Below are 56,392 nucleotides of genomic sequence, written 5' to 3'. Positions count from 1 at the left end.
GGCGCGGACACGAGGCCGCTGAGCGAAATCAACCTGCCGACCTCGTTCGGAGGCAACGGCCAGGCCCTCAACAACTACGAGACGAGCCTTGGTCTCAACTACGTCATCCATACGGGCGGCTACGGGATGGACTCGGGCAGTGCGAACCTCACCGGATCGGTTCACCTGTGGGCGGGCAACTTCGACCCCAATGGCGCGATGATCTGCGACGGCCGCCTTCTCCCCATTTCCGGATACCCGCTGCTCTATTCGATTATCGGGACGACTTATGGCGGCGATGGCGTGACCAGTTTCGCCATCCCGGACCTTCGCGGGCGGACCATTATCGGTTCCGATTCGGGGTTGCCGGTCGGCAGCGTGGTCGGCTCGGACGGGTTGGTCTTCGATGCCGACGGGATGCCGATCGAAGTTGGCGGCGACGGTGCGGCGATCGACAATATGCAGCCGGGCCTCGTCATGCAGGTGCTGGTCGCGATGCAAGGCGTCTTCCCGTCGCGCAACCAGGAAACTCCAAAGGATCTGGAGCCGGACGACTTCGTCTTATCCGACACGGCAACGCTCGGACAGATCATCTTCTTTGCCGGCGCGGGCGTTCCCACCGGCTTCGCACCTGCGCAGGGGCAACTGGTCAGCATCGCCAGCAATACCGCGCTCTTCTCGCTGCTCGGGACGATGTATGGGGGTGATGGGCGGACGACATTCGCGCTCCCCGACCTCGGCGGTCGCGCGGCCATGCATGCCGGGGGTACTCCCGGAAGCACACAAGGGGATAACGACCTCTACCTTTCCTATGACGACGTGCCCGGTCGCACGCAGGATGGCGACGAGGGGCAAGACACCATCATCGGCAGCGACCGCGCCGATACCTTCAACGGCCTCGGCGGGTACGACACGCTCATCGGCAACGGGGGCAACGACTTCCTCTACGGCGGAGATCAGGACGATACGCTGGAAGGCGGTGCAGGCTTCGACTACCTTCTCGGCGGCAGCGGACGCGACACGATGGTCGGCGGGCCGGGCAACGACACCTACGACTATGTCGGCGGCAACGACACGATTGTCGAACTGGCAGGCGGCGGCAATGATACGGTTCGCACATTGCGCCCCGATTTCACGCTCGGAGACAATCTCGAAAACCTAATCCTCCTGCGGGCAGCCGGAGCGGTGGGCGAAGGCAACGCGCTCGCCAATGACATCATCGGCAATATCGGCGACGATGTGCTGCGCGGGTTCGACGGGGACGACCGCCTCGTCGGCCGGGCCGGCGAAGACCAGCTCGCCGGCGGCAATGGCAATGACAACCTCTTCGGCGGTGCCAATGACGACGTTCTCTACGGCGGCGCGGGCGACGACAGGCTTTACGGCGAGGCGCAGAACGACGTGCTTTACGGCGGCGGCGGGGCGGACAGGCTGGTGGGCGGTGCGGGCCGCGACATCGCCTATGGCGGCGGCGGGGCGGATGAATTCGTCTTTGCCGACGGCGACCTTGCCGGACGCGCCTACACCAATTCCGATGTCATCGCCGATTTCAACCAGGCGGCAAGCGACTTCATCAACCTCAAGGGCATCGACGCCATTGCCGGCGGTGGACACGACAGCTTCACCTGGATCGGCGATGCGGTCTTTTCCGGCACTGCCGGAGAGCTGCGCTACGACATCCGTCCCGGCGGCTTCACCATGGTGCTCGGGGATACCGATGGTGACGGCAATGCCGATGTCGTCATCCGCCTCGAAGGCCAGATCGACCTGACCGTGGCCGACTTCATCATCTAGGCCCACCCCGCCCCGGGGTTGTGCTGCAGCGCACAATAGTCCAAAGGGCGTCCGCAATCCGGGCGCCCTTTGATTTTGCGGGGTACCCTCACCTGACAGCTGACGGAAACTCCACCATGCCCAACCTCGGCGCGATCAAACGCGACTGGTTCTCCAACATCCGCGCAGACATGCTGGCCGGCCTCGTGGTCGCGCTCGCGCTGATCCCGGAGGCGATCGGCTTCTCGATCATCGCCGGCGTCGACCCGCGCGTAGGCCTCTATGCCTCGGTCGCGATTGCCATGGTGATTGCCTTTACCGGCGGACGTCCGGGGATGATCAGCGCCGCAACGGCTGCCGTCGCCGTGGTTGTGGTGCCGCTGGTGCGCGATCACGGGGTGGAATACCTCTTCGCCGCGACAATCCTGATGGGCATCTTCCAGGGTATTGCCGCCCTGCTCCGGCTCGACCTGCTGATGCAGTTCGTCAGCCGCTCGGTCATCACCGGCTTCGTCAACGCGCTCGCGATCCTCATCTTCATGGCGCAGCTGCCGCAGCTGACCAATGTCGGGTGGGAAACCTACGCCATGGTCGCCGCCGCGCTGGCGATCATCTACCTCTTCCCCAAGCTGACCACCGCCATTCCCAGCCCGCTGGTAGCGATCATCGTGCTCACCGCGCTCTCGATCTACATCAATGCGCCGGTCAACACCGTGGCGGACATGGGCGAGCTGCCCGAGGGCCTGCCCTATTTCATGCTGCCCGACGTGCCGCTGACGTGGGAGACGCTTGCCATCATCGCCCCTTATTCGGCGACCATGGCGGCAGTCGGCCTGCTCGAATCGCTGCTGACCGCGCAGATCGTCGACGACATGACGCACACCGGCTCGAACAAGCGCCGTGAGAGCGCAGGCCAGGGCGTCGCCAACATCGTCGCGGCGTTCTTCGGCGGCATGGGCGGCTGCGCGATGATCGGCCAGTCGGTCATCAACGTGACGAGCGGCGGACGTGGAAGGCTCTCGACCTTCACGGCGGGCCTGTCGCTGCTTATCCTTCTCGCAGTCCTCGGCGACTTGGTCGGCCAGGTGCCGATGCCGGCGCTGGTGGCGATCATGATCATGGTCTCGATCGGGACCTTCTCGTGGAACTCGATCCCCAACATTGGCAAGCACCCATGGCAGTCCTCGGTCGTGATGCTGACCACCGTCGTGGTCGTGGTCGCGACGCATAACCTAGCGCTCGGCGTGCTGGCGGGCGTGGTCCTGTCGGGCGTGTTCTTCACCCACAAGGTAATGACCATGTTCGAGGTCGTGCGCGAGCGCGAGGGCGACACCGCCACCTACCGCGCCAAGGGCCAGATCTTCTACGCCAGCGTCGAGCGTTTCGAGGCAGCACTCGGCCCCGAAAGCACGCAGAGCGATCCGGCAGACCACGTCATCATCGACGTGAGCAAGGCCCACTTTTGGGACATCTCGGCCATCGGCGCGCTCGACAAGGTGGTCGAACGTATGCGCCGCAACGGCCGCAGCGTGCAGGTGAAAGGGTTGAACCGGGCAAGCAGTGACTTGGTCGACAAGTTCGCGCTGACCGACAAGACGGGCGTGGAGATCGGGCTGGCGCCACATCCGTAACCGGTCAGGCGACCTTTGGGTGGTTAGCGGACGCTACCATTTTTGTTGGTACTGAATCGCTCCGCGCACAGTTCGGATTTTTCCTGCGTCAGCTCTGAGATTTGCACGAAAACAAATTCATCCTTGTGGTTGGGTGGGAAAGCATCTGGTGACGCTCGGTTGAAATAGCCTTCGCCAGAAACCCTGAAACAAACCGTTTCATCGGGGTGGTGTATGCGAGCGTAGTTCACCGGTTCTGAATAGCGATCCTGCCAGAACGCCTCTCGCAATCGAAAACGAAAACGAAATGCTCCGGGCTCGAATTGGCTATCCGGCAAAAAATTTGGATATTCCCAATGAGCGTCCAAGTATCCGCTACGCCAAACGACTTGAGGTGCGACTTCACCTTGTCGCACACTTGCGCAGGAGGAGAGTAGAAGTGCGCAAAGCATTGATAGGCGTAAAGGGATTTTCATCCTAGGGACGCTCGCATCAATTATGGATGACCGCAACCGGGTCGTTAGCAGCCATGTGATGATGTCCGATTTCGGGTGTCGACTGAACGTCGCAACTCAGGTCGCGGAAGCTGAAAGCTCTTGCAACACATCAGACGCCTCCTCAGCGTGCACCGCTGGTACAAACGCATGGTCGTGGTGAAAGGCCGCAACCATGTTGCAGGCAATCCCCGCATCCGCGAGCGCGCCTGACACGGCTGCCGTCAGCCCCACGCCCTCAAGGTCCGAATGCACCATCAGTGTGATGCGCGCGAAGTCCGGCCCTTCGATGCCGAGTTCGTCGGCCAACTCGGACGGCACGATGGCCGTCACGCCCTCGTCCTCGCGGAAAGTGCCGATGGCTCCGCCCAAGAGCTGCGGGGCCTTGTCGGGGCTGACGAGGACGAAGCGCCAGCGAGTGCGATCGAGCCGGGGCTCCATGGCGGCGATCATCGCCTCCCGGTCGCGCACCGGCCCGGCCATTACAGGATATACTTGCTGAGGTCGGTATCGCCCGAAAGGTCGTCGAGCCGCTCGCGCACATAGGCGGCGTCGACCGTGATGGTCTCGCCCTTGTGTTCTTCCGCCTCGAAGCTGATATCCTCGAGCAGGCGCTCCATCACCGTCTGCAGGCGGCGGGCGCCGATGTTCTCGACGCTCTCGTTCACGCGCGCGGCGATCTTCGCCACTTCGGTGATCGCATCATCGGTGATGTCGAGCGTGACTTCCTCGGTCCCGATCAGCGCCTTGTACTGCTGCACGAGATTGGCGCGCGTTTCGGTGAGGATGCGCACGAAGTCCTCTTCGGTCAGTGCACGCAACTCGACGCGGATGGGCAGGCGGCCCTGAAGTTCGGGCAGCATGTCCGAGGGCTTGGAGACGTGGAACGCGCCCGACGCGATGAAGAGGACGTGGTCGGTCTTCATCGGGCCGTACTTCGTCGCCACGGTCGTGCCTTCGATCAGCGGCAGCAGGTCGCGCTGCACGCCTTCGCGGCTGACCGAGCCGCCGCGCACATCGCTCACCGCAATCTTGTCGATCTCGTCGAGGAAGACGATGCCGTTGGTCTCCGCATTCTCCAGCGCGACGCGATTGACGTCGTCCTGGTCCATACGCTTTTCGGCCTCTTCCTCCACCAGCCGGTCCCACGCATCGGGGACTTTCAGCTTGCGGCGCTTGAGGTTCGACTTGCCCATCGCCTTGCCGAGCATGTCGGAAAGGTCGATCATGCCGACATTGCCGGGCATGCCGGGAATTTCCATGTTGCTGGAGGGCTGCTCCTTCACGTCAATTTCGACCTCGGTGTCGTTCATCGCGTTCTGCACGATGCGCTCGCGGAAAGCCTCGCGCGTCGCCTCACTGGCGTTCTCGCCGACGAGTGCGTTGAGCAGGCGCTCCATCGCGGCCTGGCTGGCGGTTTCGCGCACGGCCTCGCGGCGGCGCTCCTTTTCCAGCCGAATAGCTTCTTCCGCCAAATCGCGGGCGATCTGTTCGACGTCGCGGCCGACATAGCCGACTTCCGTAAACTTGGTCGCCTCGACCTTCACGAAGGGAGCCTCGGCCAGCTTGGCGAGGCGGCGGCTGATCTCGGTCTTGCCGCAGCCGGTGGGGCCGATCATCAGGATGTTCTTGGGCGTCACCTCGTCGCGCAGATCGCGATTGAGGCGCTGGCGGCGCCAGCGGTTACGCAGCGCCACGGCAACTGCGCGCTTGGCGTCCTTCTGGCCGATGATGTGTTCGTCCAGAGCGGCGACGATCGCCTTGGGTGTCAGATTGTCCATTCTTCTCTCAAGCTTTCCGTTCGGTTCGAGCGAAGTCGAGAACCGGGGGCCTGGACGTGTCTCGACTTCGCTCGACACGAACGGCGGGGTTCGTATCAGACCTCTTCGAGGGTCACATTGCCATTGGTGAAGACACAGATGTCCGCGGCGACCTGCATCGCCTTGCGTGCGATCACTTCGGGGTCGTCTTCGTATTCGGCGATGGCCTTGGCCGCGGCGAGCGCATAATTGCCTCCCGAGCCGATGGCGGTGATGCCCGCTTCGGGTTCGAGCACGTCGCCATTGCCAGTAAGGACGAGGAGGTTTTCCTTGTCCGCGACGATCATCAGCGCTTCGAGATTGCGCAGGTACTTATCCGTGCGCCAGTCCTTGGTCAGCTCGACCGCGGCACGCAGGAGCTGGCCATTGTACTGTTCGAGCTTCTTTTCGAGCCGCTCGAACAAGGTGAAGGCATCGGCGGTGGCGCCGGCAAAGCCTGCCACGACCTTGCCGCCCTCGCCGATCCGGCGAACCTTGCGCGCATTGGGTTTCATCACCGTGTTGCCCATGGAGACCTGTCCGTCCCCGGCGACCACGATGCGGCCTGCCTTGCGTACACCGATGATGGTGGTTCCGTGCCACTGGGTCAGCCCGTGGCGATTGTCTCTATCGTCCATAGGGCGCGATATGGGGAGCGCGCCGGAGGGGTCAAGCCAAAGCGGTCAGGCTGCGAAGCTATTAACGCCCCGGGCCGCCCTGCCCGCCCATTCCGGGCTGGCCGACGGTGCCGATATTGCCGAACAGGTCTTCGAGGAAACCGCGCTCGCGGCCCAGCGTCGGCGTCTCGTCGCCATCGGGGGTCAGATAGACAACCTTGTCGAGGCCCGAACGCTCTGCCGAAGAGACATTGCCATTGGCATCGAACTGCACGGCCAGCACCTGGTGCGCCTGGATTTGCGGACGCACGAAAGGCTTACGGCCGGTGGTCGAGGACACGTAATACCAGGTCGGCTCGCCGAACTGGCTGGTGAAGGTCGGACGGCCCAGCGTCATCTCGACGCTCTTCTGGTTGTCGATGCCCGGCTGGACCGAATTCAGCAGCACGGGGTCGACGATATAGCCGCGCGATTCGCGGATGGAGGAGCAGGCACCCAGCGAAACTCCGGCCGCAAGAAGTGCGGTGGTGGCAAGGATCTTGGTGACGTTCATGCGAACTGCTTCAACTCCGTAACTTCGGCGCGCTTGGCCTTGTGCCTTACCCGCCCTATATGCGCGAGCGACGCCCTAAACCGCCGCGCGCGCTCATGCAATGCGTGTCTCGCCAAGCGGTGGGGATGACGGCTTTAATTGCCGCTGAACGAACACGAAACGAGAAGCTATCCCGATGTCCATCTTCGCCCGCCTCTTCGGCACGCAGACCGACCCCCGCGAGCAATGGCGCCCGCTGTGGCACACCATCGTCGAGCAGGCGCGCGAGCCCGACTGGTACCGCATGTGCGGCGTGGCCGACACGGTGGAAGGGCGCTTCGATATGATCACGCTGGTGCTCAGCCTCGTGATGCTGCGGATGGAGGGCGAGGAGGAGCTTGCCCCGCACACCGCGCTCGTGACCGAATTGTTCGTCGAGGACATGGAAGGCCAGCTGCGCGAGGCCGGCATCGGCGACCCCACGGTGGGCAAGAAGATCGGTAAACTGATGAGCAGCATGGGCGGCCGTCTCGGCACCTATCGCGCTGCCCTCGCCGACGAGGACCGCGCGGCGCTGGCCGAAGCTCTCAAGCGCAATGTGACCATGGCGCAAGAGGATGAGGCCCATGCGCTCGCCGAGCGGATGATGCGCCTGCACAAGCGCCTCGAGCGCACGGAAACCGAGCAGCTGCGCGCCGGGAAGATTGCGGCATGAGCGACACAAACGAACTCGTCCGGCTGGTGAAGCCGCGCGCCCTTCCTGCAGGGACGATGGAAGTCGAAACGAACGAAGCGGAGCGCGCGGCGCTGGCCAAACGCTTCGGCATCACTGCCATCCACGCGCTGACAGCCAAGGTCGACTTCAGCGAGAAGGACGATGCCGTGGTCGCCTCGGGCACCTTCAGCGCCACGCTTGAACAGCCCTGCGCTGTTACTCGTGACGATTTCACCTACGATATTTCGGAAGACTTCTCGCTCCGCTTCGTGCCTGCCGGGCGCTTGGGCGAATATGAGGAAGACGCGGAATTCGAACTGACCGAGGAAGACCTCGACGAAATCGAATATGAGGGCGAGACCTTCGACCTTGGCGAGGCCATCGCGCAGGAATTAGGCCTCGCCATCGACCCCTATCGCGAAGGCCCCGACGCCGATGCAATGCGCGAAGAGGCCGGTATCGAAAGCGACGAGGACCGCAAACCGAGCGGCCCGCTCGCGGAGGCGCTGGCGGCGCTCAAGAAGGATTAAGGCGAACCGGGTGCGTCCCGACTGGTCGCTTCGGCGATTGCTTCGACAGCCGCATCGAGCGCGGCGTAGAACTGGCTGCTCCGGAGAGGCGGTGTCATCTCCTCCCGGATGATTTGCGCGCTGCGTTCATTGGGCAGCACGCCCAATGTTCCATCGGCAACCGAAATGCGCATCTTACGGTCTGCGACGGCGATCAGCACCATCACGCCCCGGTCTTCCTCGCCGATGTCCCAATTGTTGGCGACATCGTCGGTGAAGGCACCGATTTCCCGTCCATTGGTGGTTTCGACGGTGGCGACTGCCAGAGGATGCCTCGTCGCGGCATTGTAAGCGTCGAGCCTTGCGGAGAGCGCCTTCTCCTCCTGCTCCGACAACACGTCTGCCGCATCGACGAGAGGCCCGTCGGGCGTGGCAGGCAAACCGGCCAACTGCGCTGGCGTCTCCGGAGCGAGGCCGAGGGCGGCGAAACCGCTACAGGCTTGCTCCTCCCAACCACTTTCCGGCGCGAGGCAATCGTCCCCGGCCACAAACCAAGCGGCCTTCCACCCCATGAGGAGGAAGGCCGCGGCTATCGCAACTGCGATGATAGACTTGCGCGCCATGGGGCGGCCTGCCCCTTAGAACGGAATATCGTCGTCGAGGTCGTCGTAGTTCGAGCCGCCGCCCGACTGGCCGCCGCCGGAGCCGCCTCCGCCCTGGTTCCATCCGCCACCCGACTGGCCGCCGCCGCTGCCGCCGCCATAATCGCCGCCGCGCGAGCCGCCACCGCCGTAGCCGCCGCCACCGCCGCCGCCCGAGCCACCCTGCGGGCCGTCGAGCATGGTCAGCGTGCCGTTGAAACCGCGCAGCACGACTTCGGTCGAATAGCGATCGTTACCCTGCTGGTCCTGCCACTTGCGCGTCTGCAGCTGGCCTTCGACGAAGACCTTCGATCCCTTGCGAAGGAAGCGTTCGACCACGTTGATAAGGCCTTCGGAGAATATCGACACGGTGTGCCATTCGGTCCGCTCCTGACGCTCGCCCGTATTGCGGTCCTTCCACTGTTCGGACGTCGCAATACGCAGGTTTGCGACCTTGCCGCCATTGGGGAAGCTGCGGATTTCCGGGTCTGCGCCCAGGTTTCCGATCAGCATGACTTTGTTGAGGCTACCGGCCATCGTTTTGTTCCTTCGCGAATCTGTTGGACGCTGGCCTAACGGGCCATGCGAGTCGGTTCTAGGCCCTTGCGCGGCGTTTCCACCGGACTGGAGCTAAAGCCCGAGGCTGACCGCGATCCAGTAGGTCGCGCCCGCCGCTATCCACGCCAGCGCGAAGAGGTAGACCACCATCACGATGGGCCACTTCCACCCGTTGGTCTCGCGCCGGGCGACCGCTATGGTCGAGAGGCATTGCGGGGCGAACACGAACCACGCGAGGAAGGCGAGCGCGGTGGGCAGGCTCCACAGGGCGGCAATCTTGGCGGTCACGCCCTCGGCCGCGACATCCTCGTCCTCGGCATCGACGGCATAGGTCGTGGCGAGCGCCGAGACGGCGACCTCGCGCGCGGCAATGGCGGGGACGAGCGCAAGGCTCATCTCGCGGTTGAAGCCAACCGGCTCGAGCACGGGGTGGATGGTATCGGCCACTACGCCTGCGAAACTCGCATCGAGCTGGCTCTCGCCCTCTTCCGCCTTGGGGAAGGTCAGCAGGACCCACAGAGCGATGGTCGCGACGAAGATGATGGTACCCGCGCGGCGGAGGAAGACCCAAGCGCGCTGCCACAAGCCGATGGCGAGGTCCTTGAGACGCGGCAGCTGGTAGCGCGGCAATTCCATGATGAAGCCCGAAGCTGCACCCTTGGTCACCGTGCGGCGAAGCACCAGCGCGACCACCATCGCCCCGACTATCCCTGCAACATAGAGCGCGAAGAGCACCAGCCCCTGCAATCCGACACCGGCACCCACCGTGGTTTCCGGAATGACCGCCGCGATGATGACGGCATAAACCGGCAGCCGCGCCGAGCAGGTCATCAGCGGCGCGATGAGGATGGTCGTCAGCCGGTCCTTGGGGTCCGAAATGCTGCGCGTCGCCATGATACCGGGAATGGCGCAGGCGAAGCTGGAGAGCAGCGGGATGAAGCTTTTGCCCGACAGGCCCACGCCCGCCATCAGCCGGTCCATCAGGAAGGCCGCGCGCGCCATGTAACCGCTCGCTTCCATCACGAGGATGAAGGCGAAGAGGATGATGATTTGCGGCAGGAAGACGACGACCGAGCCGACGCCTGCCAGCACGCCTTCGGTAAGAAAATCGCGCGCAAGGCCGGGCGCCATCGCCCCCGTCACGGCCTCGGAAATCACGCCCACCCCGCCTTCCAGCGCATCGGCAAATGGCGTTGCCCAGGCGAACACGGCCTGGAAAATGACGAACAACAGTCCGAACAGGATGACCGGGCCGAGCCACGGGTTGAGCAGGACCTTGTCGACCCCGTTTTCGATGGTGTGGCGGGTCGATTTCGACAGGATGGCAGCGCGCGCCATATGCTTGGCCGAGAGCCGCCGCTCGGGCAGCGTCAGGTGCCAACGCTTGTGCGCTTCCTCGTCGGAATGGGTTTCCGCCTCCGCAATTGCGGCGTTGAGTTCGTTGATGCCCCGGCGGCGCACCGCGACAGTGGGGATGACCGGTACGCCGAGCGCCTCGGACAGGGCGGCAGGGTCGAGCGTCAGCCCGTCGCGTTCGGCGAGGTCGACCATGTTGAGCGCAACCACCGTGGGCCGGCCCAGCTCGAGCACTTCCTGCGCAAAGACGAGATGCTGTTCGAGGTTCGCCGCATCGAGCACGAGCACGAGCACGTCGGGCACCGCCTCGCCTTCGAACGTACCCTTCACCACGTCGCGGGTAACGGCCTCGTCGGGGCTGGCGGCATCGAAGCTGTAGGAACCGGGCAGGTCGAGCAGTTCGACCGGCTCGCCCGTCGGCAGCGTCAGCCGTCCGGCCTTGCGCTCAACGGTGACGCCCGCGTAATTGGCAATCTTCTGGCGCGCGCCGGTGAGCGCGTTGAACAGCGCCGACTTGCCCGAATTGGGATTGCCGACCAGCGCGATAGTATGCTTGCGGCTCATGCGGCCTCCACGCTGATCGCGGCCGCATGCATGCGGCGGATGGCGATGGTCATATTGCCCATCCGCAGGGCGATCGGGTCGCGAGTGCCGAACACGCCGCGATGGAGGATGGCGACCTCCGCCCCCTCGTCCACACCGAGTGCCTTGAGGCGCTTGCCCTCGTCCTCGGCCAGCGAGGCCCAGTCGACGCCGGTAATGCGCGCCGTGCGACCGCTATCGAAACCGTCCAAAGTCATGGAGCGGCCACTGTCAGATTGGCTGGCTTATTGCAACCGATTATCAATAGCGGGGAGGTCAGCGCGCCGGATAGCGCAATCGGCCGAGGAAACGCGTGAGACTGAAGGTCTCCCGCTCGGGGTTCAGCCACTTGGCCTTCACCTTCTCGAATTGCATCACGCCATCGATGCGGCGCTCGAGGAAGGCGCGGGTTTCGGCCTTGTCCTCGCTGGTGTCGTCGACGAACACTGCCAGAGTTGCCCCGTAAATCGAGGCGAGGATGGCGCGCTTGGTGTAGTGGTTGTAATCGGTCGCCGTATCGCCCGCGAGCCGCCACATCAGGTCCGCCGTTTGCCAGCCGCGCCTGGTCGACTTTGCCACGTTCTGCGGCATGGCCATGATGGCAAGCGCGCGGCGCAGCGCCTCTTCCTGCCCTGTCACCGCGTCGAGCCGGAACTGCACCAATGCGCGGATACGCTCGCGGATTTTCATCGTCGCGACGACATCCTCGGGGAAAGCCGCGGCCATCGCCATGTCGACCGCCTCGATCCAGGCGAAAACCATGTCGAGCGCGCCGTCCTTGAACGCCAGCCGCGCGACATCGGTGTCGGCACCCATCTGCTCGGCGGCCATCACCAGCGCCTCGTCGCTCCAGCCGTCGAAGACGGCGGCATCGGCGATTGCGGGGGCCAGCGCGAGGCGCAGTTCGTCGAGGGTCAGGTCGGCGATGTCGGGTGAGGGATTGTCCATTATTGCGGGCCGTAGGTTTCGGCTTCGTCCTCGTCTGCCTTCTCGGCCTTCTCGATCGTTTCGAGCACGAGCGAGCGGCCACCCATGAGCATGGCGTAGTCACGCGCGCTGCGGCCCGAATTGTCGGTCCGGTCGGCGCTGGCACCCTTTTCGACCAGCAGTTCGATGAGCTTCAGGTCGCGGCGATGGACCGCGCTGATGAGCGGCGTTTCGCCGGTGCTGTCGGACACGTCGACTTCGGCCCCGCCCTTGATGAGGCGCTCGACCCCCTCGATGAAGCCCAGCTGTGCGGCAATCTGGATCGGATAGACACCGTTCTTGTCGGCGATGTTCGGATTGGCCCCGCGCTGGAGCAGGAACTTCACCCAGGTCAGGTCGCGCGCCTGCACCACGGCATGGAGCGCGGTTTCGCCCGAGGAAATCTCGCGCGCATTGACGATGGTCGTGCCCGGCTCGTCGAGCATCTGGGTGGCCACATCGCCATCACGGTCGCGCACCGCCTTGATGAACTTGTAGCCATCGGACTGGAACTGCGCCGCCAGCGGGCTGGCCAGCATGGCCAGCGTAGCTCCTGCAATGACCCAACCCTGTTTCATGCCCTGCCTGCGCACGCCCATTCTCCGTCTCGATTATTCGCAGTTTCCTGTGGTCACTGCCCTTGAACACGGGGCGTTAGCAGACCATGAACATGGATGTCATGCCCCGCCTTGCAATAGTTGTCATTCCCGCCCTCCTTCTCGCCTCGTGCGGCAGCGAGCCGCAAACCGTCGACCAGGGCGAAGCGCCGCTGGCAGGCGCAGCCATCGGCGGCGATTTCACCCTGACGGGCGAAAGCGGCGAAGAGGTCAGCTGGAGCGATTTCGCCGGCCAGTACCGCACGATCTACTTCGGCTATGCCTATTGCCCCGATGTCTGCCCGACCGACAACCAGCGCGCGATGGCGGGGCTGAAGAAGTTCGAGGCCGAGAACCCCGAGCTCGGCGCGAAAATCCAGCCGCTGTTCGTCAGCGTCGACCCCGAGCGCGACACGCCCGAGGTTCTCACCGAATTCACCGATGCCTTCCACCCGCGTCTCATCGGGCTGACTGGCACTAAGGAACAGCTCGATGCCGCCACCAGCACCTTTGCCGTCTTCTATGGCAAGGGCGAGGAAAGCGAGAGCGGCGGCTACCTCATGGAGCATTCGAACATCACCTATCTGTTCGGCCCCGGAGGCGAGCCGCTGGCGACGCTCCCGACAGACGAAGGGCCCGATGCCGTGGCCGCGGAACTGGCGAAATGGGTACGCTGAGGGACCGCTTCTGGGAGCGCCCGCTCGCAGAACTCAACAGCCAAGAATGGGAAGCGCTGTGCGACGGCTGCGGGCGCTGCTGCCTGCACAAGGTTGAATATGAGGACACGGGCGAGATCGAGGAGACGAATGTCGCCTGCACCCTGCTCGACTGCCAGACCGCGCGCTGCAAGGACTACAAGAACCGCAAGGCCTTCGTGCCCGATTGCCTGCGCCTGACGCTGAAGCTGGTCGACCGCGTGCCCTGGCTGCCCGACACCTGCGCCTACCGCCGCCGCGCCGAAGACCGCCCGCTGCCACGCTGGCATTACCTTATCTCCGGCGACCGCGAGGCGGTAATCGCCGCGGGCGTATCGGTGGCAGGCCGCGTCATCAGCGAGGACGAGGCCGGTCCGCTCGAACACCACATTGTCGAGTGGGGCGACGGCGAAGATGACGACGCGGCATGATCGAGTGGTTGCGCGACCAGAAGCTGCCGCCCGAAATCGAGATTGCCGGGCGCAGGCTGCCCATCGAACTGCGCCGCCACCCGACCGCCAAGCGGCTGACCCTGCGGCTTGCGCCCGACGGCAGCGCGGTTCGCATCACCCTGCCCCGCTGGTGCGCGTCGAAAGAGGCGGTGGCCTTCGCCCATGCGAGGGCGGAGTGGCTTAATGAACAGCTCGCCAAGGTACCCGAAACCCGCGACCCGGTGGCCGAGCGCAGGCTCGACTATCGCGGCCAGTCGCTCGCGATTGCCTGGAGCGCGGATGCGCCGCGCAAGCCCCGGCTCGATGGCGACACGCTGCACATCGGCGGGCCGGAAGAGACGCTGGCGAAACGCCTCACCCGCTGGCTCGACGCACAGGCGCTTGCGCTCTTCGCGGAGGATGCGGGTTTCTACTGCCAGCGCGCCGGGCTTTCCGTGGCCCCGGTGAAACTCACCCGCGCGCACCGTCGCTGGGGGAGCTGTTCGAGCGAGGGCGTGCTGCGGCTGAACTGGCGGCTGGTGCAGGCCCCCGACCATGTCCGTCGCTCGGTCGTCGCGCACGAGGTCGCGCATCTCGTCCATTTCGACCACTCGCCCGCCTTCCACGCGCTGCTGGGTGCCATCTTCGAAGGCGATATCGACGAGGCCAATGGCTGGCTCTCGCAGCATGGCCGCACCCTCTACGCAGCATTCGGCTGAGCTTGCATCTGGCGTTCAGGCGCGTCTGCTACTATTAAGCCATCATGCCTTTTTACAGCAGGTTCAACGCCGCCGGCGGTCTCGCCGATTTCTGGAACGAGTGGAGGAAGCCCACTCCCCATCGCTGGCCGATCCTGTTTGCGGCCATGTGCATGACCGGCACGCTGATGTTCTGGCTGACCAAGGAGCGGTATTATTATCCGCCCGAACAGCCCAAGGTGACCTATATCACCACCTATGCCGAGGGGCGCACCGACGAGGAAATCATCGCCTCCAACATCGCCAACCAGCGCCTGAAGGACGAGCGCGAGGCCGAGGCGAAAGCACGGCTCGAACGCCGCCGCGAACTCTACAAGCAGGTAGGCCGCGCCACGGGTCTCGATGTCGACCAGATGGAGGCGGAAATCCGCGCGCAGGAGGCCGAGGAAGCCGCTGCCGAGGATGCGCGTTTCGCACCCCGCACCCGCACTTCCGAAACAAGCGAAAGCACCGACGATAGCGAGTGACGCCGCCTTCATGGATGCGGCAGCCCGCCTCGCCTCGCGCGGGCGGCCATGCTCGCGTCCCAATCCGGCGGTGGGCTGCATCATCGTGAAAGGGGGCCGCGTCGTCGGGCGCGGCTGGACGGCGACAACCGGCAGGCCGCATGCCGAAGCGATTGCCCTGGAGCAGGCTGGCGACGAGGCGCGCGGAGCCACCGCCTATGTCACGCTCGAACCCTGTGCCCACCAGTCCGAACGCGGTCCGGCCTGTTCGACCCTGCTGGTCGAGGCGGGCGTTGCCAAGGTTGTCATCGGCGCGCAGGACCCCGACCCGCGCACTGCCGGAAGCGGCGTCGAGCGATTGCGCGAGGCGGGTATCGAGGTCGCACACCTCCCCACACCTGCGGTAGACCAGAGCCTTGCCGGCTATCTCACCCGCGCCGCGCTGGGTCGTCCGCATGTGACGCTCAAGCTCGCGCTGTCGCTGGACGGCTGCATCGCGATGGCCGACGGGGAGAGCCAGTGGATTACCGACGAGGAAGCGCGCGCGCATGTCCATTCGCGCCGCGCGATGAGCGATGCCATCCTCGTGGGCGGCGCGACATGGCGTTATGACAAGCCGCGCCTCGACGTGCGGCTGGAGGGGCTGGAAGACCGCAGCCCGGCCCGCGTCCTCCTCACCCGCGGCATTGCGCCCGACGGGGTAAAGGTCATCAACGCACCCCAACAAATCGCGCAGCTTGACGGCGTGCAATATCTCTATGTCGAAGGCGGCGCGGGCGCGGCGGCGAGTTTCTTGGCCGCCGACCTCGTCGACCGGCTCGAAATCTACCGCGCGCCCATCGTCATCGGCAAGGGCATGCCCGCGCTGGGCGACATCGGCCTTGCCAGCCTCGCCGAGGCGCATGGCCGCTGGGCGCTTGCCGAAACGCGCCAGCTTGGCAGCGACACCTTCTCCGCCTATCGCCGCACCCGACAGGAGGCTTGAGAAAAATGTTCACCGGTATTGTCACCGCCATCGGCACAATCGAAAGCGTCGAGCAGCGCGGCGATACGCGCGTGGTGGTCGCCTGCCCCTTCGATCCCGACGCCATCGACATCGGCGCCTCCATCGCGTGTTCGGGCGTGTGCCTGACCGTGGTGACGCTGGGCGGCACGAAGGGCGATGCGCGCATCGGCTTCGACGTTTCGGGCGAGACCGTCAGCCGCACCGTGCCGGGCATGTGGGAGGAAGGCGCAAAGCTGAACCTCGAACCTGCGCTCCGCCTCGGCGATGAACTGGGCGGCCACCTCGTCACCGGCCATGTTGACACGGTTGGCGAGGTCGCGAGGAAGCAGGAAAAGGGCGGCAGCTGGCACCTCGCCATCCACATATCCCGCGCCTTCGCCCCCTTCGTGGCGGAAAAGGGCTCCATCACTGTGGACGGCGTCTCGCTTACCGTAAACGACGTCCGCGACCGCGAGGACGGCACCTGCGACTTCGCCCTCAACATCATCCCGCACACCGCCGAAGTGACGACGCTGGGCGCGTTGACGGAAGGCGCGAAGGTCAATCTCGAGATAGATGTGCTGGCGCGGTATCTGAAGCGGATGCAGAGTTTGGCTGGGTAAACCGCTTGTGCACTTGGATGGGCTTCAACCCGCCCAAATCAAGTGAAACAAGGCCGAGAAAAACCCGGTTAATCTATGTCACATCGGTAGGTCGGGATTGAGTTCATCTCTATCCCACCCCGCTGCCTCGTCCAGAAACATATCGCGGGTCTCATCTGTCATCAGTGGGCCGAAATGTTGAAAGTCCAAGTCGTATCGTGAGAACAAAGATATCAGTTCTCGCGCATCCTCAACTGTAGGAATTTCGACCGTGAGAATCGTGGTTTCACCAACGAGGGCTACATCCCTTACGCAGTCGATAGCCTTCGCCCATTCGAAGAATGATTTTTCGTCCAAGCGCGATTGAAAGAGTATAGGCTGCAATCTCAATTCTGGCATCGTGCTCTCACATTATCGTGTTGGAGTAAGACCTCCCTCGCCACTCGCTGCTGAAGAATGAAGCGAGATATGCTGCCACTTTAAAGCGGACATTTCCTACACTAGGGATTCTCGGCACTAATCGCGGATGGTTGTAAGTTGCTTAAACCCTGAAATCAGCGACCGAGCAAACGACACACCCTCCCGAGCATTTCTCCCCAAGGACCGTGTTCCAAGTGTTCCATCCTGTAGCGCTGCCCTGCGGCAGTCCTACTCAGGCGAGCGGTCCACTCTCGAAGGCCTCGCGGGTGATTTCGTAGACGAGGTGGACCACGCGCTTGCCCTGGTAGCGCTCCAGTTCGTAGCGGTCGGTGCGCACCGCGCCGATGGCTTCCAGCGCGTTGCGCGAGCGGTAGTTGGTGTCGCCCACGCGGAACTCCACCGTCTCCACGCCCTCGAAAGCATGGGCGAGCATGGCGCGCTTCATCTCGGGGTTGAGGCCCTTGCCCCAGCACATGGGCGCGAGGAAGGTCCAGCCGATTTCGACCACGCCGCCCTCTTCGGGGTCATACTTGTCGTAGCGCGTGTGGCCGACGATGCGATTGTCGCTCTTGTGCAGCACGGCGAGCGAGCCGCCGCTCGCCAGCCCTTCGTCGAAGAAGGCGTCGAAGACCCCGCGCCGCCAGCGGTCGTGAATGGGGTGCTGTTCCCACACGGCGGGGTCGGAGGCTATCTCGTAAAGCGCCTCGCGGTCGTCCTCGGCCAGCGGGCGCAGGGTCAGCCGCTCGGTCTCCAGCACCGGTTGCCGGTCGAGCGGCATCTCGGCTCAGCCCTTGGTCACATCGCCCAGCGCGGCGATGAACTTCTCGGTATTGCCCGCGTGAAGGCCCGCCACATTGATGCGGCCCGAGCCAGCCATGTAGATGCCGTGGTCCTCGCGCAGCGAAGCAATCTGGTCCTTCGAAAGCGGCAGCATGGCGAAGAGGCCGTTTTGTCCGGCCAGCGCGGCAAGCCCGAGGCCGGGGACTTCGTTGTCGGCAGCGCCCAGCCGGTCGCGCACGCGGCGCATGCGGGTGCGCATTTCATCGAGTTCTTCGAGCCAGACTGCCGTCATGCCTTCGTCTTCGAGCAGCAGGCGCACTGCCGCGCCGCCATGGTCGGGCGGCATGGACCAGTTGGCGCGGGCCAGAGCGTTGGCGTTGGAGGCGATGGCGGCAAGCTCGCCGCCGTCCTTCGCCATCATGTAGAAGGCGCCCACTCGGTCGCGGTAGAGGCCGAAGTTCTTGTCGCAGCTATAGGCCACCAGCGCCTCGGGCACCTTGCCCAGAACCGCGCGCACGCCCTGCACGTCCTCTTCCATGCCCTGCCCCAGCCCCTGGTAGGCGATGTCGAGGATGGGCAGCACCCCGCTTTCGGCAAAAGCATCGGCAATCGCGGCCCATTGCTCGGCAGTATAGTCGATGCCGGTAGGGTTGTGGCAGCAGCCGTGGAGCAGCACCGCCCCGTCGCCCGTCGCATCGCGGATTGCTCCGAGCACGGCGTCGAGGTCGGCCGTGCCGTCGTCGCTCGCGTGGTTGAAGGTGACGGTCTCCACGCCGACGTCGTCGAGGATTTGCGCGTGGTTGGGCCAGCTCGGCACGCCGAGGAATATGCGCTTCACCCCGGCCTTCTGCGCCAGAGCGACGGCAAGGCGGACAGCGCCCGTGCCGCCCGGCGTCTGCATTCCCTCGATACGCGGGGCGAGCGGCGAGCCCTCGCCGAAGATGTACGGCATCAGCGCCTTCACGAAACCGCTGTCGCCTTCGGGCCCGAGGTAGCTCTTGGAATCCTGCACCTCGAGGAGCCGCTGTTCGGCCTGCTTGATGGCGCGGAAGACGGGCGTCGCGCCGTCATTGGTGCGGTAGACGCCTACGCCAAGGTCGATCTTGTCGTCGCGCGGGTCCGCAGCGTGCATTTTGATGAGGGCGAGGAGGGCGTCGGGGGCCTGGGCTTTAAGGTTATCGAGCATGCGCCGCTCTTTGCGCAAACATGGCTGGGGCCGCAACCTCAATCGAGATTGCGGCCCCTCAAATGGCGCTTGTTGTCCGCAGTTCGCTTAGAACGGCAGCCACTTCTGCTTCTTGGAGAATTTCATGTAGCCCGCGTTGACGCCGAGCCGCAGGCCCGCGCCGACGCGGATGGGGATGAGCACCACGTCGCCCTTGCGCACATAGCTCGCGTTGAGGCCGCCCACGGCATAGGCTGTGCCTTCGGCTGCCGGGAAGCGCTCGTAGAGTTCTTCGGTGTCGTAGAGATTGTAGACCAGCACAAAGGTGCTGCCGGCGTTCGCGCCCGCGTCGATGCCGACCGAGGGGCCGGTCCAGTAGACGGGCATCTCGCCCTCGACCTTGTGGAAGAGCGTGCCCGAGCCGTAGCGCGCGCCGACGATGAAGGCCCCGCCGGCCTCGCGGCCGACGATATAGCCATTGGGTTCGCCCTGGTCGGCCAAGAGTTTGCGGATCATCTTGGCGACGCCTTCCGCGCCCTTGCCGAACACGCCCTCGGCCGCGCCGATGAGATCGTCCTCACGATAGGTGGTGGAGGGGTCCTCGACCTGCGCGGTTTCGACCGCGTCGGAGGCTGCGGCTTCGGCGGACTGCTCGTTCCATTCGGGCGGGTTCGAGACGGTCGGCGTCTGCCAGTCGCCGCTGGTGTCGGCGGTCGTGGCGGTCTCCGTGTCCGAAACCGGCGGGAGTTCATCCTGCACCGGCTCGAGGTCGCCATCGATGGGCGCATCCCACGCCGCATCGGGGTCGACCGATTCGACCTGCGCGGCCAGCGGGCTCGCGGCGATGGAGAAAGCGGCGACAAGGCCAGCGGCGAGTTTTGTGACGGTGTTCATCGTGATCCCTTTGTCCGGCGTCGCGGCGCCCAGCCAAAGCGCTGCACCGCAACCAGAATCCCAATTGAGCACCTCTGCAATGAAAGCGCGATGAACCGAATCGATTGCGGGCTGAAACGAGTCCCGCATGCGGCAAACAGCCTATTTCACAATCGCCCGATTTCTTCCTTGAAGGGGGCGGGAGTGCTGGCTATAGCGCGCCCCTCGCAGCCGAGAGGCCTTGCGATGCGGAGACGTGGGTGAGTGGCTGAAACCAGCTCCCTGCTAAGGAGCCATACCTGGTAACGGGTATCGAGGGTTCGAATCCCTCCGTCTCCGCCACGACCTTCTTCCGGTTACGGGCGATCGGCCTCGAGCTGCCGCACGAAGCTGCGCGCGAACCCGGCCCATTTTGCCTCGTCCAGTGGCGCATCCATCACGTCGAAATCGAGGACCAGCATCTCCTCCCCGTCCTTACCCAGCGCGACCGCGCGCGCCGAGTAGGGCGACACCTGCGTCAGGGACAGGGCCGCGATGTCGTCGCGCTCGAGCGCAGCCACTTCTGCCTTGAATACAGCACATGCGTCGATGCCTTCGTCACCTGCCGCATCACCGCTTACGAATGTGCAGGAGATCTGCTCTTCGCTCATGGGCACATCTTCCCCCGGCGCCATGCACCCTGTCGAGAACAACAGCATGGAAGCAAGGAGGTCGCGCATAGCCGTCCCGGTGCCACGTCAGAGCACGGGTGTATCGGCACCGAGGATAGCATCGTCGGTGCCACCCAGTGGGGGCGGCGGTGCGGATGCCCCCAATGCGGTGAAGTGCGAGGCCTTCAGCGCCGTCTGCGCGGTGACCTGCGCGAACAGATAGGCCTGCTCGCCGCCGACACCGTCGGGGTCATAGAACAGCTTGCCGGTCGACCACTGGTAGATGATGCGGTCATTGGCATCGCTGGCCTGGGTGCCATAGGCAAAGGCGCTTTCGGACAACTGGCCCCATGCGAGTTCTCCGAAACCGACATTCCGCCTCAGCGAGATGCTGTCCTCGGCGGTGTCGAAATCGGTTATGATGTTCATGTTGGCATCGCCGAACATTTCCATTTCGAAGGTATCGGGACCGCTTCCGCCGGTGAGGATATCGACACCGAAACCGCCCGAGAGCAAATCGCCGCCATTGCCGCCCGACAATTCGTCTGCCCCTTCGCTGCCGAACAGCTTGTCCCAGCCCGCTCCGCCGAGCATGACATCATCGCCGCCCTCGCCATAGAGGAAGTCGTTGCCGCCCTCCCCTTCGATGACATCGTTGCCGAGGCCGCCCTGCATGGTGTCCTGGCCAAGGCCACCGAACATCTCGTCGGTGCCGTCCTCGCCATCCATGGTATCGTCGCCATCGTCGCCGAACAGCCGGTCTCCGCCTTCGCCGCCGAGGATATTGTCGTTACCCGCACCGCCGCGGATGAAGTCCTTGCCGAGATTGCCGTTCAGCCAGTCGTTTCCGTCCTCGCCGAAAAGGGTGTCATTGCCATTTCCGCCCGCGGCCGTGTCGTTACCCAGCCCGCCATAGATGCTGTCGTAGCCGTTCGAGCCGTAAAGCGTATCGTCACCATTGCCGCCGTGCATCTCGTCATTGTTGAGACCGCCGCGGATTTCATCATTGTTGTCGTTGCCGTAAAGCTTGTCCTCGCCGACGCCGCCATAGATGATGTCATTGCCCGCATTGCCGGAAATCTGGTCGTTCCCGTCGAAGCCGCTGAGATAGTCGTCTCCGCCATTGCCCTGCAGCAGATTGTCGGCCGCATTGCCGTAAACCGTGTCGGCGCCCGAGCCCGCGCGGGCCCATTCGATGACCGTGCCGCGCGCGATCGACACATTGCCGACCAGGCCGCCGATGTTGGAGAAGGATTCTTCCCTCAGGTCGATAAGCTGGTCTTGCGAGAAACCGCTGTAGTCCAGCTCGTCGAAAGCGCCGCCGCTGTCGACGATCGTATAAGCGACCGTGGGGTACTGGTTCGCATCGTGGATGGCGCGGTCGGAGGTCGAGTTGAAGCCATAGACCGTCGAGCCAAGGCGCGTCGTGGTCGAGGCACCGTAAAGGTCGATCATCGCCGCCACATCGGCCATCATCGGCGAACCGACATAGGCGAAGGAGAAGCCTTCCTGGCTCAGGTAGGTGTTATCGTTGACGTCGAAATAGCTCATGACGGTGTAGGGCCAGCCGTCGTTGAGATAGAGCGCCTCGTTGGCGTAGCTCGCATCGCCATTGTAATTGCCCGCATGGCCTAGGCCCAGTGCGTGGCCGATTTCGTGCAGGTAGGTCTGGAAAGCGTAGCTGTTGAAATCCGAGTTCGCCGGGATCCAGCTGGAATTGATGTTGACGTCCGAACTGATGATGCGGGTGCCGGACCGCGATGACAGCGAATAGGCACCTTCGAGATTGTTGGTGAAGGTAATCTCGGCATTGCTGCCCACCTCCTGGAAGGTGATGCCGATGACGTCGCCCCACAGCAGCAGTGCTTCGCGCGCGAGGCTTTGTTCGGTAGCGTTGAGAGTGGTGATGTCGACCGTGATGATGCCATCGACACCGACTTCGAAGGAGCGCTGGCTGCCGCCCCAATAGCCTTCGGTCAGCTGGTCCGATATCTGGTCGATGGTGAAGAGTTCGAGCGGTGCGGCCTCGCTCACGGTCAGCGTGTATTCGCCCGTTTCGAGGCTGTTGTAGGAATCGGCCTCGATATAATAGGTGCCGGTGGTCGAAGCGGTGAAGCGCATCAGCGAGTTGAGACCGTCGCCGCCATCGTCGTTGCGCGCCAGCTCGAAACCGCTGGAGTTGTAAATGGCAAGATAGGTGTCGGGAACCGGGTTGCTGCCGGTGCCGGACAGCGAGATGGAGATGGTTTGTCCCGCCTCGAGCTCGATGCGGAACCAGTCGGTATCACCAACGGCTTCCAATTCGTCGGTGACGCTTTCGCCGACGGAAATGGTGGCGGTGGTCGATGCGTTGCCCGGGATGTCCTCGCCATTGGCGTAGACCACCGAGCCGGATGCGTAGTGGTCCTTGGCGTCGAGCACGGGCGTGACGATGGTCTCCCCGCCCATGAGTGTGCGGCTGTCGGACTTGCATACCGAGCACGCGCAGCATGGTTCGACTTCAAACATCCACTGACCCTTCCCAATCTGTCGGAGCGCAAGGCGCTGCCCCCGGCAAAGTCACCTTGCCAGAAAACCTATCGCATATCACGCCTTTCGGCGTGATTAATCCGTTCCGGACCAGTCCCTACTACTCGCGGAAGGCCGTTTCCGACAGGCGCGTGATGGGCGTGAGGATGTATTGCAGCACGGTGCGCTTGTCGCCCAGCAGGCTGACGTCGGCAATCATGCCCGGGCCGATGGCAAGCTCCTGCCCGCCGGGCCCTTCGAGCGCGTTGTCCTGTGTGGTGACGCGCACGAGATAGTAGATCTCGCCCGATTGCGGGTCCTGGATGGAGTCTGCCGAGATGGTCGAAACCACGCCGTCGAGCTTGCCATAGACCGACTGGTCATAGGCTGTGATGCCGACATTGGCTTTCTGTCCGATGCGGACATTGCCGATGTCCTGCGGCGATACGCGCGCTTCGACCAGCAGGCTTTCCTCCTGCGCCACCAGTTCGACCAGCGCTTCGCCCGGGCTGACCGCACTGCCGCGCGTCGTCACGAGAACGCGGCTGACCTTGCCCTTGATGGGCGCGCGCAGCGTGGTGCGCTGGAAGCGTTCCTGCAGTGCGGGGAGCGTGCTCGAACGGGCTTCGAATTCGGCCTGCGTCACGGCAAGCTCGCTCGCCGCCTGTTCGCGCCAGTCCTGCCTGATGCGGGCGAGGTTGGCGCTAGCTTCGGCGACCTGCGCCTGTGCGCGGCCGAGCGTGGCGCGTGCGCCTTCGAGGTCGCTGCGGGCGCTCGATGCCTCGGCTTCGGCGCGGGTCAGGGTGAGACGCGGTTCGATGCCGTTCTCGACCAGCGGGCGGAGGGCGGAAAGCTCGGTCTCGGCGCGGGTGAGCGCGCTCTGCCGCGAGGCAATGGCGGCATTGGCTTCCGCCACCTGCTGGCGCGAACGCTGGAGCTGGGCCGAGCCTGCTGCAAGCGCACTGCGAAGGTTTGCCTGGCGCGAAGCATAAAGCGCCTTCTCGATTTCGAGCTGGCGCGCGGCCTCTTCGTCGGCCGGGGCCGGATAGCTGGGCGCGCGGCCGGTCACTTCGGCGGTGAGGCGCGCCACCTTCATGTCGAGCGCATCGGCAGTCGCCTTGGTGCTGCCGAGGTTGGCGCCACTTTCGGTGGGGTCCAGCAGCAGCAGCGGCTGGCCTGCGGTCACGTCTTCGCCGGGACGTACGAGGATGTCCTCGAGGATACCGCCCTCGAGGCTGGAGACGACCTGTAACTCGCTGCTTGAAATCACGCGGCCCATGCCGCGCACGGTGCGGTCGATTTCGGCGAAGGCGGCCCAGATCAGGAAGATGACGAAGAAGAGGAGGATGCCCCAGAAGAGCAGCTTCGACGCCTTGCCGGGCTCGATATCGTCGACGAGGTCTTCGATATGCCGTTCGTGCTCCTCGTCATGGATGACGATGGGCTCTTCGGATTGTTCTGCGGGAAGCGTGTTCATGCCTGCTTGCCCCCTTGCGCGAGCTTCTTGAGCACTTCGTCGCGCGGTCCGTCGGCCACGACCTTGCCGCGGTCCATGATGATGATGCGGTCGACCAGCTTCAGGAGAGGCTGGCGGTGGGTGACGACGACCAGCGTGCGGCCTTTCAGTTCCTCATCGAGGCGACCGATGAGGTCAGCCTCGGTCTGCGCGTCCATCGCGCTGGTCGGCTCGTCCATCACCACGATGGGCGGCTTGCCGGCCAGCGCGCGGGCAACGGCAATCGACTGGCGCTGGCCGCCCGAGAGGCCGTCACCGCGGTCGACCAGCTTGAGGTCGTAGCCGTTGGAAATGCGCGAGACGAAGAGGTCGGTGCCCGAAACGCGGCTCGAGCGCAGCATTTCCTCGTCGTCGATGAAAGGACGCTCGAGCACGATATTCTCGCGGATGGAGCCGGAAAAAAGCGCCGGCTCCTGCAGCACCGAGCCGATTTGCGCGCGCAGCGAATAAGGGTCGAACTGGGCAAGGTCGACGCCGTCAACGAGGACCATGCCTTCCTGCGGCGGATAAAGGCCCAGCATCAGGCGCGCGATGGTCGACTTGCCCGAGCCCACGCGGCCGAGCAGCGCGACATGCTGTCCCGGCTCGATTTTCAGGTTCACATTGTCGAGCGCGGGCGCGCTGCCGCCGGGATAGGTGAAGGTCACGCCGCGCAGTTCGATCGCGCCATCGGTCGTGCCCATTTCGAGCGGCTCGGTCTCGGGCCCCTCCTTGGGCTGGTCCATCAGCTGGCGGACATGGCGATAGGCGGTGCGGGTCGCGGTAATGCGCCCGACCAGCTGCGAAATCTGTGCCAGCGGTGCAATTGCGCGGCCGGCAAGGATGGAGCAGGCGATGAGGCCGCCCAGCGTCAGCTCGTTATCGGCCACCTGGAAAACGCCGATGATGACCACGCCGGCATAGCTTATCATCCCGGCAGTCGTGGCGAAGGTGGTGCCGACCGAGGAAATGAGGCGCTGGCGCATATTGCTATGGGCGTGTTCGCGGACCGCCTCGCGCCAGCGGCGCTTGAGCATGCCGTCCGCGCCCGACACCTTCACATGCTCGATGCTGCCGACGGTCTCGATGAGGACCGATTGCTTGAGCAGGCCCTGCCCCATGGTCTTGGCGGCAATGCGCTGGAGCGCAGGCTGCGAGGCGAGCCCGACGATGATGACAAGCGGCACCATGGCTGCAGGCACCGCGACCACCCATCCGCCGATGGCCCACACGACCAGCAGGGTGATGATGATGAACGGCAAGTCGACGATCGCGACCAGCGTGGCCGAGGCGAAGAAATCGCGGATCGATTCAAGCTCGCGCATGATGCCCGTCAGCGCGCCGGTCGAGCCCTTGCGCAGTTCGAGCCGCATGGCGGTCAGGCGGCCGAAGACTTCCTCGCCCACTTCCTCGTCGATTTTAGTCCCGGCGAAGTCGACGAAATAGGCGCGCAGGAGCTTGAGGATGAAGTCGAACAAGAGGATGATGCCGAGCCCGATGGAAAGCGCCAGCAGCGAGCCATAGGCGGCGTTGGGCACCACGCGGTCGTAAACCGTCATCGTGAATAGCGCGCTCGCAAGCCCGAAGATGTTGATGAGGGTCGCGGCCAGCGCGACCTTGCCATAGGTGCGCCAGTTGCGCTTGATCGGCTCGGCGAGCCAGTCGGCAATCCGCTTTTGCGGGATCTCGACGAGCGACATATCGCTCACAACGGCACCTCTTCTTCCTCGATTTCAAGCACGTCGAGCAGTCGCCCGGTGCGCAGCAATAGCACGTAGCGCGCCTGGTCCAGTTCGGTCAGCGCGCGAATATAGGATGATGCCGCGCGCAAATAGGCGTTCTGCGCATCGGCGACATCGAACAGTGAGCCGCGCAAGGCCCCGAAGCGCGCGAACACGATGTCGCGCGACTGGCGGGCGGCCTTGTAGGCTTCTTCGAGCGCGCGAACCTGTTCCTCGATCGCCTGCACGTCGGACCAGGCAATCGCGGCATCGCGGCGCGCTTCCTCGCGCAGACGGTCGGCCACCGCGTCGGCAGCTTCGGCCTCGGCCCATGCAGCGCGCGAACGCGACCACACGCCGCCGCCAAGGATGCGCCAGTTGAAATTGAGCGTGGCGCGCGTGTCGTAATCATTGCGGCCATCTTCGTAGATGCCGTAGCGCCCGTGATCGATGCGACCGGTAATCTGCGGCAGCTTCTCTGCCTCGGCAGCCATCACTTCACCGTCGCGCGCCTCGGCAATGGCTTCGGCGCTCTTCACCTGCGGCGCATTTTGCGCAGCGAGGATGGCGTAGTCCCGCGAAAAACGCGTGTCGCCGAGAAGTGGCGGACGCAGCAAACGGTCGGGAGGGGCGAAGCCGCTCAGCTCTTCGAAGCGGGCTTCCGCGCTCGCAAGCTGGCGCCGGACATTGGCAAGCTCGACCTCTGCCTGAGAGCGGAGGCTGGCCACGCGCACACGGTCACCCTCTGCCGAGACACCGCGTTCGATACGGGTCTCGATACCCGCATCGAGCGTGTCTTGCGCCTCGACGAAACCTTCGAGCAAGCGCTCGAGCGCCTGGAAGCCGAATACCTGCGTCCAGGCGATCACCATGTCGCCCGCGACATTGCCTGCCCTGGCTTCGCGCTCGAAACCGGCAGCCTCGAGACGCGCTGCCGCCGAACGCACGCGGCCTTGCGTACGGCCGAAGTCGATGAGCGGCTGGGCGATGGAGAAGGTAAAATCGACCCGGCTCTGCGGACGCGAACGTTCGATGAGGTTGAAGGGGTCGTTGGAAAAATTGCGCTCGAGCGTGGTGTAGGCCGAATAGCCCACGTCGATGGCGGGGAGATAGCCTGCCCGCGCTTCGCCGACGCGCGCTTCGGCCGCATTCTCGAGCGCTGCGGACTCGCGGTCCGTCGGGCTCTGCTCGAGCGCGGACACCACGATTGTGCGGAAAGTCTCGGGGTCAGCCTTGGCATCGCCCAGCGTCAGGACCGGGTCGTTCGCGAAGTCGATAGCCAGCGGCTTGGTCTCGGGCTGCGGCAGCGCGGGATCCTCGCCGGATTGCAGCGCTGCAGCCTGGCCTGTTTCCTGCGCGCACGCCTGCTGCGCGCCGACAGCAGCCAGCACGGCCCCGAGCGCAAATGCGCATCCAGATGCTAAGCTTTTCATCTCATTAACGATCCCTGTGACACGACTCCTAGCAGCCCATGGTTATCAAGGCATCAACAAAAAGCGCATCGTCAGGCCCTGCTAGCGGTAATTGGCCCCGAATAAAGGGGCAGGCGCGCGCACGGGCGAGAATTCAGAATTAATCCGGATTTACACTAAAAAAACCGCGAATTGCTTCCGGGTCGTTAACTTTCCTCGCTTACCGAAAGGGCAAGCGGGATGCAGCGCAGTGAGCGTTCGCCTCCCACAGGGAAACTCCCGGGGCGGACGACCTAGCCCTGAATCTGTCACGGGAGGGGGCCGGATTGCCATTGGCAGTCCGGCCCCAAACTTTTTGGCATCGATGTTACGAGTGGTGGCCGCGCTAGTGCGTCAGGCGATTGCGCATCCGGTAGCGGCCGTTCTCGAATTGCTCGAAATACTGGTGCACATCGGGATGCGAGACCGGGCCGGCGAGCGAATCCGCAATCAGGTTCTGCTGGCTTACATAGGCGACGTAATCGTTCTCGTCGCTCTCGGCGAGCAGGTGGTAGAACGGCTGGTCGCGGCGCGGACGAATCTCTTCGGGGATGGATTGGTACCAGTCCTCGCTATTGGCGAAGACCGGGTCGATATCGAAGATGACCCCGCGAAAATCGAATGTGCGATGCCTGACCACGTCGCCGATGGCGAAGCGCGTGAGGATACGGCGCGGCGCCTCGAGAGTGCGGCCGGCCTGTGCGGAGAAAAACGATGCCCTGTCCATGAATAGGCAGGATATGGTGCGCTGCGGCGGCAAGACAAGGGCAAGCCGAGCACCATCCCCCGTTTTCGCATGCAAAAGGGGTTGGCAAGCCGCGCAGGCAAGGCTAATGGGCGCCCTCGCTTCGACCGGGGCCACGGCCCATCAAGCGCACCCTACATGCGGAGAGGTGGCAGAGTGGTCGAATGCGCTGCACTCGAAATGCAGTATACGGGCAACCGTATCGAGGGTTCGAATCCCTCCCTCTCCGCCAGTCATTCCCTAAGCCCTTGAACCGTAAAAAGACGTTGAAAGCCCGTGAGTTATGGGCGATGAACTGTAACCTTTTGTGTAACATTTCTTGTTCCGAGGATCACGCTGCAACGGGTTGCAAATCATCGATACCTCTTCCGTCGTGGACAGAGGTACTACTTCAAGAGAGCGGTTCCGAAGGACGTTCGGTATGCCTTCGGCGGAAAACCGGTGGATGTCGTGGCCTTGGGGACAAGCGATCTTGGTGAGGCTCGCCATGCGTTGGCCGTCCGATTGGCGGAGTTCGAGCGGGTCGTGGCAGCTTCGCGGGCCAAGCCTGATCCGACACAGCACGCCCAGACGATCCGCCCGTTGTCTCATGTGCCCACGCCGAATGAGGTCGATGAAGCCGTAAGAGCGTGGCTTTCCAATTAGGAAAGGGCTGCGCTCCCTAACGAACTCCGTCGGCAAGAGCTTGGCGAGGCGGTAATTCAGGAGCAGGATCAAGTACGGAGTGGGACCAAGCGGGCCATGCAATCTCGCCACTCTCCGCCGCAGTTGCAAACGCAGTGGATCAGCGAGCATCTTTCGGTGAGACATGGATGGATTATACCTAGCGATGATCCTATCGGGGCCTACCTCACCCGCGCGGTTGCGCGAGCCGAAATCGCTTGGGCTGACATCGTAAAGGCCGAAGCGGCGTTCGAAAACAGGCCCGCTCCGACCGGGATTTTTGTTCCGGAGCTGTATCGACAGGATGCGGAGCGAACTCGCCGGGAAGGTGCACGCCAACCTACTTCTATTTTGTCTCTCTTCGACGCCTATGCCGTGGAGGCGAAGCCCTCTCCCGCGACTATTAAGGCATGGCGCGGATGCCTCCTTTCGTTGATTGACCATCTTGGGCACGATGACGCTTCCAAGGTGGTGAAATCGGACATCGTGGGCTGGAAGGACGCGCTGCTCATGCCTGTAGAGGGTAAGCCGTCGCGCTCGCAAAGCACTATCAGCAAAAAGTATCTAGCCGCAGCGAAGACCGTCTTTGGATGGGCGGAACGCAATGACAGATTGGCGACCAACCCAGCGGCAAACGTGGCCATCATAGTCCCGAGCAAAAGAAGGTTGAGGGCCGAACCCGGACTTACGGAGCAAGAGGCGCGGATCATACTTACCGCCTCGTCAAATGCAGAGCCGGACACCGCCCCGCTCCGAGGCTTTGGGAGGCGCTGGATACCTTGGCTCTGCGCGTACACGGGTGCGCGCGTTGGAGAGATTGCGCAACTTCGTGCCCAGGATGTGTTCGAGCATGACGAAGGTATCTGGTGTATCCGGATCACCCCAGAGGCAGGAGGTCAGAAGGCCAACATGGCGCGCGAGGTCCCGCTTCATCCACACTTGATCGAACAGGGTTTCCTCAAGGCTGTTGCGGGAAGGACGGGACCGCTCTTCTACGACCCTAGCAACCATCGTGGCGGCACTGCGGGCAATCCTCAGTATAAAAAGGTTGCAGAGCGCCTTGCGAAATGGGTTCGTGAACTAGGTATCACCGATAAAGAACTGCTGCCTAATCATGGATGGAGGCACCGGTTCAAGCGCGTCGCAAGGAGCGTTCGCATGGACCACGAGGCTCGCGACAATATTCAAGGACACGCCGCAAAAACAGAAGGCGACAAGTACGGCGGTACCAGCATTAGGTTCCGATATGAGGAGATATGCAAGCTTCCACGATACCAGATCTGCGAAAGTTCATAGCACTCCTCAAATCCGGCTTTTGGGCGATTTTTGCAACTTGTTGCACTTGGGCGATCTCTCGGAGTGGTGGAAAAGGACCTATCCAGCGATAGACAGAATTAGGTCCAAAATCGCAGTGTCTGGTTGCTTCGTTTCGTATTTGTTCTACGAGTTAGGGCAGGACGCAATCGATGAAAGGCGACGAAATTGAACTCCGAACACGATATGCCAGCATTCTCCGCTCTCTCGCTTTTTTCGGGAGCAGGTGGGATGGACGTTGGCGTCCGTGATGCGGGCTTCGAGATTGTGCTGGCGAACGACATAGATAGGGATGCGTGCGAAACCTATCGCCGTAATCACGGACACCACATTATTGAGGGTTCACTAACTGATATTCTCCCCCAGTTTTGTGACATAAAAGGCATCGATCTCCTGTTCGGCGGCCCCCCTTGCCAAGGCTTTTCTGTAGCCGGTCGGATGGACCCGAACGATCCTCGCAGTGCTCTCATGTCGTCCTATTTCGATGCCGTTGATGCCGTCCAGCCGCGCGCTTTCATTTGCGAGAACGTGAAGGCACTTGCATCCCTCAATCGTTGGGAGGAGGTCCGCAAGAACCTCTTGGAACGAGCCTCTGACAGGTACCACGTGCGGTTAATGGTCTTGAAGGCCTCGGACTTCGGCGTTCCGCAAAATCGTGAGCGGATGTTCATCGTGGGTGTTCGAAAAGAGGCTTCGGACCAAGCGGACTTTAGCTTGAAAGAGCGTCTCAATGAATTGCTGAAAGCTTCACGCTCGAAACCACGCTCGATCGGCGAGATAGTGCGCGATCTCGGCCCAGCTGGATCGCAGGGCAATATTCGAACTTGCAGCGCCAAAATCACATACGCGAAGGCGCCTGTACTGCGTCGCTCTCCCTATGCCGGAATGTTGTTCAATGGTGCTGGTCGTCCGTTCGATGCGGACGGGGTTTCGCCCACGCTTCCGGCATCTATGGGGGGCAATAAGACGCCGATTATTGATGAAGCGCAGATATTCGACGGTGAGGCGCCGTTTGTGGAGGCTTATCACCGAGGATTACTGGGTGGGGGGAAGGCAAGCAGTGGAACTGCACCGCCGCGACTGCGGCGTCTGACTGTTGACGAATGCTTGGCCATCCAGACATTCCCCAGTGACTATCAATTGGCTGGTTCCCGATCTGCCATGTATCGCCAGATCGGGAATGCTGTGCCATGCGGATTAGCAGAGGTGGTGGCTCGTGCAGTGCGTGAGATATTGGAGTGCCGATACGGTATGGAGGAGCGAGAAGAACCTATCATACCCAAGGGCCTGCAACTCCTCATGGAAGATAATGCTGCAGCGATCGGGCAAGCCGCGTAGCGTCAGCGTCCTGAATTGACCAGATCGTCGATAAGGGTCGCCAGCGACCTTCGATCCTCCAATTGCCCCCGTTTGTCCAACTCCTGGGTGAAGATGCCCATGAAGGCGGGGAGGTCACGCTCATCCTGATCGACAAGCGGAAGCCACGAGCGAATGACCTCCATGATGTCGATAACATCGATCCGATAGCCAAGCACACTGCGCGAGGTTAGAGCCTCCTCGACTGTCTTCCAGTCCGTTTTTTCCAGCCATTCCTTCCGACTGAACAGGTAGCCTCGCGAACATGCCATTCGACGCATTTCGTCGGACAGCTGATTTACGTGGGATGCGGTCACCGGCTGATCCTTGCACTCCGATAGCGCCACAACCGATCCTCGATGACGGCAAATCTGATCATAGGGTGTCGAGTCATTGACCTCGTGGCTCTCTACCTCGCTCCAGCCACCCGACATTTGGCTGCCGGTATATCGCAGTACAGCAGTCGCTGTGATCTCAAGGCGGGACCCTTTGCTGCTTTGCTGGCCCATCCAATCGTTTAGCAACTTCGCTGCGAAATGCGTGGTGATCCGAGGGGGCAGATTATAGGAGATTTTTGCGAGCTGGAGTTTCTCAGTGTAGGCCTTGCCGACTGCGCAAAGCACTTCAAGAGCTTCACGAGGGTTTGCCGATGCGTATGCCAGGAGCACTCGCAGTTCTTCTGCTCCAGCCAGCTTGTTACCCCGCTCCTCAACCCAGTTTTCGTCGACCTTCTCTTCACGGAAGGGGTTGGACACGAACGGGTCCTTCGAGAGCGCCATCGTGACCCCAAGCGCCTTAATGATCTCGCTCAATACGGGCCGGGTGGTTTTCTTATAGAGAGAGCGCAGATCAACACCCCCATGGCGCTTCTTAAGGATGTCGGGCTGGATTGTATTATCGGTCGCGGTCGCGGCTAGGTTTGTCATTGCGACAAGCGCACAATTGGGTGCGCCATCTGCAATCAAGGCTTGCGTGGCCATCTCAACGTTTTTCGGCAAGCTCAGGGTGCCAGTGAAACCCACTGCCGTACGGAGATTAGCCTTCATTCCATCAATAAGTGCGTTCTGATCCATTTGGATTCCTTTTCCAGTTCAGGGTCAGGCACCACTATGTGAGCTTTAAGTGTGAGTCAACATAAAAACTCACCTTAAAACACAATGCAAAACTCAGCAATCTCCTCACCATGGTGAATGGACGGAAAAATGGGGCTGCAAAAGTTGTAGGTTTTGAGGCGGCTCTCACGCACGAAGTTCGCTGCCTCAAAACATACGGTTTGCATATTCTGATGCAATATCATAATGTTACCCTATCTTTTGAGGCTTCGGAGACGACATGAGCCGCATAGCATATTACCGGGTTTCCACCGGCGGGCAGAGCATCGAAGCGCAGCGCGAAGCTTTGACTGGACCGTTCGACCGCGAGTTCATCGACGAAGGTGTCAGCGGGGCGAGTCTCGCAGCATCGCGGCCCGCATTTGCCAAGCTTCTCTCATACGTTCGTGAGGGTGACACCCTCTGTGTTTATGCACTTGATCGGCTCGGTCGCGACGCGCTGGATGTCCAATCGACTGTGCGCCGCTTGCTAGAAGATGGCATTACGCTTGATGTCCGTGGGCTAGGCCCCATCGGTAGGGGCGTAGGAGAGCTAATCGTCGCCGTACTCGCCCAGATCGCCGACATGGAACGGCAGCGCATCAGCGAACGATGCGAAGCGGGGCGAGCCGTTGCGCGCAAGTCGCTTCGCGAGACTGGCAGGACGCATAGGGGCAAGCCGAGCCTTGGGAGGCCGTTAGCCGCAGACCCAGCGGCAGTCCGTCAATGGCGCAACGATAATGGGGCAACAGTCCGCGAGACGATGCAGAAGTTCTCGATTTCCAAGGCTACAGTAGACCGTTACTGCGCCGTATCCCCCACTTAGGTGCGAAGCTGGAAAACCCCCAAGGTCGCAGGCCCCGTCTATAGGGGCGAAAAAGAAAAATCAGAAAAAACCAAATGACGAACAGGACGACATTACCACCTGCGCGGCCTCGCAAGAGAGACGGGCTGACGCAACTCGATTGGTCTAAAGGCCCCGAGGCGACGGAGTTCTGGCCAGACAAGATGCGTGTGACAGTGAGGGGCCGGGTCCAGTGGAGTGACGCCGGTTCCTTCCTCGGGTATCTGCGCGAGATCGGCCCAAGCAGCTTCATCAGGGCTGCGCCCACTGTAGGACGCAGGTTTCGCGCCGAGGTGAGATATGGAGCCGCCGTAAGCGGAGACCTCAAAATTAATATGGCATCTCCTGGACGAGCAGATGAATGCGTCGCGGGCGAAGCAAAAATCACACTCGAACTGAACCTCAACCCGACCACCACTCGTGCACTTGCGGTTCGTCGCAACGGCGCTGGCCTTGAAGACCTGACGCTAGCGCGGTTCTTCAAGCCTATCGCGTCAACTGACGAGGCGTTTCATGAAGGCGCATACTCGGAACGTCGAGAGATCGCGCTCGATCAAAGTGAGAATGTGCTGGTGTCTGTCGCCGAGCTAGGCGGAGCAACACCGGCAGAGCGCACTGCCGCAAGATCGGATTTTCTAAGCGTTTATGAAGCCAAGCTCCACGAGTTGGTTTTGGAGATGCTTAGCTGCGCAACTGCAACCGCCTATGGCGTCGAGGTTGCTTGGGGGTCACTAGTCCTACGTCAGGCTGAATTATACACCGAACGCCGCTGCAATGACCCGGTCGCTCTAACGCGACGTCTCACTGACCGAGGCTTGGACTTGGCACGGCGCATTAAACGGCAAGATTTCTGGGACGTGCCTAGCGACGGTCGCCCGGTCCCCACCAGCTTCGCTGTTTTCCAAGACGATGGCTTCCCTCACCTTGTGGTTCCTCTGACGGGGACGCGGAACGTGGAGTTGTCGATATACGCGAAGACTAACCTTCGAACCCGTTTTGAGGTCCGCTATCGGAGGGCATTTGGGCACCATTTGCGGGGTTGCAGCACCGGAAATGATCGCTTGATCTCTCTTCTCGATAGATTGGCGGAAAATGCGACCAAACGTTTGCCTTGGCGAGCGTTGGGGCGTGCCGCTTCAATCCCTCCTCGTGTAGATGTGGCGGACGTTCCGACCTTCGTTGGACATTTGGTTGAGGCAACTGCCGGTCAGGGCCATCTCTTCAACCCGCTTGTTAAGCAGGTGCTTCTCACCGGAGGCGCTATCGACGATGACCAGAGGAACCCCGGCATTAGCCGAGCGATTGGAAGCCTCGTTCGCGCCGGAGTGCTGTTTCGCTGGCAGGTGCAGCTAAAGGAACAGCGCGAGAGACGAAGATACGGCCTCACCGACCATTATGCAGCCGTTCGTATGGCGATGCTTTCCGGGTTCCTCCCAGACGACACCTGGAGAACCTCTGACCCCGACCAACACGAAAATGACTATGATCTAGCTGCGAGGATCATGGGAGGGCGTCAGTGGATCGAGAAACCCTACGAGTAGCCTTCGCCGTTTAGTCTCGAAAATGATTGCAACGAGTTGCACCGACGATTGAGGTAGAGTGATCTGGCGCTATTCGGCGTGGACATCTTTCCCTCATGCGTTGAATACGCGCCGTAAAGAGGTCAGCTACTTTATCTCACAATCTTTGAGGTCACGGTGGCGATTACACGACGTTGGGCTGGCAGGGTGTTCGGCACGAACACTGGCAACGTTTATTTGAAGCTTGAAGGCGAAGATGAGGCGCTTACGGGCGTTCTTAGGCTAAATGAACCCGGTATTGTTGCGGTCTACGCTGTAGAAGGCAGCTTCGACCCTCCCACCTTGTCCATCACTGGCCAGCCGCAAACCGAGATTGAGGGAGTGGAGTTTGGCACTTTCATCGCGAAAGGTGCGCTAGACGCTCGCGGACAGATACGAGGTGATTGGGAGACGTCCATCGGCACTGGGGGAACATTCCATCTATTCCCCCATGAACATGATGATGTGGCGCAAGAGGTCGGCGATGCCAACCAGCATCACTCGGCGAGGCACAACTTCGGAGCCATCCAGATTGATCGAGATGGCATCTTAAAGATCGCCCGCAGTCTACGTTCGGAGTTTCCTTCGGTGATCGTTTCGGTCAACACCGGGACCGAGCAAGCTCGCTATCTGGAGGACTTCGAACAGTTCGAGTTCGGCTCCGACACTGCATCATTGGTTCGCATATTCGCGCAGAAGCAAGACGCTGCTGTAGGCAGTCAGGCCGTTACGATCGAGTTCGGGCCTCAAGTGAATTGGGCGATGACACAAGGCGAGAACGAGGCATGGGTTCTTGGGAAACTAGAGGCCCTAAAGCGCACCATTCGGCATTCGAGCGTACATACGTGACAACCTATGCACGCTGGGGGATCAGCCTGAACCAGCTTTTGTTGCTCGTTGCCCTGATCCTTTTGCCAAGCTTCGCGACCCTTGCGGATCGCGCAATATTCATGGCGACAGGCGTTGTTCTTCTGCTGGCAGTGACGTGGCTGCACTCAAAGTACCTGCCCTTTGCGGCCATTTATCTCCGCAAGAAGAAGGATGGGTTTGTGCGGAAGCTCGGACCCTCGATGATTTCATGGATTAGTGGAATAATAGCGGGACTGGTCACGACAGTGGTTGGCGCACACCTTCTGGGCGTACTCGACCTCGACGAAGGGGAGGACCGAGGTGGCGACGTCGAGGTCGTTGCGCCGTCCACGCTGCCCCCTTCCGATACGCCCTAATCTGGAGCGCCACATGTAACATTTTCTGTTACATTCCTCGAGAGAAGGTTTGTTCTAAATAGCTGAAAAATACGTTCTTTATTTCTCGGGTCGAGTTTCCCTCCCTCTCCGCCACTTACCCTTGCCAACCCATCGACACGCATCCCGCAGTGACGCGGGAGCACCTGCCTCGCGCCCGGATTTCGTCCCTCGAAGGTTGCTTTCTATTCGGAGAAGGAAGGAGGGATTGGCCTGCGCTTCGCTTCGGCCCTCTTCGCGCTGCGCGCTTCGAATCCGGACCGTAGGGGTCTCAGCCTCTCGCAGGTCCACCATCCAGCCCATCCTGCGGACAGGCAGGATGGCGGAGCAGGAGGGAGCCACATATTTCGCCATAGGCCCCGCGACACGGGCTTTTACAGAGTGGTACCTCAGCCCATGCCCCCAAGGGTGCCCCAGCCTCACTTGGATTCTCCGCCGAAATCGGAAAACGCGGGTAAGTGACTTTCTCTCGGCGGGTGCCCCCAGTGCGTCTCCATCAATTTGGAAGCCAGGCGCAATGCATCCTCAGCTGCACGATGCGGTGGAGCATCCTTCCTTAGCAGATACGCAAGGTGGCGGTGCTGGTCAGCGCTGAAGTCTCGCGTCAGGACCTGAAAGTCGAGAACCTTGAAATTCTGCTCATGATCTGCGGCAGCGAACAGCGTGTCGAGCCAATCCTGGTCGTATCTGGGAGCATCTGTGGCAACAATGGTGTCTGTGCCGAGCAAACCGTTGAGCCAGTCACAGACCTCATCGACGGATTTGCCCTCACGTTTCACTAGATCCGGAGGCATGCCGTGCACCGCTTCCGAAGACTTCGACCACACGCCGGTATCAAGCCACTTCTTGGTCGGTCGGATCAGCTTTGCTCCGACACCGATAGGCTCGGACGGCCCGCGAACGAGCGCCACACCCACTTCGATCGGATAGCTTCCCGCCTCCAGCGCCGATGCCTCGACGTCGAGGATAGCAATGTGCCGGTCGCTTAGGTTCAGGATGTTCTTCATTTCTATTGTTCTCTTTTTTATCTCACGGAAATGCTTGGTTGCCCTCGCCCGGTCCTGCTGGTCTAGGCAGAGAGCCTCCGGACAGCGAGCCGTCACGAGCGATTTTCATGCCACTGACCGAGGTAGAAGAAGCTCGCTGGCGCATTCCGACCTTCATGAAACTTCTGGAGCTTCTGGCGGAGCGGATGCGAGATGAGGGTCTTCGAGAACGGAAAGTTTCCAAGTCCCGCCTTCACCGTCGCACCATTGGCAAGCGTGTGACCGATGTGAGCTGCCAGCTGGCGGCGGAACTCATCCTCGTCCCGAGCGAGGCCAGCAGCGAAGTAAACCGTGTGGCCGGTGCCCGTTGCCAGATCGCTCACTGTTCCAAGGAAGATACACCTTGGAAGATCGATCGCAACCTCGCTTACTTCCCAAGGATAAGGAGGCAATTCGAAGAGGTTATGCCCGTCGGCGTATGGCTCGACCTCCCCGCTCGCCAGCAGCTTGCGAGCGAGGTCGATTGTGGCTTGCATCTTGTCGAGTTCTTCCGGTCCCTTGCGCGCCAGATGCTCCGCAAGGAAGGCTGAGGGAGCAGGCTTTGCTTCATCGCTCATGCTCCTTCATCCTCCCAGCTCTCCTTGTGTTCGCGCCAGGCTGCAAGCGCCGCTTCGTAGCCACGGTCGCTGCAAAGATCGGTGCACGCACCGCCGAAGCCATTGATAGTGACCTCGCGGGAAAGAACCGCGCAGTGAACATGATTGCCCTGCCCCTTGAGGCCAGCGAGGCCCGGGATATGTGCGATCAGGACGGTCGCAAAGCGATGCGCAAAGTGATGACGCGCGTAGCTGCGCACGCGTTCGAACCCGACGTGCCAGGCCTCAGCAGGATCGAGCATGATCTTCACGTGGACCATCGCGTGCTGCTCATAGGGCGGGAGAGTATCGTCGAACCGGTCAACGAGGGTCCCGAACCTGCCAAGATCCCCCGGAGCGGTCGGGGGCAGAAGCAGGTCGTATTTGGCCGCGCACCCGTACCGGCGGTCCTCGCCGGGGAAGAGCTTCTTGTCGAACCAGGGCCGGACACCAATCCTGTTCTCCTCACCTTTGTATCAGTGGCGAGAGAAGGCGAAGTCGCGATGGTCATCGCAGCAATCGTGGACGAACACGCTCAACTTCGTCTGCGGCGACTCCACCACGTCATCGACAAGTGCGATATTGTTGGAAGTGATCTGGGCCATGATTAGAACCTCCCTTCGAACGACGGAGCTTCGATGGCGCGAATGATGCCGGCGTAGCGCTCGGACCCATTTGCGTAAGGAGCGCCTTCGAAAGCTTCGAGCCTGCTCTCGTTCAGGCAGAAGTACGGACCCGAAGCCCGAGCGGGCACCAGCCACATGTCTCCGCCATCGCGGCGCCAGGCGAGGAAGTCGCAGAGCCAGCTATCGCTGCCTGCCATCAGCACATCGAACGAGGCACCAAGGAGCGGATCGAACCGCATCAGGACCAAGTCCATCTGCAGGAACTGGGCGAGAGCCTCGCATTCGGGGAAGAAAAGCGGCCGGTCGCAAGAAGTGGCAGTCACCACCACGCTCGCTTCCCGGTCGGCATAGAACCCGTCCGCAGCGTGGGCGCTCATATCTTGGCCCTCGCACGAAAGTCCGGATGCGCTCACGAATGCGCCGAACCTGCTCAGCGTCCTGAAGGTCCTGTAATTAGTAGGCGGCAGCAAGGGTTCGCCCTCGCGAGGGCGTTGCAGGGTAATCATATTCACGTTGGATATTCCTTCGGGGGAGGCCGCTCTGGCCGAGCTCGCCCTCCCCTCTTAATTTCATATTTTTCTCGGCCTTACCGCCGAGCACTTGTTCACTTGACGGTCGAGTCGTGCCGGTTATCGGCACCCTCTCCATTGGCCGACAGGAGCCGCGTCCTGGCCAGATCCAGACCGCGTTCGAGATCGGCTTTGTCCGTCCACGGCTGCGTGGTTTGGCGGAGACCCTTGTCGAACTCGAAGCAGGCTGCGGTGTCCTTTTTGCCGTCGGCATCAGGCACTAGGAAGATGCGGTGCCTGCGATCGCTCCATGCGCGCAGATTGCCATGGCGAGCTGTCTCTACGTTATTGGGCACAAGAACCGTGAACTCGACCTGCTGATCGCCTGCTGGATGGAGCGTAGATTTTACGGCGACAAAGGTCGTGCCGATCTTGGCGACGGCCTCAACCGCGCCTGCCGATGGCTCGTCTACAACGGGTAAGAGCACCAGAGGTCTCGGTTGCAGTGTCGTTCCCTCCTCTTCCTTGGGTAAGAGGACCTGACCGCCGATCAGTTCGTAGACGGTCAGCTTGGCCAGGTTCTGGCAAATCTTTATGGCGCGAGTGTAGGCAACCTCGCGGTTCTTGCTTTTCGATGACATGAGGATTCTCAAGGCGGCGCGCAGCTGGCTGCAAGTCTGCACACCTCAGATGGAATTTTCACCTTTCGGCGTCAGCCAACCATCTCATCAAATCCCATTGCCATTCAGCGCTAGGCAAGCGCACGGAGGCGGATAGCAACGTGAAGAGAAGAGCCCGCTTTGAGCGACCTCATCCGTTGCGCAAACCCGATCTCCGGCTCGCTCACCTAAACTCGCCGGCACCCGCCTTAGAGGGTGCCGGTTGAAAGTAAGGAAATGGCTCGATCACCCCCACAGGAATGAGCTTACGAAGTGAGCAAGCCCCTTAGATATCCCAAGGCTCGTCATCGATGATCGTGACTTCGCGCTGAAGGTCCGTGACGTAGAGCACGATACCTTGGGTCCAAGAAGCGCGCGTGACGATAAGGGTCATATGATCAGCATATTCCTGTTCTTCCAACTCTTCTGCAGTGAAGTTGTGACGTTCGTCGCGGGGGTCGATGTGCGAAAGGTCGTAGTGGCCGCTGCGCATATCGTGAGCATACGGTCGCCCTCTATATTTCTCGGACACGATCACGGCCTCATCAAACCCAAATTCCGGCAAGACCACTTTGTTGCCAGCGCACACGTCGATGAGCGGCAGCGAATATTTCAGTACTTCTCTAGTCATGCGACCTCCTTGCCTCGGTGCTTAATGGCGAATTCCATTCCTACGAGGCTTACCTTTATCATAGGAAAGTTTGCTAACGTTTGTGGCGCTTGGTGTAAGTTTTTTCGATCCCGCGCCTCAGGGGCTGCTTCGTTGAATAGGATGAGACCCAAAGACAGTTTTGCGACGTAGGCTCCAGCCTCGTCAGCCAGGGGCAGAGCGAAGGTCTCGCTTCGCCAAGGCCGGCTAAGGTCTACCTCTTTGCATTTCGCAGCGGGCTTCTTCCTTCCGCTGACGAGCTATCGTGCGCTTGTGGTCACCTTGTCCGCTTCGCGCCCCAATATCGGTCGTTCGAGTGATAGCGTAAATCTCCCGAAAGCAGACATTCGTTCAAGCTGACGCGGCTGACAACCAAGCGCCCCCAATTCAGCCGTTTGCGCATCATGGCAACGTGCGCAAAAGCAGACGCGGTGCGATCATCAAACTTTCTCCTAATTTTTCGGTTTTGGCGCTCGGTCGTCGCCGGGTTCCTGACTTCGATCGCCATTGATCCAAAGGTGTAATGGAATTGACAGCGAACTTGATGATGCCAAAGCTATAAACGATTGGAGGGCAAAAGATTTCAGACGAGTTTGACAGGGGCGGCAGAAAGCTGAGGTTTGTCGCAGGGTCAGGATTGGCCAAAGACACTCAATACCTGCTTCCTGCGGCAATAGCGGCCGTTCTTGCGACTTGCCTGCAGCTTCTCGGCGCATTCCAAATTGCAGATGGCTTGATATTCGATCGCCTGTCGGTTCGTCCGACCGACGCTTATCCGGAAGTGGTTATTGTAGAAAATGCCGAGGCGACAAGTGCTGCCGACTTGGCGCAGGCTAGCTTCGTGCTAGGCGCACAGAACGTCGTATTCCTGAGCGATCCAGAGGGCGATTTTTCTGCGCTCCCTCCGCGATACCTTGCACGTACAAAGCTGGGATATCTCGTCCCCGCTTCTGCTTCGGGGAATTTCTCCATTGAAATGGCGGTGCCGGCGAAGGTGCCCGGACATCCCGAACGCCTGCCCCGTGCTGCCCCTATGGCAGAATACGGTATCCATCGCGCCTTGCCCACGGGCATTCGATTCGATGCGCGACGGCTGGGCATGCTCGAGACTTCAGTTGCCGATGTCCGTCCTGCTTCCGACAAATACTATATCCCGATGCCTCGAAACCTGTCTTTTGCGGTGTTAACTTCCGAGCAGATCATGACAGGTAATCTGGCCGAGGGTGACCTTGCGGGAATGACAGTGCTGGTAGCGACGCCAGCCGAACTTCGGTCCAATCGGGTAACCACCCCTTTGTCACCTGATACGGCCGCGGTGCCTCCCGCTCAATTTTCGGCCTATGCCATGCAGGCCTTGCTGACCAATACGTCCAGCACCAAATTTTCCCTGACTGTCGCGGCTGCGCTTATTTTTGCCACGGCCATCCTGTGCGGACTTGGCCTGATTTTCACGCGCAGGAGGATCCACTCGTTTTTTCTATCTGGGGCTTTCATCGTCGGTATTATGGTGTCGGGCTGGATCGTTCTCGAAACGGCAGGACGCATCCTTCCTTTCGGAGGAATGCTATCGGCCCTTATCTTGTCTGCATTCGGCACGGTGGCATTGCAGGGCAGGCGCAAGGACCTTCGGCTGGAGCGCGCGCTCGTTCCGGCCATCGAACAGACCGTCTCCCACACAGCATTCCGCAACCGCGACACTCTTCCCGACTTGTTCACTGCCACCGCAGCGACGGCAGGGATCGCGAAGATGCTGCTCTTGCGTCCCCGCAAGCGCGCTAGACCGGACGTCCTTGCATCTATCGAGGCGGGAATTTCCGATTTGGACGAGAGCGCTTTCTACGAACTCTTCAGGAATTTCGACGGCTCGCCTTCTATTATGTCGGCAGATGCAGGCGATGTTTTGCCCGACTGGCCTGGGAATGTTCGCCTTCGGACTATCGGTTCACGTCACGAGCCCTTCCTTTGGCTCTACACATTCGGCGATCATCCCGAGGCCGAAGGCGGCGAATTCATAGCCGGCAGCATCGCGCAAAGTTTTCTCGCCTTGCAGATATCGCATGCAAGCCTTTCGGCTCAGCAGCGCGGCTTGCGCGCCGTGGATCCGGTCGACTTCCGAGTTGTCAACGCTATCGAACTTATCGCGCGACACGGACGCCAGTTGAGAAAGGCGGTCGACCAATTGCATTCGGCCGTGATGGTGTTCGACGTGGTCGGCTTCCCACTCCATGCAAATCCGCAAATGATCGACCTGCTCGAAGCTGCGGACCTCAACCCGCAAACGGTGCTGATGTCCCAAGTCATCGAGAGCTTGACCGAGTTGACCGACGGGCAGGCGGAAGCGCTTTTGCGTGATGTGTTGCGCGAGGGGGGAGAAGCTTCTGCAACGGTCCACGGAATTCCTGGCCTGAACGCCACACTGCGGATTGCAAGTCCCGATCCGGCCGTGTCCGCGCGCGAGAACGTTGTGGTGTTCGAAGTTTTCGACACGACGGAACTGGCACGACTGTCAGACCTGCGCAGGGCTGTCAGTGAATTTGTCGATGTCCAGATGCGTAACGACCTCGAAACGATTGCCCTTGGTGCTGCGCTGGCCCGCAAATCGGACGGTAACGAAGGGCGGCGCCTGCGCATGATCGACAGGATCGTACAAGCCACCCAGACGGCGACAAGTCGATTGGACTCCATGAACGCATTGGCAAGAAACGTCCCGGTTGCGAATGAGTTCACGGCGCATCCGATCCAACTTGCGCCCATCGCCGAAAAGGTTCGGGCGCAGCTGGTCGATCTTGCGGCGAGTTACGAGGTCGAGATCGAACTCAACCTGCCGGGTGTGTCGGGTTATAGTGTCGGTGATCCCTTCGTGCTGTCGAAAATGCTTGAGGCCTTGCTGCGGCTGGTGATTGCCGACAGCCCGCCTGAAAGTAAGATATCCGTTTCGCTAGTGGAGGAGGCGGCGCGTTCCCGCATCAATGTTACCGGCGGCTTCGGGATGGCGCGAGAACGTCTGAAGCAGGCCTTTGCCGCACCACCCCGCAACGAAATCCCTGAATTCGAGATAATCAAGGAAAGCGCGCTTGTGATAACCGGATGGGGTGCTGACTTCACTTATGAAAGCGAAACCGGCAGGGGCTATAATTTCGAACTTACATTGAGGCGTATCGTATGACGGCCAAGGCCATCCTGATTGTAGATGACGACGAGTTGCGCTGCGAATTGCTGGCCGAGCTGCTCGAGGATGAAGGGTATGAGGTCCGAATTGCGAATGACGGCGAAGCCGGGCTGGCCGATGTAGCACACAATCCTACCGACCTCATCCTTCTCGACATCATCATGCCGCGCATCGACGGGGTGCGATTCTTGCAGGCACTTCCGCAAAAGCTCGACAACCCTCCTCCGGTGATCGTGATTTCAGGTTCGGTAGACTCCGTGGGCGGCAGGTCGCTCGAAGAACTGGGTGTGGCGCGAACTGTTCGCAAGCCGATCGATCCCGCAGACCTGATCGAACAGATCGGCGCTCTACTGCAGGATCGCGCAGGCGGCTGACCTGATGGGGGGCGCACGATGATACTGCCGATATTCCCCGAAGGAGGTTTGGCCAGTTCGGTCATTACCACCGTCTGGGTCGGCGTATTCGTCGTGTGCTTTTTCAACCTGCGTTTTGGCTGGGTGCTTTCCGGACTGGTTGTGCCCGGTTATCTGGTCCCGCTGGTCATCCTGAAACCGCTCGCGGCAGGGGTGATCGTGGTCGAAGCCATAATCACCTATTTGCTCGTGTATTGGTTTTCCGAGAGGCTCGGGAATGGGCGGTGGCATAGCGTCTTCGGACGCGACCGCTTTGTGGCTCTGGTTATAGCGAGCATCGCGGTGCGCCTCGCGATGGACGGTTGGCTCCTGCCGCAGTTGGCGGATATGCTCGGCGATCGTCTGGGTCAGTTCGACTGGCGCAACAATTTGCAGAGCCTCGGCCTTGTGGTCGTCTCGCTTCTGGCGAACCAGTTCTGGAAGCCCGGCCTCGCCCGCGGTCTGGCTGCGGCTATCGTGACTACGGCGATCGCGTGGTTGATCGTGCGCTATGGCCTGATGGAGTTCACCAACTTCCGCATCAGCGGGATTTCCTATCTTTACGAAGGTTTGGCCAGCTCGATCCTCGCCAGTCCGAAAGCGTATATTATCCTTACGCTGACAGCGATCATCGCGAGCCGGATGAACCTGCGGTACGGTTGGGACTTTTCGGGAGTGCTAATCCCGGCCCTGATAGCCCTCCAGTGGTATCAGCCCGCCAAGATCCTGACTTCTTTTCTCGAGGCAGGAGTGATCTACGGCGCCGCCGTTCTGCTCCTTCGCACACCTTGGCTGGCTAACACCACGATAGAGGGAGCTCGCAAGATCTTGCTCTTCTTCAATATCGCCTTCGCCTACAAGATGTTGCTCGGCTATGCGGTGGTCATCCTGGCGATAGATATCAAGACAACCGACCTGTTCGGGTTCGGCTATCTCCTTTCCACACTGATTGCCATCAAGGCGCACGACAAGAAGATATTTCCGCGCCTGATGCGGTCCACCCTGCAGGTGTCTTTCGTTGGCGCCGTCACGGGAAATATCGTGGGTTTCGCACTGTCCGCTGCCGTCCCTGGCGTGACGCAGAGCATTAATGACCTGACCAGCACCACAGCAGAGCGACGCGGGCGTTACGCCGCGCTCGCCTTTGCTGCGGCAGCAGGCGATGCACACCTTCGCGGCATCCGGGGCAACGGCTCTGCCCTCGCTGACGGCGACGCAGAAGAGTTTGGCCGTTTGGTTGCGCTTATCGAAGCTGGCGGGGGCACTGGCTTCGTTCGAGAATCTTATGAAGCTGCCGGCTGGAAGATGCGCGGCCTCTCAGATGGCAGCCTTCTGATTCAGCGAGCCGACGGGCGCGGACGCGATGCGCTTGTTTTTTACGGTGCAGCGCGCAACGACCTTGCCGTGATCCTGCCTGATCCGACCGCGACGCCGGGATTGGTTGCAGCGGGTTTGTCCTTGCGTGAACAACAAGATGCGCGCTGGCTGGTCGTCGGCTCTCCCCTAGGCCCTGCCGAGCAAACGCAAAGCAGTCTCGTTTCTGCGTTTACGAGCGCAAGTACGAGCGAGCCGATCTTGCTCGTAGGGGGTAGTAGCAGCGCAAGGCAGCTTCAGCTTGCCGGTCGGGGCGCGGCTACGCTCGACGTAGCGGGGTTGCGCGAGGCATTGCCGGGGCTTGAAGTAGGTTTCGGTGCACCCCCACCGCAATTCGCAAGCCTCGTTCCTTCGAATGCCGTGACTTTGGCACTGGGCGAGAGCGGCTTGCGTGACCTTGTCAGGCCGCAAGCCGCGCCATTTGCAGATATCCCTGCATGCGAGATTGCTATTGCCGAAGAAGCGGAAGACATCTTGCTCGTCGAGCTTGCCTATCTGCGCTTCGAAGTCATCGAACCGCTTTTGCGTTCGCTCGAGCGCGGTGAGCAGCCCGTACTCTCGACGGCCAGTGCCGACTTGCTGGATTTCAGCCTCGAACAATGCAGCCTCCGAGGGCGCGCCCTGTGGAGGCTTGCGGCACGCGATGGCAGCAGTGGTACGTTTCTCATCGCACCTGAGAACGAAGGCCCGTTCGTCGTGCAAGCACACGGAGGCGCTTCCAGCACCGCAGAAACCGGCGCGCAACTGATGTCGCAGCCGAGCGCTAGTGCTCTGTTGGTCGCCCCCGAAGCGTCCGCTTATTTCGCCCGTCAGCGGAGTAGCTTCGGCACCGTGACACAGGCCCTGCTGCGCCGGAGGGAGGACGGACGACCGCCTTATCTTATCCAAGTACGCGAGACACGTGGCGACGATGCACCGATGCCCGGCGGGTCGAATCTGGTGATCGCCAGCGATGTACTGTCTCCAGACGCAAACTGGGCCGAACCCTTCGTCGCTTTCTCCCGAAGCGCAGGTCTTGATGCGGTGGTGTCCGACCGGTCGCGCCGTTTCGCTGCTTATGATGCCGGGCGCAATCGCAGCCTCAGATTTCTGCAGCAGATTGAAGGAGGACGTTTCGCGGTATTCTGGACGCGGGCCGACGAGGAAGGAGAGACGAGATGACGATGCGTCTCAGCCACGTCGTTCGTTTGGCACTTCTCGGAAGCCTTATGCTTATCGGTCTCATTCTTGCCGCTAGCACCGACCGGCTAGGCGACAGGATTTCGGGCCTGTTGCGCGCAGAAGGCGTCAACGACGTCGATGGCGCCAAGCGCTCGCTGGTTTACCGGCTCCGACTCGACAGGCCGACGAAATTTACGTTGTCGGGCGAGAGGGAGCTGGTGCGTCTCTTGTCCTCGGTCTCGATCGCGGAGAGCGCACCCATCGCTCCTGCCGGCTGGGTTTATGGATATCGCGTTGCTTTCCTTGACGCGGCAGGGGCAGTTATCGAGGAGCGAGACATCTATTCGCGTGCGGTGCTGCCCGAAATGACCGAAGAAATCGAACCTCACCGTTTCCTGCGCACTTCGAACGAGCGGATCGCCATCCAGAACGAGGCGATTATCGACGCGCCGGAGGGCACGGCCGCAATTAACCTGCTCGCGCTCGATGCGGACCGCGGCGTGCTCGGTATGGATATACGCGTCTACGAGCGTCAGCCGCTATCCGACAGTGGCGCACTGGTCGCTTTTCGCCGAAGAAGTTCCGAAGAGCAGGCGCAACTCACCAGCGGATCGGCTTTTCCGGCGGACATCTTGAGCGAAGCGGAAATGCGGGCGGCTTCACGCAACAACTGGCGACCGATCGGTCCGAACGGGATCGCTGGGGAAGCCTACCAGCTCGTCGTAATGTACGAAGTCGATGTGGACGAAAACGAGGCGGAGGTAGTGGCCGCGCCATGAAGGTGAGAAACCGCCGACATGTCCTGCTCGCAAGCATCATGATCATCACTGCCGCCCTCGCAGCCCTATTTTTCGAACCGCTCTCGCGCGCTGTGCGTATCGAGGAGCCTGAGGAGACGCAGCTGCGCGAAGCCCGCGAAGGCTTTGCACAGGCACTCACTTCTACGGCATCGCAACGTTGGCGCGACCCAATCCGGGGCCAGGGCTTCGACGTTTCAATTGCAGATCCTCCTCTCGACGCTCTCAGGCTTGACGAGACCGCCGAGGATTGCGCCGGGCGCGGCGCATACATGCTGGGACTCTCCCGGCACTCCGCTCCCATCCTCATATCCGCACCGCATCGCGCGGCGGATCGGCATACCGGAACGCTGGCGCTGCAGCTTTTTGCGGAGGGCAGCCTGGCTGCGGCGGCTTGGAATTCCGCGCCGCGAAGGGCACAGGATGCTTGCGCCAATGCGGCCGACCTCGCGCGCAGCCCCCGCAACCATTTTACCGCATTCTCGCTTGCCTTTGGGCAAATATACCCGGCCGGTCTGGTGGTACAGTTGCACGGCTTCGACCGCGAGATGAGGCAATCGCAGGCCGGGGCCGATGCCGATGTGATCCTGAGCAACGGGACCGGCAGCGCAAGCGGATCGCTTCTCGACATGGCCGACTGCCTAAGCGCCGCGTTCTATCCGCGTCGCGTGCTTGTCTATCCCAATGATGTGTCGGAATTGGGAGCGCTTTCCAACGCGCAAGGGCAGGCTTTGAGGGAGAACGGTTTCGATGGATTTGTTCACATCGAAATGTCGCTCGCCTTGCGGGAATTCCTGATCGCGGACCAAGATGCACGCTCGAACTTTCTCGAATGCCTGGCGCAAGGAATGGGGCGCTGAGCGAAATAGATCGCCTTTACCGCCAAGGATTGGTCGCCGCGAGCAATCCGATGCGCGCCCGGCTCGATGCGGATTTGATGAGTGAGTTGGAAGAGTACGGGCGGGCAAATCCGCTCATGCTGGAAAAGCCGGGAGAACTGATCGGCATTCCTGCTGGCTTCGCCCTTTCGACGCTTGAGCGGCTGAGCAACATGGAGCGGGCGCGCGAGGCCTTTGCGGTGCGCTATGACAAGGCGCTCGACGACGTGGAGCGCAACGCGGCGATCCTGCATTTTGCGGAAACGATGGGTTCGACCGGACATCAACGCCGCTCCGACGAGCGTCATGTCGGAGAGCCCTTCGATATAGATGCCGTTTTAGAACGCTTCCGCCGCAGGCGTGGGCATGGCGAGCGGTGCCTCGCCTTCGCCGCCGACCGACTGGCGGCCATGGCCACGACCGTACTCCCGCATATGGACTTGGGCGCGTGGCATACCGCCCTCTCCAAGCACGCATCGCCAATGTTGATGCGGCTGCGAAACCATCCGGGCGACGCCCGTGTGCGAGCCGCCGCCTATCGGTGCCTCGCTCGCCTCGGCAAGGCGGCAGTGCGTGATAAGGAGAATTTCTGGGTCGATGCGGCCTTGCGTGACATCCGCCGCGCAGCCCTCGACAACCGGGAAGACTGCTGGGTCCAGTGCGAAGCAATGGAAGCTCTGTTCCATCTTGATCCGGATTCGGTCGACGGTATTGTCGAACGACGTCTGGAGGCCCCGAGTACGATGGGGACGACGATCCTCGACGATAACCGCATCTTCATCCGGCGCCGGCTGGCCTACCTGCTCGCAACCCATTTGGCCGGTCATCGGCATCTGACACGTCACCAGATGCGCCTTGCTCAAGACCTGGACGGGGCTGTCAGGCAGGCTGTTGCCGAGAGCATTCCGTTGGTTCCGGGGGAAATCGCACGGACGATTGCCAGCACCTTTGTCACCGATTTCGATGCTCAGGTACGCGCCGCCCTCTTGGCCCGCACCGGCTTGCTCGCCGCGACCATCGGTGGAGGAGAGATGCTCGACATCATTCTCGCGCTCTTGCCTAACGATAACGACGAGTTCGTCACACGCTGCGCAATCGCTGCGAGCAGCGAATTCGTCGACTGGGCAGTGCTCGCGCAAGAGCCGCAGGCCGACGAGTGGGCCTCGACCCTTCGGACTGCACTTGCAAACCTGCGGCAAACTGCGCCGAAGCCGCGTGTCAGACGCTGGGCGGGTGAGGCGAGTGAGCGGATCTGGCTGAGCTGCGATAGCGATGGCAAGGAAATTGCAGCATTAATCATGACAGCCGTGGCAGGAATGACCGAGGGCGAAACGCGGCGTCTTCCCGAAATTGCGCCTTATCTCGCGGCAGACGAGGCGCGCGTAGGGCGTGTGATGTCCGTGCTGACGCAGCAGGATTTCTCGCTGACCCTTTCAACCGGCAGGGTTCCTCGTATCACGCGCGGCGAGGTATTCGAGCGGCGTGTCTGGCGGACGCTCTACGAGTTGAAGCTGGGCGCGACCGACAAACGGCAGGCCTTTTATCACACGATTGGGCGTGTCTTTCGGGGCGGGATCGTGGCACCCTCGGCGCACCTGGCAGAGCTTGCCCCAACCGCTGTGCCAGGGGAACCTTTGCACATCGCAAGTGAAGGCGGCTGGCGCAACTATCTGCCCTTGCTGGATCTCGTACTCTCCGCTGTCGACCGGGGGGGCGAAACGCGTATCTACACCAGCGAGGGACTCACCGCGGTAACTTCGCCCGAAGGCCTTCTGGATCGTGCAAGCGTGTGGTGGCAGGTCACACGCCGTTTTCCCGAGTTGGCCGACCTGCGTAACAATGACCCGGCAACCTATGTAAAACGGCTGGAAGAGTTGGGGGTCACGCTGCATCATCGTCCTTACCCAGAGGGGGAGAGCGCAAAGGAAATTGCCCAGCCCGACCAAGGTGTGACCCGCCTGTTCGACGTCGGCGGCATCTTGCTGGGCATCCCCTTCCTGCTCGACGAAATCGCCGCCTATGTGGCTACCGTCTATGAGAATTCGCTCACTGACCTTGCCATTTTTCTCGTCCTGTTATCGGCATGGTTTTTCGGACGGCACATGTGGAAGGCGCGCCAAGTTCGATTGCTTCGCAAGAGCATCGCCCTGTCGCTGGGTGGTTGGGGAACGAGGGGTAAATCAGGGACGGAACGCCTGAAGGCGGGGCTGATGAACTCGCTGGGCGCACCGCTGGTGTCCAAGACAACAGGCTGCGAGGCGATGTTCCTGCTGGGCGAACCCTACGGAGACCTGACCGAGCTATTCCTGTTTCGACCCTACGACAAGGCGACCATCTGGGAGCAGGCCGATCTGCTTGCGATTGCGAAGGGTGTCGGCGCGCGCAGTTTCCTTTGGGAATGCATGGCGCTCAATCCGAGCTTCGTGAAAATTCTTCAGCGCGACTGGATGAAGGACGATATCGCCACCATTACCAACACCTTTCCGGATCACGAAGACGTGCAGGGGCCGGCCGGGCGCAATGTGGCCGAAGTCATGTGCGAGTTCGTTCCCGAAGGATCCGTGCTGTGCACTTCGGAAGAAGAGATGCTGCCGCTTCTCGAACAGCGGGCGGAGCTGTTCGACACACGGGTCGAGACTGTCGGTTGGCGCGATGCCGGCCTGCTGCACAAGCGCCTGCTTGACCGGTTTCCCTATGCCGAACACCCTAACAATATTGCTTTGGTCAATGCCATGGGCCGCGAGTTGGGGCTGGACCGTGATTATTGCGTCAAGGAAATGGCCGATCGAGTGGTCGCCGATCTCGGCGTGCTGAAGGTCTATCCTCGCTCTGCCGTAGATGGCGCATTGCTCGAATTCGTCATGGGCATGTCCGCCAACGAGCGGTTCGGCGCTATGGGCAATTGGACACGGATGGGCTTTGCCGATCACGACTTGTCGAGCGACCCGGGTGTTTTCGTCACCACAGTCGTCAACAATCGGGCAGACCGTGTGCCGCGATCGCGCGTCTTTGCCAGCATGATCGTCAACGATGTCAGTGCAGACCGGCATTTCCTCATCGGCTCGAACATCGAAGGCTTGCTCGATTTCATCCGGCAGGAGTGGGATGAGTATGCTGCCGCGATTGACCTTACGTCGGCCGAAGGAGGAGTGGACGAGGCGTTCGATGCGCTCATGAAGCGGCATCGCTTTCCCCGGTCGCGCAAGGAGATCGAATGGCGCCTGATCGCCATGCTCGGCGAATTGGGCCAAGCGGATACATCGGCATTTGTCGCAGCTTGGCAGGAGGGCAAGCTCGCCGCTGCACTTGGTGAGGCGCTGCCGGAAGACTTCGCCGACCGGGTGGCAAAGCACATCGCCGACCTCGATACTGCACTCGGCGTCTGCCAATCACTGCGCAGCCAACTGACCGATGATCTCGCAAAGGCACACGCCGCCATCCGCGAAGCCTTGCGAGAAAGCTTCATGGCGTCGCTTGTTCCGGTCCGCAATTATTTCACCAAGGGCGACACGCTGGTTCGCCAGATCGCACGGGAAACCCCGCCCGGACTGTTGAACCGGATCATGGGTTTGCAGAATATCAAGGGCACAGGGCTCGATTTTGTCTACACCTGGCAGGCGTGGGACGCGGTCCACGGCGCTTGCGAGGCTTTGCTGGGCGAGGATGCGGGTCGAGCCGAGCAGGGCTTCCAGACCCTCTCGTCTTTCCAGGAATTCGGCGCGTTGTCGGAAGGCAAGGTTCGCGAAACGATTTCCGCTCTGCGGGAGCGTGGCGATATTTCATCGACGATTACCTCTCGATCGCTGGCTGGCATTATCGAGCGGATGGAAGCGCAACTCAGACGGCGCGAGATGGATTTCGCGAACTCATCGCAGGAGGACGAAGCAAAATCCGAAAGCTCTGTCGGCAAATGGCTGACCGATTTTACCGAGGCATTCCTTGATGCCAGCGATGCCGTTCGCCGGCGCAAGGCAGCAGAAAAAGTCTATCGGGCAGTGATGGCAGAACAGATCAGCAGCGCCCGCGCCGCGATAGAACTTAAGCGGCTGACTATTCGCCAGAAGGGTGGCTGGTTGTCCGGCTGGATGAGCGAAACGGGCAATAATGTCCGTGACATGGCTTTGCGACTGACACGCCGGCGCTAGAAGCGGTATCCAACTTCCGCCGCCACACGTGGCGTGTCGCCCGTAAAACGCTCGTCATTGCTCGTGCGCAATTGGTAGCTTAGGCGCAGATTGCCGAAAATCCCGCCGCTTTGCCGCCCGTAATCGAGACCGATTTCGGGCGCGATATAGCTGTCTTTGCGCTTGTCGCCATCGGGATCGCCTTGCGCAGTGCGGCCCGGGAATTTCCAGCTCCGGACGTCGACATTGGCCCTCGCGCGGAGGAGGTTGGTGACAGGATGGCTATAGTCGACAGCCCCTGAAATGCGATTGTAGTCGCGCCGGTTGTCTTCGCTATCTATGGCATCCTGAAACACCCTGAAGCGAAGCCAATGATAGGAGCCAAAGCGCCGATTGTATTCGGCCGAATAGCGCATGCCGCTGCCGGTCGCTTCAACCTCCTGGTCATAGCTGCGATGGCGATACTCTGCATGGACCCGGACGCGGTCGTCGTCTCGTTCCCATTGCCCCTGCAATCGGCCGCGCTTTTGATCGGCCTGCAGGGATTCCACGAAAACCAGATTTTCGGAATGAGCAATTTCAAGCGAAAGCTCGATGGTTTCGCTTATCTGGTACGCACCGCCCAATTCGCCGCGGAAGGTTTCCCGCGTCGAGCGGCCTTCGTCAGTGTAATCGAAGATCCCGACCGACGTATCGACCCAGTACCTTATCCTCTCATCGTCGTTTTCGTAGAAGAGCCGTGCATCAGCCCCATATCCGGTGCTGTCGAATTCATCGCTTTCGACGACATCGCGTTTGGCCGCCACTCCGCGCACCGAGACATCGGCGAACACTTCGCTTTCCGCATGAGCAGGTTGTCCGGTCAACATTACGGGAACGAGACCCATTGCCGCGATCAGTCGATAATTCCTCAACACTCGCTCCTAATTCAAATCCCACTCACGCCTGTAGCAGGCTGCGAACCACTGTGAAGTCGTGGGCTTTCACAGAATCCGGGCATTTGCGGAGCCGCTGGTCGAGCTGGCTGCATTCCGCCCCAAGATCGGTCTCGCCGAAGAAAGCCGCAACGCCTGCGATCTGGTGCAACTGGGTCGCGACTTCGCCAAGCGAGCAGGATTCCAGCTCTCCTTTGCGTATGGCCGCATCAATAGCCTCAAGTGCTTTGGCCTTGCGCTTCGAAAAGCTCTTTCTTAATTTCTCGCTGGGTTGTCGAGGCGGTTGCGGCAGTTCAAGCCCAGGTGGAACCCCTAGCCACTGTTCGAGAACTTCGGCGAGGTCGTCCAGCGAGAGCGGTTTCGGGAGGTGTCCCTGCATGCCGGCCGCAAGGCATTCCTCGGTATTTTCCGCAAAGGCGTTGGCGGTAACGGCGATAATCGGCAGGCGCTTTGCGTCCACACCTGCAGCACGGATGGCGCGGGTGGCGGCTAGGCCGTCGAGCACTGGCATCTGAACGTCCATCAGCACCAGATCGAAAGGCTCATCGCTCACGTTGGCGGCCAGTACGCGGTCAACAGCGTCTTGGCCATCCGTCGCAATAGTGGCGCTCAGCCCAATCCGTTCGAGCATGGCGAGAGTAACCTGCTGGTTGATGAGATTGTCTTCGGCGACAAGGATGCGGGCATTGAGCGTGCTCTCGGAGAGCTGGCGCCTCTCTTTCACTTCCTTTGTCGTTTTGCCGGGCGCGTCCACCGTCACAAGCGGCAAGGTCAGTGTAAAGGTGGATCCCTTGCCGACCTTGCTCTCGACGGCGATCGAACCGCCGAGCAGATCTGCAAGCTGGGCGCAGATCGGGAGACCCAAGCCCGTGCCGCCGAAACGCCGATCAATGCTGCTGTCGGCTTGCGTGAACTTCTCGAAAATCTGCTCGAGTTTATCTTGCGGAATGCCGATGCCGGTATCGCTCACCGCGATTTCAAACCTCTCACCCCCCTCGGCTGTTCGGAGCGAAACGGTTATCCGGCCGCTTTCCGTAAACTTCACGGCATTGCCGATAAGATTGAGTGCGATCTGGCGCAGCCGGGTCGGGTCGCTCTCGAGCCATTCTGGAACGTCGTCATCGGCCTCCAGGACAATTTCCACGTCCTTGCGCGCGGCTGCCGGCGTCATCATCGTAATCGCGCCGCGCAACTTATGGCGCACATTCACCGGTTGCGGCTCGATAAGCATCCGTCCGGCATCGATCTTCGCTGAATCGAGGAGGTCGTTCAGCAGGGCGAGCATCGCCTTGCCACTATCCGCCAGCATTTCCAGATTGCTGCGCAATTCCTCGTCTAGCTCTCCGGCAAGCGCCACTTCGGTGAAGCCGATCACACCGTTCATCGGAGTGCGGATTTCGTGGCTCATATTGGCAAGAAAGTCCGACTTGGCAGCCGCGGCGGACTCTGCGCGCTCCTTCGCCTCCAGAAGATCGCTCTCAAGCTGCTTGGTCTGATCGACATTTCGCAGCGATGCGATGATTTCCAGAGGCTCCCCGCTCTCTCCCTCCCGAACGAGCCCGCAGTTCGCTTCGAGCCAGGCATATTCGTCGGGCAGGATGAGACTCTTAGAGCGGAAGGTGATGCGGACATTGTCCAATTCACCGGATGCCAGCGCGCGGAATTGCGAGACGACTTCGTCCGCGTCGTCCTCGTGGAAGCCGGTGATAAACTGGTTACCCACAAAAAGCGCGGGGTCGAGCCCGAATACTTGCCGGGCAGAGGGTGAAGCGTATTTACAAACGCCATCGAGGTCGAGCCGCAGCACGGCGTCGGTCGCATTGTCGGCCAGAAGGGCGAGTTGCTGTTCCCGTTCTGCCAACCGCAGGCGCGCCTCGACCTCCTCGGTTATATTGCTGACAACCCCGATGTAGCCAGTGACTGCGCCGTTCTCGCCAAACTCGGGGCCAAATGTCACATGCGTCCAGACTATCGATCCATCGGGCCTGAGCCATCTAAATTCCTCTTCGCCCGTGGTCTGGGTGCGCACTGCCTCGACCCATATTGCCACTACGCGATCGAGATCTTCGGGGTGTACTGCGCTGGACCAACCGTCGCCCTCCCACTGGCCATCTTCAAGACCGCTAAGCGATTTCCAGGCCGCGTTGACGTAGGTGCAGCTACCAGTCGCATCTGTGCGAAAAATCCCTGCCGGGGCCATGTTGGCCAGTGCCTGAAAGCGCCGCTCGCTTTCACGCAGGCGTTCATCGGCCAAGCGCTGCTCGGTGATGTCGTGCGCGACCCCAACGAAGCCGGAGACATTACCGGACTCGTCAAACTCAGCGGAATTGATCGTTTCCCACCAGAACTCTTCGCCTTGGCGGTTGCGAAAATTCAGCACGCGGTGGCGAATGGGGTTCGTCTGATCGAACCCCGCAAAGGCCGGATCGTTTTCCAGTTCTTCGCCGGTTGCCAAGGCGTCCTTCCAGCGGTGACCGATTAAATCTTCGGCCTTTAGTCCGAAGCGTTCCACCCATTGTGAGGCCGCGTAGGTAATCTCGCCTTTTGCGTTGGCTTGGAAGATTCCGACCGGCGCGGTTTCGGCAAGGCGTCGAAAACGTTTCTCGCTCTCTGTCAGCGCGTGTTCGCGTGCCAATTTTTCCGTGACGTCGGTCGCCGTGCCGATGCCGCCCACGAAATTTCCTAACCGGTCGAACTGAGGGTTCATGCCGACGGCGAATTGCAGCGTGCGTCCTTCTGCGGTGGTAGTCTGGACAATTATCCTTTCCGCTATCTTGCGTCCCTTCTCAATGGCGTGTTTTTCGGCGCGCAGGTCAACGGAATTGCGGTCGATGAGGTTCTGGAAAGGGTTTGTGCCGATCAGGTCTTCGGGCGCAAATCCGGTGACCTTTTTCCACCGCGGATTGGCGTAGGTAAAGCGCCAGTTTGCATCGACACGGAAAACAAGGTCGCCGACGCCCGCGAGGATCGACTCC

Annotated in this window: 53 protein-coding genes and 2 tRNA genes (2 of these 55 only partly in view); 25 read left to right on the top strand and 30 right to left on the bottom strand. The window is 61.4% G+C overall.

The genetic code is table 11. The features are described from left to right. Positions 1–1,773 carry the 3' portion of a tail fiber protein gene (locus K3152_RS14325; RefSeq protein ID WP_282098378.1) on the top strand. It extends 408 nt beyond the left edge of the window, so 1,773 of the gene's 2,181 nt are visible here — the last part of the coding sequence; its start codon lies off the left edge, out of view; the stop codon is at positions 1,771–1,773. A gap of 116 nt (positions 1,774–1,889) precedes the next feature. Continuing rightward, positions 1,890–3,383, top strand: a complete 1,494-nt coding sequence (locus K3152_RS13265; RefSeq protein ID WP_221574609.1) for a SulP family inorganic anion transporter — start codon at positions 1,890–1,892, stop codon at positions 3,381–3,383. A gap of 551 nt (positions 3,384–3,934) precedes the next feature. On the opposite strand, the gene K3152_RS13260 is transcribed toward K3152_RS13265, so the two are convergent. From K3152_RS13260 to K3152_RS13245, 4 genes are all read right to left on the bottom strand, one after another. Then, positions 3,935–4,327: an ACT domain-containing protein gene (locus tag K3152_RS13260; RefSeq protein WP_345719813.1), complete on the bottom strand. Its 393-nt coding sequence runs from the start codon at positions 4,325–4,327 to the stop codon at positions 3,935–3,937. An 11-nt stretch (positions 4,328–4,338) separates the two neighbouring features. Beyond that, positions 4,339–5,637, bottom strand: coding sequence for an ATP-dependent protease ATPase subunit HslU (gene hslU / locus K3152_RS13255; protein WP_221574607.1), 1,299 nt, complete (start codon positions 5,635–5,637; stop codon positions 4,339–4,341). A 95-nt stretch (positions 5,638–5,732) separates the two neighbouring features. Continuing rightward, positions 5,733–6,293, bottom strand: coding sequence for an ATP-dependent protease subunit HslV (gene hslV, locus K3152_RS13250; protein WP_282098377.1), 561 nt, complete (start codon positions 6,291–6,293; stop codon positions 5,733–5,735). Positions 6,294–6,354: 61 nt separating this feature from the next. Next, positions 6,355–6,825, bottom strand: coding sequence for an outer membrane protein assembly factor BamE (locus K3152_RS13245; RefSeq protein ID WP_221574606.1), 471 nt, complete (start codon positions 6,823–6,825; stop codon positions 6,355–6,357). Positions 6,826–7,000: 175 nt separating this feature from the next. Here K3152_RS13245 and K3152_RS13240 point away from each other — a divergent pair, with 175 nt between their 5' ends. After that, a complete protein-coding gene (locus K3152_RS13240) occupies positions 7,001–7,519 on the top strand; it encodes a ubiquinol-cytochrome C chaperone family protein (RefSeq protein WP_221574605.1) in 519 nt (172 codons plus the stop codon). Next, the gene (locus K3152_RS13235) at positions 7,516–8,049 is read left to right on the top strand and encodes a YceD family protein (RefSeq protein WP_221574604.1); all 534 of its coding nucleotides are present in this window, start codon (positions 7,516–7,518) and stop codon (positions 8,047–8,049) included. The genes K3152_RS13240 and K3152_RS13235 overlap by 4 nt, the downstream gene beginning before the upstream one ends. On the opposite strand, the gene K3152_RS13230 is transcribed toward K3152_RS13235, so the two are convergent. From K3152_RS13230 to K3152_RS13205, 6 genes are all read right to left on the bottom strand, one after another. Further along, positions 8,046–8,651, bottom strand: coding sequence for a TPM domain-containing protein (locus tag K3152_RS13230; RefSeq protein ID WP_221574603.1), 606 nt, complete (start codon positions 8,649–8,651; stop codon positions 8,046–8,048). The genes K3152_RS13235 and K3152_RS13230 overlap by 4 nt on opposite strands. A 15-nt stretch (positions 8,652–8,666) precedes the next feature. Further along, complete coding sequence (gene ssb, locus K3152_RS13225) at positions 8,667–9,206, bottom strand: single-stranded DNA-binding protein (RefSeq protein WP_221574602.1); 540 nt, start codon at positions 9,204–9,206, stop codon at positions 8,667–8,669. 93 nt (positions 9,207–9,299) lie between these two features. Beyond that, positions 9,300–11,147, bottom strand: a complete 1,848-nt coding sequence (gene feoB / locus K3152_RS13220) for a ferrous iron transporter B (RefSeq protein WP_221574601.1) — start codon at positions 11,145–11,147, stop codon at positions 9,300–9,302. Next, positions 11,144–11,383 (bottom strand): FeoA family protein, encoded by a 240-nt coding sequence (locus tag K3152_RS13215; RefSeq protein WP_221574600.1) that lies wholly within the window; start codon positions 11,381–11,383, stop codon positions 11,144–11,146. Before K3152_RS13215 ends, feoB begins: the two co-directional genes overlap by 4 nt. A 58-nt stretch (positions 11,384–11,441) precedes the next feature. Further along, positions 11,442–12,113 carry a COQ9 family protein gene (locus tag K3152_RS13210; RefSeq protein WP_221574599.1) on the bottom strand — a complete coding sequence of 224 codons (672 nt, stop codon included), beginning with the start codon at positions 12,111–12,113 and terminating at the stop codon, positions 11,442–11,444. Next, positions 12,113–12,709, bottom strand: a complete 597-nt coding sequence (locus tag K3152_RS13205) for an ankyrin repeat domain-containing protein (RefSeq protein ID WP_247713435.1) — start codon at positions 12,707–12,709, stop codon at positions 12,113–12,115. The genes K3152_RS13210 and K3152_RS13205 overlap by 1 nt, the downstream gene beginning before the upstream one ends. Before the next feature lie 86 nt (positions 12,710–12,795). Between K3152_RS13205 and K3152_RS13200 the strand changes: the two genes are divergently transcribed. From K3152_RS13200 to K3152_RS13175, 6 genes are read left to right on the top strand one after another with little or no spacing between them, the layout of a single operon-like run. Next, on the top strand, positions 12,796–13,404 hold the full coding sequence (locus K3152_RS13200) for an SCO family protein (protein WP_247713434.1): 609 nt from the start codon (positions 12,796–12,798) through the stop codon (positions 13,402–13,404). Then, positions 13,392–13,853 (top strand): YcgN family cysteine cluster protein, encoded by a 462-nt coding sequence (locus tag K3152_RS13195; protein ID WP_221574597.1) that lies wholly within the window; start codon positions 13,392–13,394, stop codon positions 13,851–13,853. Before K3152_RS13200 ends, K3152_RS13195 begins: the two co-directional genes overlap by 13 nt. After that, on the top strand, positions 13,850–14,572 hold the full coding sequence (locus K3152_RS13190; RefSeq protein WP_221574596.1) for a M48 family metallopeptidase: 723 nt from the start codon (positions 13,850–13,852) through the stop codon (positions 14,570–14,572). Before K3152_RS13195 ends, K3152_RS13190 begins: the two co-directional genes overlap by 4 nt. Before the next feature lie 44 nt (positions 14,573–14,616). Then, the gene (locus K3152_RS13185; protein WP_221574595.1) at positions 14,617–15,078 is read left to right on the top strand and encodes a hypothetical protein; all 462 of its coding nucleotides are present in this window, start codon (positions 14,617–14,619) and stop codon (positions 15,076–15,078) included. Between the two features lie 10 nt (positions 15,079–15,088). Next, positions 15,089–16,042 carry a bifunctional diaminohydroxyphosphoribosylaminopyrimidine deaminase/5-amino-6-(5-phosphoribosylamino)uracil reductase RibD gene (gene ribD / locus K3152_RS13180; RefSeq protein ID WP_221574594.1) on the top strand — a complete coding sequence of 318 codons (954 nt, stop codon included), beginning with the start codon at positions 15,089–15,091 and terminating at the stop codon, positions 16,040–16,042. A gap of 5 nt (positions 16,043–16,047) precedes the next feature. Then, positions 16,048–16,665, top strand: coding sequence for a riboflavin synthase (locus K3152_RS13175; RefSeq protein WP_221574593.1), 618 nt, complete (start codon positions 16,048–16,050; stop codon positions 16,663–16,665). A gap of 78 nt (positions 16,666–16,743) precedes the next feature. Here the strand turns inward: K3152_RS13175 and K3152_RS13170 are convergent, their stop codons facing one another. The 4 genes from K3152_RS13170 to K3152_RS13155 all read right to left on the bottom strand — a co-directional run bounded on the left by K3152_RS13170 (position 16,744) and on the right by K3152_RS13155 (position 19,903). Beyond that, the gene (locus K3152_RS13170) at positions 16,744–17,043 is read right to left on the bottom strand and encodes a hypothetical protein (RefSeq protein WP_221574592.1); all 300 of its coding nucleotides are present in this window, start codon (positions 17,041–17,043) and stop codon (positions 16,744–16,746) included. Between the two features lie 253 nt (positions 17,044–17,296). Next, positions 17,297–17,842: a GNAT family N-acetyltransferase gene (locus tag K3152_RS13165; RefSeq protein ID WP_221574591.1), complete on the bottom strand. Its 546-nt coding sequence runs from the start codon at positions 17,840–17,842 to the stop codon at positions 17,297–17,299. Between the two features lie 6 nt (positions 17,843–17,848). Further along, positions 17,849–19,030, bottom strand: coding sequence for an amino acid aminotransferase (locus K3152_RS13160; protein ID WP_221574590.1), 1,182 nt, complete (start codon positions 19,028–19,030; stop codon positions 17,849–17,851). 87 nt (positions 19,031–19,117) lie between these two features. After that, the gene (locus tag K3152_RS13155) at positions 19,118–19,903 is read right to left on the bottom strand and encodes a DUF1134 domain-containing protein (protein WP_221574589.1); all 786 of its coding nucleotides are present in this window, start codon (positions 19,901–19,903) and stop codon (positions 19,118–19,120) included. Between the two features lie 229 nt (positions 19,904–20,132). On the opposite strand from K3152_RS13155, the gene K3152_RS13150 reads away from it, so the two are divergent. Then, positions 20,133–20,224, top strand: a tRNA-Ser gene (locus tag K3152_RS13150). Between the two features lie 14 nt (positions 20,225–20,238). Here K3152_RS13150 and K3152_RS13145 read toward each other — a convergent pair. The 6 genes from K3152_RS13145 to hspQ all read right to left on the bottom strand — a co-directional run bounded on the left by K3152_RS13145 (position 20,239) and on the right by hspQ (position 28,434). Further along, positions 20,239–20,532, bottom strand: a complete 294-nt coding sequence (locus K3152_RS13145; protein ID WP_221574588.1) for a hypothetical protein — start codon at positions 20,530–20,532, stop codon at positions 20,239–20,241. Positions 20,533–20,619: 87 nt separating this feature from the next. Beyond that, positions 20,620–23,040, bottom strand: a complete 2,421-nt coding sequence (locus K3152_RS13140; RefSeq protein WP_221574587.1) for a M10 family metallopeptidase C-terminal domain-containing protein — start codon at positions 23,038–23,040, stop codon at positions 20,620–20,622. A gap of 121 nt (positions 23,041–23,161) precedes the next feature. Continuing rightward, positions 23,162–24,517 carry an HlyD family type I secretion periplasmic adaptor subunit gene (locus K3152_RS13135; RefSeq protein ID WP_221574586.1) on the bottom strand — a complete coding sequence of 452 codons (1,356 nt, stop codon included), beginning with the start codon at positions 24,515–24,517 and terminating at the stop codon, positions 23,162–23,164. Then, the gene (locus K3152_RS13130) at positions 24,514–26,235 is read right to left on the bottom strand and encodes a type I secretion system permease/ATPase (RefSeq protein ID WP_221574619.1); all 1,722 of its coding nucleotides are present in this window, start codon (positions 26,233–26,235) and stop codon (positions 24,514–24,516) included. Before K3152_RS13130 ends, K3152_RS13135 begins: the two co-directional genes overlap by 4 nt. A gap of 5 nt (positions 26,236–26,240) precedes the next feature. Then, complete coding sequence (locus K3152_RS13125) at positions 26,241–27,689, bottom strand: TolC family protein (RefSeq protein WP_221574585.1); 1,449 nt, start codon at positions 27,687–27,689, stop codon at positions 26,241–26,243. Between the two features lie 364 nt (positions 27,690–28,053). After that, the gene (hspQ, locus tag K3152_RS13120) at positions 28,054–28,434 is read right to left on the bottom strand and encodes a heat shock protein HspQ (protein ID WP_221574584.1); all 381 of its coding nucleotides are present in this window, start codon (positions 28,432–28,434) and stop codon (positions 28,054–28,056) included. A gap of 160 nt (positions 28,435–28,594) precedes the next feature. Between hspQ and K3152_RS13115 the strand changes: the two genes are divergently transcribed. From K3152_RS13115 to K3152_RS13105, 4 genes are all read left to right on the top strand, one after another. After that, positions 28,595–28,684 (top strand) — tRNA-Ser (locus K3152_RS13115). Positions 28,685–28,782: 98 nt separating this feature from the next. Then, positions 28,783–29,097: a DUF6538 domain-containing protein gene (locus K3152_RS14395; protein ID WP_425594682.1), complete on the top strand. Its 315-nt coding sequence runs from the start codon at positions 28,783–28,785 to the stop codon at positions 29,095–29,097. A gap of 96 nt (positions 29,098–29,193) precedes the next feature. After that, positions 29,194–30,411 carry a site-specific integrase gene (locus K3152_RS13110; RefSeq protein WP_221574583.1) on the top strand — a complete coding sequence of 406 codons (1,218 nt, stop codon included), beginning with the start codon at positions 29,194–29,196 and terminating at the stop codon, positions 30,409–30,411. Positions 30,412–30,597: 186 nt separating this feature from the next. After that, on the top strand, positions 30,598–31,767 hold the full coding sequence (locus K3152_RS13105; RefSeq protein ID WP_221574582.1) for a DNA cytosine methyltransferase: 1,170 nt from the start codon (positions 30,598–30,600) through the stop codon (positions 31,765–31,767). Between the two features lie 2 nt (positions 31,768–31,769). On the opposite strand, the gene K3152_RS13100 is transcribed toward K3152_RS13105, so the two are convergent. Beyond that, positions 31,770–32,858 (bottom strand): restriction endonuclease, SacI family, encoded by a 1,089-nt coding sequence (locus K3152_RS13100; protein ID WP_221574581.1) that lies wholly within the window; start codon positions 32,856–32,858, stop codon positions 31,770–31,772. Positions 32,859–33,117: 259 nt separating this feature from the next. Here K3152_RS13100 and K3152_RS13095 point away from each other — a divergent pair, with 259 nt between their 5' ends. The 4 genes from K3152_RS13095 to K3152_RS13080 all read left to right on the top strand — a co-directional run bounded on the left by K3152_RS13095 (position 33,118) and on the right by K3152_RS13080 (position 36,505). Continuing rightward, a complete protein-coding gene (locus tag K3152_RS13095; RefSeq protein WP_221574580.1) occupies positions 33,118–33,702 on the top strand; it encodes a recombinase family protein in 585 nt (194 codons plus the stop codon). Positions 33,703–34,055: 353 nt separating this feature from the next. Next, a complete protein-coding gene (locus K3152_RS13090) occupies positions 34,056–35,261 on the top strand; it encodes a hypothetical protein (RefSeq protein WP_221574579.1) in 1,206 nt (401 codons plus the stop codon). A gap of 186 nt (positions 35,262–35,447) precedes the next feature. Then, the gene (locus K3152_RS13085) at positions 35,448–36,128 is read left to right on the top strand and encodes a hypothetical protein (protein ID WP_221574578.1); all 681 of its coding nucleotides are present in this window, start codon (positions 35,448–35,450) and stop codon (positions 36,126–36,128) included. After that, a complete protein-coding gene (locus K3152_RS13080) occupies positions 36,125–36,505 on the top strand; it encodes a hypothetical protein (RefSeq protein WP_221574577.1) in 381 nt (126 codons plus the stop codon). Before K3152_RS13085 ends, K3152_RS13080 begins: the two co-directional genes overlap by 4 nt. A gap of 437 nt (positions 36,506–36,942) precedes the next feature. Here the strand turns inward: K3152_RS13080 and K3152_RS13075 are convergent, their stop codons facing one another. The 7 genes from K3152_RS13075 to K3152_RS13050 form a co-directional block, all read right to left on the bottom strand. Next, the gene (locus K3152_RS13075; RefSeq protein WP_221574576.1) at positions 36,943–37,530 is read right to left on the bottom strand and encodes a 3'-5' exonuclease; all 588 of its coding nucleotides are present in this window, start codon (positions 37,528–37,530) and stop codon (positions 36,943–36,945) included. A gap of 92 nt (positions 37,531–37,622) precedes the next feature. Next, positions 37,623–38,126: a hypothetical protein gene (locus K3152_RS13070; protein ID WP_221574575.1), complete on the bottom strand. Its 504-nt coding sequence runs from the start codon at positions 38,124–38,126 to the stop codon at positions 37,623–37,625. Continuing rightward, positions 38,123–38,416, bottom strand: coding sequence for a hypothetical protein (locus K3152_RS13065; RefSeq protein WP_221574574.1), 294 nt, complete (start codon positions 38,414–38,416; stop codon positions 38,123–38,125). Before K3152_RS13065 ends, K3152_RS13070 begins: the two co-directional genes overlap by 4 nt. A 204-nt stretch (positions 38,417–38,620) precedes the next feature. Beyond that, positions 38,621–38,749 (bottom strand): hypothetical protein, encoded by a 129-nt coding sequence (locus tag K3152_RS14320; RefSeq protein WP_282098376.1) that lies wholly within the window; start codon positions 38,747–38,749, stop codon positions 38,621–38,623. A 2-nt stretch (positions 38,750–38,751) separates the two neighbouring features. After that, complete coding sequence (locus K3152_RS13060) at positions 38,752–39,147, bottom strand: hypothetical protein (RefSeq protein ID WP_221574573.1); 396 nt, start codon at positions 39,145–39,147, stop codon at positions 38,752–38,754. Between the two features lie 227 nt (positions 39,148–39,374). Beyond that, entirely contained in the window at positions 39,375–39,920 is a 546-nt protein-coding gene (locus K3152_RS13055; protein ID WP_221574572.1) for a hypothetical protein, read from the bottom strand. 304 nt (positions 39,921–40,224) lie between these two features. Continuing rightward, positions 40,225–40,569 (bottom strand): hypothetical protein, encoded by a 345-nt coding sequence (locus tag K3152_RS13050; RefSeq protein ID WP_221574571.1) that lies wholly within the window; start codon positions 40,567–40,569, stop codon positions 40,225–40,227. 655 nt (positions 40,570–41,224) lie between these two features. Here K3152_RS13050 and K3152_RS13045 point away from each other — a divergent pair. Genes K3152_RS13045 through K3152_RS13020 form a run of 6 tightly spaced genes read left to right on the top strand, consistent with a single transcriptional unit; the run spans position 41,225 to position 52,503 of the window. Beyond that, positions 41,225–43,753, top strand: a complete 2,529-nt coding sequence (locus tag K3152_RS13045) for a hypothetical protein (protein WP_221574570.1) — start codon at positions 41,225–41,227, stop codon at positions 43,751–43,753. Further along, positions 43,750–44,130 (top strand): response regulator, encoded by a 381-nt coding sequence (locus K3152_RS13040; protein ID WP_221574569.1) that lies wholly within the window; start codon positions 43,750–43,752, stop codon positions 44,128–44,130. Before K3152_RS13045 ends, K3152_RS13040 begins: the two co-directional genes overlap by 4 nt. A gap of 18 nt (positions 44,131–44,148) precedes the next feature. Next, positions 44,149–46,683, top strand: coding sequence for a poly-gamma-glutamate biosynthesis protein PgsC/CapC (locus tag K3152_RS13035; RefSeq protein WP_221574568.1), 2,535 nt, complete (start codon positions 44,149–44,151; stop codon positions 46,681–46,683). Continuing rightward, positions 46,680–47,462 carry a hypothetical protein gene (locus K3152_RS13030; protein WP_221574567.1) on the top strand — a complete coding sequence of 261 codons (783 nt, stop codon included), beginning with the start codon at positions 46,680–46,682 and terminating at the stop codon, positions 47,460–47,462. Before K3152_RS13035 ends, K3152_RS13030 begins: the two co-directional genes overlap by 4 nt. Before the next feature lie 38 nt (positions 47,463–47,500). Further along, the gene (locus K3152_RS13025) at positions 47,501–48,340 is read left to right on the top strand and encodes a hypothetical protein (RefSeq protein ID WP_221574566.1); all 840 of its coding nucleotides are present in this window, start codon (positions 47,501–47,503) and stop codon (positions 48,338–48,340) included. Between the two features lie 50 nt (positions 48,341–48,390). Then, positions 48,391–52,503 (top strand): hypothetical protein, encoded by a 4,113-nt coding sequence (locus K3152_RS13020; RefSeq protein ID WP_221574565.1) that lies wholly within the window; start codon positions 48,391–48,393, stop codon positions 52,501–52,503. Here the strand turns inward: K3152_RS13020 and K3152_RS13015 are convergent. Further along, a complete protein-coding gene (locus K3152_RS13015; protein ID WP_221574564.1) occupies positions 52,500–53,369 on the bottom strand; it encodes a hypothetical protein in 870 nt (289 codons plus the stop codon). The two genes, K3152_RS13020 and K3152_RS13015, sit on opposite strands and share 4 nt — an antisense overlap. 52 nt (positions 53,370–53,421) lie before the next feature. Continuing rightward, on the bottom strand, positions 53,422–56,392 hold the 3' portion of the coding sequence (locus tag K3152_RS13010) for a PAS domain S-box protein (RefSeq protein ID WP_247713446.1). The gene runs 944 nt beyond the window's last position; only the last 2,971 of its 3,915 coding nucleotides appear in the window; the start codon falls outside the window, past its right edge — the gene reads right to left on this strand; its stop codon occupies positions 53,422–53,424.

This window comes from Qipengyuania polymorpha (assembly GCF_019711435.1).
GTDB classification, from domain to species: domain Bacteria; phylum Pseudomonadota; class Alphaproteobacteria; order Sphingomonadales; family Sphingomonadaceae; genus Qipengyuania; species Qipengyuania polymorpha.
This window is presented reverse-complemented; position numbering and strand designations above follow the sequence as displayed.

Excerpts from the sequence above, each read along its gene's own strand:
- K3152_RS13265 (WP_221574609.1), top strand. The coding sequence starts at position 1,890 with ATGCCCAACCTCGGCGCGATCAAACGCGACTGGTTCTCCAACATCCGC.
- hslU (WP_221574607.1), bottom strand. The coding sequence starts at position 5,637 with ATGGACAATCTGACACCCAAGGCGATCGTCGCCGCTCTGGACGAACAC.
- hslV (WP_282098377.1), bottom strand. The coding sequence starts at position 6,293 with ATGGACGATAGAGACAATCGCCACGGGCTGACCCAGTGGCACGGAACC.
- K3152_RS13245 (WP_221574606.1), bottom strand. The coding sequence starts at position 6,825 with ATGAACGTCACCAAGATCCTTGCCACCACCGCACTTCTTGCGGCCGGA.
- K3152_RS13240 (WP_221574605.1), top strand. The coding sequence starts at position 7,001 with ATGTCCATCTTCGCCCGCCTCTTCGGCACGCAGACCGACCCCCGCGAG.
- K3152_RS13235 (WP_221574604.1), top strand. The coding sequence starts at position 7,516 with ATGAGCGACACAAACGAACTCGTCCGGCTGGTGAAGCCGCGCGCCCTT.
- K3152_RS13230 (WP_221574603.1), bottom strand. The coding sequence starts at position 8,651 with ATGGCGCGCAAGTCTATCATCGCAGTTGCGATAGCCGCGGCCTTCCTC.
- ssb (WP_221574602.1), bottom strand. The coding sequence starts at position 9,206 with ATGGCCGGTAGCCTCAACAAAGTCATGCTGATCGGAAACCTGGGCGCA.
- feoB (WP_221574601.1), bottom strand. The coding sequence starts at position 11,147 with ATGAGCCGCAAGCATACTATCGCGCTGGTCGGCAATCCCAATTCGGGC.
- K3152_RS13215 (WP_221574600.1), bottom strand. The coding sequence starts at position 11,383 with ATGACTTTGGACGGTTTCGATAGCGGTCGCACGGCGCGCATTACCGGC.
- K3152_RS13210 (WP_221574599.1), bottom strand. The coding sequence starts at position 12,113 with ATGGACAATCCCTCACCCGACATCGCCGACCTGACCCTCGACGAACTG.
- K3152_RS13205 (WP_247713435.1), bottom strand. The coding sequence starts at position 12,709 with ATGAAACAGGGTTGGGTCATTGCAGGAGCTACGCTGGCCATGCTGGCC.
- K3152_RS13200 (WP_247713434.1), top strand. The coding sequence starts at position 12,796 with ATGAACATGGATGTCATGCCCCGCCTTGCAATAGTTGTCATTCCCGCC.
- K3152_RS13195 (WP_221574597.1), top strand. The coding sequence starts at position 13,392 with ATGGGTACGCTGAGGGACCGCTTCTGGGAGCGCCCGCTCGCAGAACTC.
- K3152_RS13190 (WP_221574596.1), top strand. The coding sequence starts at position 13,850 with ATGATCGAGTGGTTGCGCGACCAGAAGCTGCCGCCCGAAATCGAGATT.
- K3152_RS13185 (WP_221574595.1), top strand. The coding sequence starts at position 14,617 with ATGCCTTTTTACAGCAGGTTCAACGCCGCCGGCGGTCTCGCCGATTTC.
- ribD (WP_221574594.1), top strand. The coding sequence starts at position 15,089 with ATGGATGCGGCAGCCCGCCTCGCCTCGCGCGGGCGGCCATGCTCGCGT.
- K3152_RS13175 (WP_221574593.1), top strand. The coding sequence starts at position 16,048 with ATGTTCACCGGTATTGTCACCGCCATCGGCACAATCGAAAGCGTCGAG.
- K3152_RS13170 (WP_221574592.1), bottom strand. The coding sequence starts at position 17,043 with ATGCCAGAATTGAGATTGCAGCCTATACTCTTTCAATCGCGCTTGGAC.
- K3152_RS13165 (WP_221574591.1), bottom strand. The coding sequence starts at position 17,842 with ATGCCGCTCGACCGGCAACCGGTGCTGGAGACCGAGCGGCTGACCCTG.
- K3152_RS13160 (WP_221574590.1), bottom strand. The coding sequence starts at position 19,030 with ATGCTCGATAACCTTAAAGCCCAGGCCCCCGACGCCCTCCTCGCCCTC.
- K3152_RS13155 (WP_221574589.1), bottom strand. The coding sequence starts at position 19,903 with ATGAACACCGTCACAAAACTCGCCGCTGGCCTTGTCGCCGCTTTCTCC.
- K3152_RS13145 (WP_221574588.1), bottom strand. The coding sequence starts at position 20,532 with ATGAGCGAAGAGCAGATCTCCTGCACATTCGTAAGCGGTGATGCGGCA.
- K3152_RS13140 (WP_221574587.1), bottom strand. The coding sequence starts at position 23,040 with ATGTTTGAAGTCGAACCATGCTGCGCGTGCTCGGTATGCAAGTCCGAC.
- K3152_RS13135 (WP_221574586.1), bottom strand. The coding sequence starts at position 24,517 with ATGAACACGCTTCCCGCAGAACAATCCGAAGAGCCCATCGTCATCCAT.
- K3152_RS13130 (WP_221574619.1), bottom strand. The coding sequence starts at position 26,235 with ATGTCGCTCGTCGAGATCCCGCAAAAGCGGATTGCCGACTGGCTCGCC.
- K3152_RS13125 (WP_221574585.1), bottom strand. The coding sequence starts at position 27,689 with ATGAAAAGCTTAGCATCTGGATGCGCATTTGCGCTCGGGGCCGTGCTG.
- hspQ (WP_221574584.1), bottom strand. The coding sequence starts at position 28,434 with ATGGACAGGGCATCGTTTTTCTCCGCACAGGCCGGCCGCACTCTCGAG.
- K3152_RS13110 (WP_221574583.1), top strand. The coding sequence starts at position 29,194 with ATGCAATCTCGCCACTCTCCGCCGCAGTTGCAAACGCAGTGGATCAGC.
- K3152_RS13100 (WP_221574581.1), bottom strand. The coding sequence starts at position 32,858 with ATGGATCAGAACGCACTTATTGATGGAATGAAGGCTAATCTCCGTACG.
- K3152_RS13095 (WP_221574580.1), top strand. The coding sequence starts at position 33,118 with ATGAGCCGCATAGCATATTACCGGGTTTCCACCGGCGGGCAGAGCATC.
- K3152_RS13090 (WP_221574579.1), top strand. The coding sequence starts at position 34,056 with ATGGCATCTCCTGGACGAGCAGATGAATGCGTCGCGGGCGAAGCAAAA.
- K3152_RS13075 (WP_221574576.1), bottom strand. The coding sequence starts at position 37,530 with ATGAAGAACATCCTGAACCTAAGCGACCGGCACATTGCTATCCTCGAC.
- K3152_RS13070 (WP_221574575.1), bottom strand. The coding sequence starts at position 38,126 with ATGAGCGATGAAGCAAAGCCTGCTCCCTCAGCCTTCCTTGCGGAGCAT.
- K3152_RS14320 (WP_282098376.1), bottom strand. The coding sequence starts at position 38,749 with ATGGCCCAGATCACTTCCAACAATATCGCACTTGTCGATGACGTGGTG.
- K3152_RS13060 (WP_221574573.1), bottom strand. The coding sequence starts at position 39,147 with ATGAGCGCCCACGCTGCGGACGGGTTCTATGCCGACCGGGAAGCGAGC.
- K3152_RS13055 (WP_221574572.1), bottom strand. The coding sequence starts at position 39,920 with ATGTCATCGAAAAGCAAGAACCGCGAGGTTGCCTACACTCGCGCCATA.
- K3152_RS13050 (WP_221574571.1), bottom strand. The coding sequence starts at position 40,569 with ATGACTAGAGAAGTACTGAAATATTCGCTGCCGCTCATCGACGTGTGC.
- K3152_RS13040 (WP_221574569.1), top strand. The coding sequence starts at position 43,750 with ATGACGGCCAAGGCCATCCTGATTGTAGATGACGACGAGTTGCGCTGC.
- K3152_RS13035 (WP_221574568.1), top strand. The coding sequence starts at position 44,149 with ATGATACTGCCGATATTCCCCGAAGGAGGTTTGGCCAGTTCGGTCATT.
- K3152_RS13030 (WP_221574567.1), top strand. The coding sequence starts at position 46,680 with ATGACGATGCGTCTCAGCCACGTCGTTCGTTTGGCACTTCTCGGAAGC.
- K3152_RS13025 (WP_221574566.1), top strand. The coding sequence starts at position 47,501 with ATGATCATCACTGCCGCCCTCGCAGCCCTATTTTTCGAACCGCTCTCG.
- K3152_RS13020 (WP_221574565.1), top strand. The coding sequence starts at position 48,391 with ATGCGCGCCCGGCTCGATGCGGATTTGATGAGTGAGTTGGAAGAGTAC.
- K3152_RS13015 (WP_221574564.1), bottom strand. The coding sequence starts at position 53,369 with ATGGGTCTCGTTCCCGTAATGTTGACCGGACAACCTGCTCATGCGGAA.